General features: G+C 40.1%; 25 protein-coding genes (1 of these 25 only partly in view). 5 read left to right on the plus strand and 20 right to left on the minus strand.

What is annotated here, in order from left to right:
* Positions 1-436 precede the first annotated feature (436 nt).
* Positions 437-1,339 carry a class I SAM-dependent methyltransferase gene (locus V7K62_RS08770; RefSeq protein WP_334863539.1) on the plus strand — a complete coding sequence of 301 codons (903 nt, stop codon included), beginning with the start codon at positions 437-439 and terminating at the stop codon, positions 1,337-1,339.
* Positions 1,340-1,707: 368 nt separating this feature from the next.
* Here the strand turns inward: V7K62_RS08770 and V7K62_RS08775 are convergent, their stop codons facing one another.
* Together V7K62_RS08775 and V7K62_RS08780 are read right to left on the minus strand one after the other, a co-directional pair.
* A complete protein-coding gene (locus V7K62_RS08775; RefSeq protein WP_334863540.1) occupies positions 1,708-3,756 on the minus strand; it encodes a potassium channel family protein in 2,049 nt (682 codons plus the stop codon).
* Between the two features lie 28 nt (positions 3,757-3,784).
* Positions 3,785-3,916: a GNAT family N-acyltransferase gene (locus V7K62_RS08780; RefSeq protein ID WP_334863541.1), complete on the minus strand. Its 132-nt coding sequence runs from the start codon at positions 3,914-3,916 to the stop codon at positions 3,785-3,787.
* Between the two features lie 134 nt (positions 3,917-4,050).
* Here V7K62_RS08780 and modB point away from each other — a divergent pair, with 134 nt between their 5' ends.
* Entirely contained in the window at positions 4,051-5,853 is a 1,803-nt protein-coding gene (modB, locus tag V7K62_RS08785; protein ID WP_334863542.1) for a molybdate ABC transporter permease subunit, read from the plus strand.
* A gap of 321 nt (positions 5,854-6,174) precedes the next feature.
* On the opposite strand, the gene V7K62_RS08790 is transcribed toward modB, so the two are convergent.
* From V7K62_RS08790 to V7K62_RS08800, 3 genes are all read right to left on the minus strand, one after another.
* On the minus strand, positions 6,175-6,546 hold the full coding sequence (locus tag V7K62_RS08790) for a four-helix bundle copper-binding protein (protein ID WP_334863595.1): 372 nt from the start codon (positions 6,544-6,546) through the stop codon (positions 6,175-6,177).
* 850 nt (positions 6,547-7,396) lie between these two features.
* Positions 7,397-7,852: an EamA family transporter gene (locus V7K62_RS08795; protein ID WP_334863543.1), complete on the minus strand. Its 456-nt coding sequence runs from the start codon at positions 7,850-7,852 to the stop codon at positions 7,397-7,399.
* 206 nt (positions 7,853-8,058) lie between these two features.
* A complete protein-coding gene (locus V7K62_RS08800; protein WP_334863544.1) occupies positions 8,059-10,164 on the minus strand; it encodes an acylase in 2,106 nt (701 codons plus the stop codon).
* Positions 10,165-10,570: 406 nt separating this feature from the next.
* Here V7K62_RS08800 and V7K62_RS08805 point away from each other — a divergent pair, with 406 nt between their 5' ends.
* The 3 genes from V7K62_RS08805 (at position 10,571) to V7K62_RS08815 (ending at position 13,567) form a co-directional block, all read left to right on the plus strand.
* A complete protein-coding gene (locus V7K62_RS08805) occupies positions 10,571-11,602 on the plus strand; it encodes a FecCD family ABC transporter permease (protein ID WP_334863596.1) in 1,032 nt (343 codons plus the stop codon).
* The gene (locus V7K62_RS08810) at positions 11,599-12,639 is read left to right on the plus strand and encodes a FecCD family ABC transporter permease (RefSeq protein WP_334863545.1); all 1,041 of its coding nucleotides are present in this window, start codon (positions 11,599-11,601) and stop codon (positions 12,637-12,639) included. Before V7K62_RS08805 ends, V7K62_RS08810 begins: the two co-directional genes overlap by 4 nt.
* A 109-nt stretch (positions 12,640-12,748) precedes the next feature.
* The gene (locus tag V7K62_RS08815; RefSeq protein ID WP_334863546.1) at positions 12,749-13,567 is read left to right on the plus strand and encodes an ABC transporter ATP-binding protein; all 819 of its coding nucleotides are present in this window, start codon (positions 12,749-12,751) and stop codon (positions 13,565-13,567) included.
* Positions 13,568-14,350: 783 nt separating this feature from the next.
* Here V7K62_RS08815 and V7K62_RS08820 read toward each other — a convergent pair.
* The 15 genes from V7K62_RS08820 to V7K62_RS08890 form a co-directional block, all read right to left on the minus strand.
* The gene (locus V7K62_RS08820; RefSeq protein ID WP_334863547.1) at positions 14,351-15,709 is read right to left on the minus strand and encodes an MATE family efflux transporter; all 1,359 of its coding nucleotides are present in this window, start codon (positions 15,707-15,709) and stop codon (positions 14,351-14,353) included.
* Positions 15,710-15,732: 23 nt separating this feature from the next.
* A complete protein-coding gene (locus V7K62_RS08825) occupies positions 15,733-16,764 on the minus strand; it encodes a sucrase ferredoxin (RefSeq protein WP_334863549.1) in 1,032 nt (343 codons plus the stop codon).
* A gap of 22 nt (positions 16,765-16,786) precedes the next feature.
* Positions 16,787-18,166: a cytochrome P450 gene (locus tag V7K62_RS08830; protein ID WP_334863550.1), complete on the minus strand. Its 1,380-nt coding sequence runs from the start codon at positions 18,164-18,166 to the stop codon at positions 16,787-16,789.
* 36 nt (positions 18,167-18,202) lie between these two features.
* Positions 18,203-19,567, minus strand: a complete 1,365-nt coding sequence (locus V7K62_RS08835; RefSeq protein ID WP_334863551.1) for a cytochrome P450 — start codon at positions 19,565-19,567, stop codon at positions 18,203-18,205.
* Positions 19,568-19,584: 17 nt separating this feature from the next.
* A complete protein-coding gene (locus V7K62_RS08840; RefSeq protein ID WP_334863552.1) occupies positions 19,585-23,685 on the minus strand; it encodes an amino acid adenylation domain-containing protein in 4,101 nt (1,366 codons plus the stop codon).
* A 64-nt stretch (positions 23,686-23,749) separates the two neighbouring features.
* On the minus strand, positions 23,750-28,351 hold the full coding sequence (locus tag V7K62_RS08845) for a type I polyketide synthase (RefSeq protein WP_334863553.1): 4,602 nt from the start codon (positions 28,349-28,351) through the stop codon (positions 23,750-23,752).
* Complete coding sequence (locus V7K62_RS08850) at positions 28,344-32,990, minus strand: type I polyketide synthase (RefSeq protein WP_334863554.1); 4,647 nt, start codon at positions 32,988-32,990, stop codon at positions 28,344-28,346. Before V7K62_RS08850 ends, V7K62_RS08845 begins: the two co-directional genes overlap by 8 nt.
* A 146-nt stretch (positions 32,991-33,136) precedes the next feature.
* Positions 33,137-34,810 (minus strand): pyridoxal-dependent aspartate 1-decarboxylase PanP, encoded by a 1,674-nt coding sequence (gene panP, locus V7K62_RS08855; RefSeq protein WP_334863555.1) that lies wholly within the window; start codon positions 34,808-34,810, stop codon positions 33,137-33,139.
* Between the two features lie 34 nt (positions 34,811-34,844).
* Positions 34,845-38,162 carry a non-ribosomal peptide synthetase gene (locus V7K62_RS08860; protein WP_334863556.1) on the minus strand — a complete coding sequence of 1,106 codons (3,318 nt, stop codon included), beginning with the start codon at positions 38,160-38,162 and terminating at the stop codon, positions 34,845-34,847.
* A complete protein-coding gene (locus V7K62_RS08865) occupies positions 38,159-44,254 on the minus strand; it encodes a type I polyketide synthase (RefSeq protein ID WP_334863557.1) in 6,096 nt (2,031 codons plus the stop codon). The genes V7K62_RS08860 and V7K62_RS08865 overlap by 4 nt, the downstream gene beginning before the upstream one ends.
* A 15-nt stretch (positions 44,255-44,269) precedes the next feature.
* Positions 44,270-47,623 (minus strand): non-ribosomal peptide synthetase, encoded by a 3,354-nt coding sequence (locus V7K62_RS08870; protein WP_334863558.1) that lies wholly within the window; start codon positions 47,621-47,623, stop codon positions 44,270-44,272.
* The gene (locus tag V7K62_RS08875) at positions 47,620-52,176 is read right to left on the minus strand and encodes a type I polyketide synthase (RefSeq protein ID WP_334863559.1); all 4,557 of its coding nucleotides are present in this window, start codon (positions 52,174-52,176) and stop codon (positions 47,620-47,622) included. The genes V7K62_RS08870 and V7K62_RS08875 overlap by 4 nt, the downstream gene beginning before the upstream one ends.
* Positions 52,177-52,214: 38 nt before the next feature.
* On the minus strand, positions 52,215-55,058 hold the full coding sequence (locus V7K62_RS08880; RefSeq protein WP_334863561.1) for a non-ribosomal peptide synthetase: 2,844 nt from the start codon (positions 55,056-55,058) through the stop codon (positions 52,215-52,217).
* A 53-nt stretch (positions 55,059-55,111) separates the two neighbouring features.
* Positions 55,112-56,368 carry a diaminobutyrate--2-oxoglutarate transaminase gene (gene ectB / locus V7K62_RS08885; RefSeq protein WP_334863562.1) on the minus strand — a complete coding sequence of 419 codons (1,257 nt, stop codon included), beginning with the start codon at positions 56,366-56,368 and terminating at the stop codon, positions 55,112-55,114.
* Positions 56,369-56,483: 115 nt separating this feature from the next.
* A protein-coding gene (locus tag V7K62_RS08890) for a condensation domain-containing protein (protein WP_334863563.1) crosses the window boundary here: on the minus strand, positions 56,484-57,671 show its 3' portion. It continues 213 nt past the right edge of the window; 1,188 of the gene's 1,401 nt are visible here — the last part of the coding sequence; the start codon falls outside the window, past its right edge; the stop codon is at positions 56,484-56,486.

Genomic DNA, 57,671 nt, shown 5'->3' on the forward strand with positions numbered 1-57,671 from the left:
GTACCCTGCGGGTACTCGTTGGAGAACTCGTAGAGTAGCCGCTACGCATCTATGGCGAATGGCACTAAGAAAAGCTATAAGCTTTGCCCTAACTGGTTAAGAGCCTGGAGGCTGGGAACCCATTCTCGGAGGCTCCGCCTCCAGTGGCTTGACCAGAGGCAGCAGCCCTCTTGGAATACATTCCCAGTCTTCAGACTGGGAACGAGGTGACACAAGCCTTTCGCCTTTTCTTAGTGCCATTCCATCTATGGCTATGGATGCAATAGGCGCTTTAAGCGCACATCTGTGCAGCTTCACCATATTCCATCGAATTAAAATAGCTATAGACTTTAAAAAAAGGCTCAGGGGAAGCGGTTCAGTAAAAATCACTTGCGGTTAATGCTGAGTTAAGAGTATAACAGAAAACAGACTTAACTATTCATGAGGAATAATCATAATGAGTCAATTAGCAGATGTAAAATTTAATCTGAATGACTTTGAATTACGAGATGGCATTTATTTTCCTAGCGACTATGAACAATTAAATAATACTCAACATAAAAAAACATGGGACGCAATTGGTAAAACATATTATGGTTCCCAAAAAATTGAAAAACTTGCAGAAACATCGCCCATTAAACAAGATTACACTCTGTTAACTGGCACGCCTGGAGGTACTTGGAATAAATTTCCGTTGAATAAATCTGTCGGTTCTATTCTGGAAATTGGTTCTGGTTATGGTCGCGCACCTTTACACCTCTCTAAAGCGAAAAATCTGAAATGCGAGAAATATTATGGCATTGATATTTCGGAACCTTTATTGCGGCGCTTAATCAAGGTTAAACAAGAATACAATTTTTTTCCAGAAGCTGAATTTAACTTGATTTGCACTTCTGCTGAAACATTGCCTTTAGAAGATAATTCTATAGATTTGGTAATTTCTAACTGCGTCTTCATGCATATCCCAGATGCACAATTAAGAAATTTATTGGCTGATATCTCTCGTGTGCTAAAACCTGGTGGAATTTTTGTTTTTAATCATTCCTTTCACAATAAGTCTTGTCCTTCTCATATTATCCATAATTTTATCAGAAGGCTGAATCCATTTGTGAGAAATCCAGTTTATCTCAAGCAATATTCAGCCGCTGAAATAGAAGAAATGTTAGCTACTGCTGGGATGAAAGCGAAGTGTCCACAATACATTGTCGAACCAACAGCAGAATATGCAATTTTGCCAGAAACCATCAAAGGGATTCCGGTACCGTTTGCTAATGCTATCAACAGAAGTCTCAAGCCATCGGATAATTTAAAAGAAACTTTGGCTTATGGATTTAGTGCCTACAGTACTCAATTGGACTAATTAAAAAACTCTCTGGTTGTCACAATCAACTGAATACTAATAATCTCCAAAAGCACAACAATGTTGTGCTTTTACTTTTACAATCAATGCCGATGAACGTATGGCACTAAAAAAAGCCCAAAGGCTTGTGTCGCCTCGTTCCCAGGCTCCAGGCTGGGAATGTATTCAAAAGAGGCTCTGCCTCTGGTCAAGCTACTGGTTAAGAGCCTATAGGCTCTTAACCAGTCAGGGCAAGGGCTGTATCTTTTCTTAGTGCCATTCGCCGATGAACTTTGTCTCCGATTTTTTGCTTTGAGTATGATTATTTAGTCTAAACTCCAATAATTATCCGCAGATGATTATTGTCCGCATAATTAGTTATGGAAAATTCAAGGTTGCCCAATGAAGATTAGATTCGACAAAACTTGTACTTTTGTTAACTCGCGCATGAGACGTTGAGCTTGATGTTTATAAAGTGGTATCGGCAATACTCTAGGCAAATTATTCATCCATTGCCTAGCGTCAGTGGAACTACATCCTGTAATCAAAACTATCTCTTCAGCACCATACATAATGGCATTGGTAGTTAGAGCTTTTTCAATCTGCACCTGCCAAAGACGAGGCAGCATTTCACCCCATTCAATTCGCTGCAAACTACTGCTTGTGGCTAAAACAATCAAGCGATCGCCAGCATCAAGCTTAACATCATACCAGGGCATTAAAGAGTAATTGTCTCGCTGATATTTCTGGTAAAGAATCGGTACAACACTGTAGCCAGATGCTAGTTCAGATAAAAGCAATCCATTCAGGGTATCGCCATCTTCAATCTTGTATTCCGTCACCATGACTATTTGCTCATTCAAGTGAAACAAGCTCAGAACATTTTCTCCAAAAGCAGCACAAGCAAAGACTTCTGCCGCCAAAGCCGAGTCACATATAAATTGAGCATAGGGAAACAGAGGGGCGACATTATCACTAAATTGGCGGTCTTGAGAGCGGAGAATCAAGGTAGTGGCGGGGTTGATTGCATGAGCCATCAAACCAATTTCGAGATTTTCCATATTATCGTCCCCAACTAAAATGATGCTTTTGGCGTGGGAGAGATTCGCCTTCATGAGTGCTTCGGTAGCATTACCAACGATAAGGGGCATATTGGGTAAAGTTTCTTGGTGGAGAGTAGTAGGATGAATTCCTACTAACGGCTGGTTGAGTTCTTGCAAAAGAGCAGCCACTTTCTGTCCCAAGCGATTTAAGCCAATAATTACCAGATGGTTGCGTTGTGGTATAGGAAGACGGGAATTGAAAAAATGGAATCTTGAAGTGACAAGAGCATCAGTCAGCAGTGCATATAATACTCCCACAAAAGCTTGACCTGTCAACGTCAGTCCCAGGCTAAACAACCGCAACCACCAAGGCATATCGTCTGAGGGTTTTGATTGCGATGCAAACTCAACACCGCCAAATAAATCTCCGTATCCTCCCAAGAGCAAAACTGCTGTCCCATAGAAAGCTTCTTGGATGGTAATGTCAGGATAATATAAGCGATAAAGAATTATTCCAACCAGCCACAGGATGAGTACAGTCATCGCATAGATTGTCGCAATTCGGCGGATTTGATTTTGGCTTTGGTAGTAAGATTGCCAAAATTGCGCTATTTTATCTTTGAGATTTTTCGCTGTGATGCCTTGAATAAACTTTTGCCACTGCCACCTTTGGCGATGAGATTGTCGGTCTTGCTCAGATAAAGCCAGTTCGTATGCCACATCAATATAAACTAGCGTGTCTCCTACCTGCACTTCTGCCTCTGGGTTCCAGCCAAACAATTCTTGGAGTGGGTTAGATGAAACAGGTCTGTGAGTCAAGATGCGGCGAGTTGTCAGATTGAGTCTATGTACTGGCTTACCATTACACCAGCTATCCTTGGCTTGTACCTGGTGCTTTATCACTTGCAACAGTTGCCCTTCTAAGGTGAAATATCCAATAGCTTCAGAACCAAGGGCTGTCAGAGCGAAGGCGTGAGCTGAAAGATGAGTAGGCTCAAAGGCAACAAAATTGCCAAGATTTTCCCACAAGAGTTTATTGAAATTTTGTTTGTCAGAACGTACAATCAGGCGAACGTGCGGATTAAGACGCCGTGCTGCAAAGGCAGCTTCTATATTTATCCGCTCATTTCTGGTTACAAAAAGTATTGAACGACACTGACATATACCTGCCTGCTCTAGAATACTTGGCTGGCGGCAGTCTCCTATGATTAACTTTTCTAGTAATTTAGGTACTTCTGGGACTTCCCAATGTTCGGGCTGCACATCCTCAATGGCGCTGACTTTAACATCGTATTCCTTGAGGATTGCGACGCAATGTTGCCCTAAACTTTTGAGTCCGCATACTAAGAAAAGGTCTTGGGGTTTTTTTTGATTGCTGGTAGGAGGGGGATGCACTTGCTGTTGACGGTAGTATTAGATACGGCTAACAGTATGTGTTTACTAAGGTTTTTACACTTCGGTAATTCCCAACAATTTTACCAGTTGGTTTCAAGATGAGTATTAAATGATCACAAACCGTATCTATTTCTGATACTTGATACCCAACTGAACGCAAATTTTGTTTAAAGTTTGGCTAGTTTTTGGGATTTTCTTCATTGATTGTGATGTAGTTTACCAACTTTTCCTAACATATTAAAGCTAAAGTTGGTAAATTATGGATTAGTTGAGCTAATTCTTCCCCAGACAACTATGCCATTGGATTTATCGCCTTTTTGGATATCACTCAAAACTTCATTACTTGCCACATTTATCACCTTCTTCTTGGGTATCGCTGCTGCCTACTGGATGCTGGGATATCGTGGCAAAGGTAAATCGTTGATTGAGGGTATCTTTATTGCGCCCCTGATTTTACCGCCTACGGTTGTCGGTTTCTTGTTGCTGCTATTTTTTGGCAAAAATGGCCCTGTAGGGAAACTCATGGAGGGTTTTGACTTCACCATCGTCTTTACTTGGTATGGTGCGGCGATCGCAGCCACGGTAGTTTCTTTCCCTTTAATGTATAAAACTGCACTGGGAGCCTTTGAACAAATAGATGGGAATCTGCTGCGAGTAGCCAGAACCCTTGGTGCAAATGAAACTACAATCTTTTGGCGCATCAGTTTACCCCTAGCAGTACCCGGCATTGTCGCCGCCACAATGCTCGCTTTTGCCCGTGCTTTAGGAGAATTCGGGGCGACGTTGATGCTGGCTGGTAACATTCCCGGACAAACGCAGACAATCCCAATGGCGATTTATTTTGCTGTGGAAGGGGGAGCAATGAACGAAGCTTGGTTTTGGGCGATCGCAATTATGGTGATTTCTCTCTCTGGAATTATTGCAGTCAACTTCTGGCAAGAATTGAGGGAAAAGAGAAGCGCAGGAGGAAGCAGGGAGCAGGGAGCAGGGGGAGAAATTCTCTATACCCCGGACTCTCACTTTGAATCTGGTGGATTATTTGTCAACATTGAAAAAATCCTTCCTAGCTTTCATTTAAAAGTTGCTTTCACTACTGATGAGCAACCTTTGGGATTGTTAGGGGGTTCTGGAGCAGGTAAAAGCATGATTTTGCGCTGCCTTGCGGGGATAGAAACGCCCACTAGAGGACGCATAGTTTTAAATGGCAAAGTCCTGTTTGACTCGGAACAAGGAATTAATTTACCCAGCCGCGATCGCCGCATCGGTTTTTTAGTGCAGAATTACGCCCTCTTTCCGCACATGAGTGTGGCGCAAAATATCGCTTTTGGTTTGCCCAAAAAACTATCTGCTGGGAGTATTAGAGTGCAGGTAGAAGAACAATTGTTAGCGATGCAGTTGCAGGGATTAGGCGATCGCTATCCGCACCAACTTTCTGGGGGTCAACAACAACGGGTAGCCTTGGCAAGAGCATTAGCAAGTCAACCGCAAGCATTACTTTTAGATGAGCCGTTTTCAGCACTCGACACCCATCTGCGTAGTCAATTAGAGCAGCAAATGACAGACACTCTAGCTACCTACCAAGGTGTGACTTTATTTGTCACCCATAATATGGAAGAAGCTTATCGGATTTGTCCAAATCTGTTGGTATTGGAGCATGGTAGAGCCATTCATTATGGCAGCAAACATGATATTTTCGAGCATCCAGCTACTGTGAGTGTTGCCCAACTTACCGGATGTAAAAACTTCTCCCGCGCTGTTCTCCAGTCATCGCAACAGGTGGAAGCGACTGATTGGGGTTGTACTCTTCAAGTTGTTGAACCAATTAAGAGCGAATTATTCCATATCGGCATTCGTGCCCATCAGTTCATTTTTAGCAACGACTCATCACAGGAAAATACCTTTCCCTGTTGGGTAGTGGAAACAAGTGAAACGCCGCATCGAATGACCTTGTTTCTCAAATTAAATTCAGCTGGCAAGAATTCTCAAGATTATCATCTGCAAGCTGAAGTCTTCAAAGAAAAATGGGCGACGATGAAAGACCAACCTTTTCCTTGGTATGTGCGTTTAGATCCTCTGCGCTTGATTTTGATGGAATGAACGCAGAGATATACAGGACGCGAAAAGTGCAGAACCTGCACATTTACTCATTTTGAGAAGTGGTAGGTAATAATGTCACCGCAAGCACGCCACAGCAGTAAGTATAGCAGCAAAGTGCTGTTAGCAGATAGCTAGGTTTAGCCAGTGCTTGAGTATAAACCCAGTTATTTCAAGACTTTGAGCAATCAACACTGTCCTAACATATCTGACTACAGCTATATTACCCTTAATAAAAAGTAAGTCTTTACTTCAAGCGCCCAGACTGAAAAGTCTGAGCGCTTGAATATTAGGTTGCAGAGAAACTTCTGCGAGGTAGGGGAATTATGCGGTCATCATCTGCATACTTCTGCAAGACTCTTCACACTTGCGACAAGCGGCAGCACATGCCATCATTTTCGCATCATCGCTGATCATTTCACAGGACATAGCACAGCGATCGCACATTTGGGCGCAAAGCATACAAGTGCGTTCCATGAACTCAGAACCGCCCATTATCATATTCATGCACATCATGCACATTTCAGCGCAATCGCGCATCATGCTCATCATGCTCATCATGTTTTTGTCCATCTGCTTACCACCTTTGCTCATGCAGTAAGTCATGGTTTCCATGCACATTTTGTGACAGTTCATACAAGCATCTATACAAGCTTGCATCTCAGTAGTCATGGTTTCAGTCATCATCATCATCATCGGAAATACCTCATGATTTTTTGATGCATAAATAATGTCCTTGGTAGGACTACTCATACATAACATTAGTCCTATTCTTTTCAAGAGTCAATGGGGCTTTTAATCTAGACTTTATAAGTATACTATCCCGATATAATTACCGTAAATTTGAATAAATTCTACACTAGTTTAGTGTTTTTTTTCTGGGAATTACTATGTATCAAGGCTTGGAAACCCCACTTTTAAACTGGGGTTTTATTGAGTAAGTCAACTTTAGTCAAATCTGGATCAAAAATAATCCCATGTTTTTTAACCAACGCCTAAACAAACATTTGTAAACTTCTATTAAGCCATGATTTGTTAACTTTTATTAATTTGAAAATAGACATGCTTAGTAATTCGTAATTATGTTTCTAGTGGGGTTTAAATCACTTCCCAAAACAAAGCTACAGCGGATTTCAAGTTTGTGAAGTACACAACCTAAGTCTTCAAACCTGGCATAAAGACCGTTTTACTTCTGTTAGGGCAGCGGGGCGTAGCCCATTCTGACTCATGAATTCTGCTGTATCTCTGAAAGCAAGGATTTCAAGCCCTATAGTTAATTACAATATAGCGGTTCTCGCTTAAGTGAGGTACAAGAACCCCACCCCCAACCCCCTAAGAGCAAGCGATGAGGGGACTATGATGTACCTCATGTGATCAGTAAACGCTATAAATAAAGTTTACAACGCCAAAATAAAATCGGTTTTTACCATACCCAATACCCAATTTTTAAGCTAAAGCATTTTCTAAATCAGTTTGCAAATCTTAGAAATGCTAAATTGCTACAGTTTGGAATAATTTATTTATTGGAAGTCCATTATTTAAGAGTTTAAAGGATTAAAACTAAAGTCCCCATAACTACTAAACTGGTTCCTAATATCATTTTTAAGTTTAATGGTTCTCCCAGAAAAATAACCGAAAACAATAAAACTAATACTAAGCTTGATTTATCAATTGGTGCGACAAGGGAGGCTTTTCCTACTTGTAAAGCTTGGAAGTAAAAAATCCATGATAATCCTGTAGAGACTCCAGATAATAATAAGAAAATCATCGTTCTTTGGGGAATAGCTAAGATATTAACTACATTTCCTTGAAAAAATACAATTCCCCAAGCAATTACTAAGATGACAACAGTTCGGATTGCTGTTGCTAAATTAGAGTTCACATTTTCTACCCCTATTTTGGCGAAGATAGTTGTCAATGCTGCAAAGCCAGCCGAAAGTAATGCATATATCCACCATGTTATGTTGTTGCTTTCCATCTTGCTTCCTGGTTGACTACTCAAAATTAGCTCCTAGCTGCAAACTGCGATCGCTTTTCAAAAGAAAGTGCCGTCATGCGATGTCTGCGTTGCCCTAGACATCTCCATAAACTAAGTTTTAACCTAGACAGCATCAGGCTTGTAGACTGATTAATGGTGATGTCTATTGCTCCTGAGAAGCTTTTGGGCGTAGGCGTAGCCCGCCCTTAGACATCGCAAGCGCTAGAAGCTCAGAATATTTTACGTTCTTCTAGATGGGCAAGAATATCTGAGCGATCGCGCCACACAGTCCGCAACTTTTTGTTAGCGAACATCTGTAACTGGTCGCTAATGTGGGGCGATCCGGGTTGAGACGCGTTACCGTAGCTGGTGAGTGCCATTGCCCGTACAGGGTTGGAAAATTCAATTGCAGCCACATAGGAATCACCTCCAACAGCTTGGAACTGACCGTTTGCTTCCGGGGCAAAATAGAGCGCACGAAAAATTCCCAGATTACCATCCCCACCATTGGCAGCTAAATCCAGATCACCCAAGCGTAGCCGAAAAACCTGGCCCCACGGTACATCAAGCGCCCCATAAGTCTTTTCTACCTGTGCTGCTACTGCTTGCAGAGTTGCAACTGCACTTTCAGGATTAGCTAAACCGTCGGGTGTGGTGCGTGGAGAATTTTCATTCCAGGGTTTACTAAACGTCTTATCTAAGTCCATCTGTTGTACCCAAAAGGCAAATAATACGGCCCCGCGACTATCTGCATTGGCTTGCCGATCCCACGCTTCTAAGACATTAGCTGCTTTTTGCCCTAAGTCCTGACCATATTTGCGTGCAGCCGGAATTAAATCATCCAAAATCCGATCGGCCAGTTCCATACGGGTAGAGTGCTTGTCTGCAATCATTTCATCAAAAGAGATTTTGTCATCCTCAGCCAACATCCTTACAGAACGTTGAGAGCGGAAATCCATGAAACGAGGTGCCATGTAAGGCGGGTAATTATCTGCTTTAATGGCGGCTGGAAATGTAGTTGTCCAAGGTGGGTCATTTGTATTTTGCAACCAGCCACTCTTAGGGTCAACTATACGCGGTAAATCTTTGTAAGGATGAATTTTTGTCCACAAGGTTTTAGATGTATTTCCTGGAATTATGCCTTCCCAGTATTTAAAATCACCAAAGGAGCGCACCGGAACTTGACCGTTGAAGAGGTGCATGATATGCCCTTCTCGATCCGCATACATCACCGTAAACATTGGCAATTGCAAGCGCTGGAGTGTCTTTTGAAACTGGGCAAGGTTTTTTGCTCGTGCCATATCCCACCACTCTTGGAGTACACCTGGTCGGTCAAGACCTGCAACTCTCAGCGCCACGGTTTTACCATTTTTTTCGACTATCACAGGCCCGTGGACAGAACTTTTCACTATTAATGGTTGCTCTTGCAAGGAGCCATCTTTCTGCTTCACCTTCAAAGAGAGGGTTTTTGTCTGAAAGTTACGAACTTTGTCATCAAAGCGGTACCCATTACCTGCGAGTGTGAGTTCATAAACATCCCAACCATCGTAGGTGTTAACGGTGTGAGTCCAACCTAAGTTGTCGTTAAAGGCGATCGCTAATACGGGAATACCTACAAGTGTGGCTCCATAAGCATCAATTCCTGGTGCGGTGATTTGGGCTTCATACCACAAAAATAAATCTGACCAAGGTAGATGTGGGTTGGCTAACAACATGGCGTTCCCATCGGCAGAATGAGTTGGTGCGATCGCCCAACCATTAGATCCTGCTTGCAACTTTTCTTTGTTCGGGTCTAATACTTGCTCAGGATTGACCACAAAGGTGAAATTGAGTACCCGATGTAAGTGAGCCATGACATCTTCTGCCTTGACTGGTAGCACCGCCTCAACTTGATCGTCAATTAAGTTAGGATTTTGTTTTGCATAAGCATTGATCCCAGTCGCAAAAGCATCAAGATAACTACGAAAAGTTGGACTCTGTGCCTTGTACCAAGAACGAGCGCGTTCCGGTACTCCCGCAGTTTGTACCCAACGATCTGAATCTAGATATTTCTCTCCCCAATATTCGGCTGCGCGTCCCCGTGCTTGACCATAGAGACGCAAAAGCAAATCTCCATGACTTTGCATTTGTGCCCAACCAAAGGCATAAAATGCACTCTGGTTATCTTTCCCGTAAATATGCGGCACACCATAGTTATCCCATAATATCTCTGTGGATTTTGTGGGTACAGCCATAGTGCGGCTTCCGACAAACAAAACCAGGATAAAGCTGAGTATTAAGGGTAAAACGCGTATTGATTTTCTTTTGTAAACTCTGAGTAAACTATCAATCCTCATGAACACCACCATGTACAGATGTAACGCCTGGTGACTGAAACTGCTATTGGGCATTGGGCATTGGGAAGAGACAAGGAGTGACCTTTTAAATAATTCCTCTTTGTCCTTCCTTTATGTTTTCCTTGTCCCTCCAGTCCCCAGTTTCCTCTTGGCACGCAAGTGACTTTGACAAAGCAGATTTAAGTTGATCTAACAATACCACTTTGTTGAGAAAATATATCAAAGCTGGAAGGGTATCCTTTATTGCTTTTAAAAAATGGGGAAAGGGCTACACGATCGTGTAATCTATATATTTATCAAGAAAGATTATCAACTCTAATGATTAAAAAGCTGTTAAATATTGAGAGTGCCCAGTGAAAAAACAACTAATCAGCAGAGCGTAATATTTTTAAATGACGACAGGATGATGATAAAAGCGACTACACTCTCACCTAGAGAATTGAAAAAGCCACAAATGTCAGCCTTATTTGGTCTGATTTTGGGACTATGTATGCTGCTAATTTGCTTGGTGTACAGTGTGACGCTAGGTGCAGCAGAAATACCTCTAGATAAGATTTTGACATCTTTTATAGCCTTTGATGGTTCTTACGATCACTTAGTTATTCAGACTGTGAGATTACCGCGATCGCTAATTGCTATCCTTGTCGGTTCAGCCCTTGCTGTATCGGGAGCATTAATGCAAGGTTTGACGCGAAACCCCTTAGCAGATCCAGGTATTTTGGGTATTGAGTCGGGAGCCGCCCTCTTTGTAGTTGTGGCAATTTTTGTTTTTGGTAGTTCATCCCTAAGTGTTTACGCCCTTGTAGCCTTTTTGGGTGCGGGAGTCACAGCGGTGTTAGTTTACATCCTTGGTTCTCTGGGACGGGGAGGAGCCACCCCACTAAATCTGACAGTCGCAGGAGCGGCATTAACTGCTCTGATTTCTTCCTTCACCACCGGTATCCTCATTGTCAGTCAACAAACACTCGAACAAGTTAGATTTTGGTTAGCTGGTTCATTATCAGGTCGAGATTTTAATTTATTCTTACAATTACTACCTTTCGTTGGTATGGGATTAGTATTAGCTTTTGCCCTCGGCAGACAAATTACCACTATGAGTTTAGGTGAAGATGTCGCCAAAGGCTTAGGTCAACAGACAGCTTGGATCAAAATAATTACCGCTATCAGCGTAGTTTTACTAGCAGGAAGTTCTGTCGCTCTTGCAGGGCCAATCGGCTTCATTGGTTTAGTCGTTCCCCATATAGTGAGATTTTACATTAAAGCCGATTATCGTTGGATATTACCTTATTGTGCAGTTTTAGGTGCTATTTTACTCCTGGTCGCAGATATTGCCGCCCGTGTATTGCTCAAACCACAGGAGTTACCTGTAGGTGTAATGACAGCAATAGTTGGCGCTCCTTTTTTTGTCTACTTGGTTAAGTCGAAGGTGAAAAAATGAGTTTTGATTGGCTAGTCATTCGTTCGCAGGTGATATCTTTCCGAATTGACCGACGTGTACCAGTCATACTGCTATGTTTGGCAGTAGCGATTATAGTGGCGATGGTGATGAATATAGGGCGGGGTGAATATCCAATCTCGCCTTTAGATATCGTGAAAACTATATTGGGTTTTGATACAGGAAACCCAGACCATCCATTCGTGATTCAGAATCTGCGTCTACCCCGCACCCTTGTAGCTTTTATGGTGGGAGTGGCGCTAGCAATTTCTGGCACTATCTTCCAAGGATTGACACGCAATCCATTGGCTGACCCAGGTATTATCGGCATCAATGCTGGGGCGAGTCTGGCGGCAGTTACAGTAATTGTGCTATTTCCGTGGATACCGATTTATACCTTACCTATATCAGCCTTTGCTGGTGCTTTGCTAATGGCGATTTTAATTTACTCGCTGGCTTGGAACAACGGTAGTTCTCCGATTCTATTAATTTTAATGGGTATTGGCTTGTCTGCGATCGCCAGTGCCATAACCAGCTTGATGATTACCTTTGGCGAAATTTCTGACGTTAGTAATGCTTTGGTTTGGTTAGCTGGAAGTGTCTACGGCCGGACTTGGGAGCAAGTCTTTTCCTTGTTACCTTGGTTAATTGTTTTTGTCCCAATGGCTTTGACACTAGCAAGGCATTTGAACGCTTTAAATTTAGGAGATGATGTCGCCAAAAGTTTGGGTAGTCAAGTCGAATGGCAACGTGGTTTACTCGTGCTGGTGGGTGTAGCCTTAGCCGGTGCAGGAGTCGCCACCGCTGGAAACATTGGTTTTGTTGGTTTAGTCGCACCCCATTTAGGACGACAGTTGGTAGGTGCAACCCATGAAGGTTTGATTCCGGCTTCTGCACTTTTAGGGGGAGTGATTGTTGTGATGGCAGACTTGTTAGGCAGAACGCTGTTTGCACCTATCGAACTTCCTTGTGGGGTGGTAACTGCTGCTGTTGGCGCTCCTTATTTTCTTTATTTATTAATTCGTAACCGCAAAAAATAAGGGACTGGAGATTAGGGATTTGATAAAAACTTGCTAAAAACAATATTTTATCAACCCAAAAATCAGATTTTCATAAATCCAAAATCCAAAATCTAAAATGGTTTCACTTATGAAAGGATTGTCAACTAAAAATCTATCTTTAGCTTACGATGGTGCTACGATTATCCGTGACTTAAATTTAGCAATCCCCACCGGACAAATTTGTGGTTTAGTTGGTGCTAATGGTTGTGGTAAATCAACGTTGTTACGAGGTTTGGCAAGATTGCTTAAACCTTGTGGCGGTACAGTCTATCTTGATGGAACATCTATTTTTAATCTTTCCACCAAAGAAGTAGCACAGCAGTTAGGTATTTTGCCCCAAGGGCCAGTAGCACCAGAAGGGTTAACAGTGCAAGATTTGGTAGCACAAGGACGTTACCCTTATCAAAATTGGTTACAGCAGTGGTCGGTAAAAGATGAAAAAATCGTGCAGCAGGCACTAGAGATTACAGATTTGTTGGAATTGGCAGATAGAGCATTAGATACTTTGTCTGGTGGACAACGACAAAGAGCTTGGATTGCAATGGCCCTAGCGCAAGATACAGATATTTTACTTTTAGATGAACCGACTACTTTTTTAGATTTGGCGCACCAGATAGAGATTTTGGATTTGTTGTATGAGTTAAACCAAACTCAGGGACGGACAATTGTGATGGTGCTGCATGATTTAAATCAGGCGTGCCGTTATGCTGATTACTTAGTTGCAGTCAAAAATGGTCGAATTTTTGCTGCTGGGGAACCAAAACTAGTGATGACTCAAGAAATGGTTCGGGAGGTTTTTGGGTTGGAATGTCAAATTATTCCTGACCCGGTGGTAGAAACGCCAATGTGTGTGCCGATAGGACGCAAGGGAAAAGTAAATAACAAACAAATTTACTTAAATTCCTAAGAATATAGGACTTACGCACTGTACAAATGTCTCGTGATGTAAATTAACGATGCTCCCGGTTGTTTCAGGCTTTTCTTAATGATCCTGCGATCGTCAATAGACCAGAATGTAGGTTAACAGCATTGCTAATTAGTGTCAACTTAAGCCAAAACCCTTTTAAAATCTCGTTTCCAGCCTCTGGCTGGAAATGCTCTTCAATTGCGGCAGAGCCGCAAGTCTTGAGGCGGAGCCTCAAATAGGCATTCCCAGTCAGAGACTGGGAACGAGACAATCTCTAAAAGCTGGTTATAGGCTGGCTTTCACCTTAAGTTGACACCAATGAGCATTGCTGTGCCCTTAGAGGTTGTTTGAAAAGTGGTCGGCTGTGATATCAGGCACTTACAGCGCTTCCCGCTATTATGCAATACAGTTTTTCTTCTTGCCCCTCTCCTAGCATAGCTTTCAGCTTTGATGATGTACCTCATAGCTGCCGGAAGTGCTGTATCGATCCCCCCTAGCCCCCCTTAAAAAGGGGGGAAACGGAATCAAAGTCCCCCTTAAAAAGGGGGACTTTAAGACTCTTATTCCCCCCTTTTTTAAGGGGGGTTAGGGGGGATCAAGAAATATTTGATACTTCTCAGACATCCTCTAAGAGTATTTGATACATCACTAAGGACTTTTCAAGCATCCTCTTACGAAAGATGTGGTTTTTAAACTTATGCATATTTGGTATTTCTTGTGAATGCGTAAGTCCATTTATTTCACCCTGAGACGCTCGTCATTCTACACTTTCATACAAGAGGTTTATTGTAAAGTTAGTTTTCTAAATTCTCTCCAGGTAAATAAAGCAATGATTAAAGAAATTAGTATGTCTACAGAAGCAAAACCATAATAGATTCCATTAACTCCCAAAAACATTGGTAAGATTAATAATAGTGGTAAAAATAAAATTATATGTCTGATCGCTGTAACAATTCCTATAATTTTAGCATTGCCTAAAGCCTGAAAAAATTCAATACTACATGCCACAAAAGAAGCAAGTGGTAGTAAAAAAGTCACAATACGAAAGTTCAATAAATCGTTATAAGTAAAATTAAAATCTGGTATTAACCAGCGAATAAAGGTTTGGGGAAATAGCTGTAGAGGTAGCCATATTAGGATTAAAAAAACAGTTCCACCCATTCCAAAAGTCAAGTAAGCATTCTTGATCCTTTGATAGTTATTAGCAGCGCCATAATTCATGCCAATGACTGGTTGTAGGGCTTGAACAAATCCATACAGAGGAGTGATAACTAAGGAATACAACCTGATAGTTGCTCCACCAAAGGCAATGTCAGTATCAGTTCCATAGTACGCCAATGATTTAAAAAGTACAATCTGTTGAAATATTTCCATAATTTCCACAAGCATGACTGATAAACCTACAGATAAGATTGCAGGTAGTAAATCTAGCGCCAGATGCAACTTTTTATAATTAACCGGAATAGAACTTTTGCTGGAAATAAAATATGTACAAGTTACAACAGAATAAACTATTGCAGAAATAACTGTAGCTAGAGCTATTCCTTGGATTCCCCAGTTTAATACAATAACAAATATAGTATTTAAAATAATATTAGCTAGGACATAAATTGCCGAAAATAAGGTTGCTATTGCTATTTTACCTTCGGCTTTGATTAACTGGCTAGAAGAAATTGCTATAACTAAAAATACTGAACCTAATATATAGGTTTTAAAGTAGTCTGTTCCATAGGAAGCGACTTCACCTTTTCCTCCCATAAATAAAATTAGTTCTTCGCCGAAATTGTATGCCAATATCGTGATAAAAGAGGAAACAATCAGACAGAGAATTATGAGAGTACCAAAGATTTTTGATTGAGTTTTGGTATCTCCTGAACCAATAACTCGACTCAGAACTGAAGCAGAACCCACTCCGATCGCAACTGCACATCCAATGGCAATAGATGTAAGTGGAATAGAAAGAGATATAGCTGCTAACGCAGTTTCACCGATAAAATGCCCTGCAAATAAGGCATCAATAAAAGTGTTCAAGCCGATTAGTAACATTCCCAAAATCCCAGGAATTGATAACTTGAACATTAGTTGAATCAGATTACCTTGAAGAATTTCATTGGTAATTTGAGATTGTTTTTGTGAACTCATTTTTTGTTCTTAGCTCTTATTCTTTACTCAACCTTAATCAAATGACTAACACGATACTGCTTAACTGCTTTGAGTTGCATTTCTTTTGCTGAGTTCAATGCACTCATAACTTGACCACAAACTTCAACTCTGGCTTTATAAGCACCTGATACACTGCTATCTGGAACTGCAAAATCAATCTGAACTTCCGCCCAATCCTCATCCTCTCCTTGAGAGACTTCTTGTTTTGCCAGCACTTGTCCAGCTTTGGAGTAATCGAGCCAAGTCCAACCCAATTGCATCCAAATTTCACGCTCGACTATTTGCTCAAATTTGGTTAAACCTGCCCATCCTCGGTAGAACTGACGCAGCCCCAAAGCGGAACCATCTCTGTTTACCAGTAAATCAAGGGCTTCAGGTTTTAAATGTCCCCAAAAGCAGCCTTGGGGTAAGTCAGCTAAAGTGGGGGCGAATTGATGACCGCCAAAATGAGTTGTTTGCCAAACTCTTAACTTTCCATTGGCAGCAGGAGCATATTCTTTGCGTAATCGACGATATATAGGATTTCCAAATCTGCCACAAGCAAGGTCTACTTGAGCATGAGTGCAAACCATGAGTTCGCGAATGTGACTGGTTTGTTGCTGATACTGCTGAAACTCTGATAAATCATTGGGCTGTTGCATCAACTGCTTGAGTATTGCCGTTACTAAAGCAGTTGCTTTCTCCTCTGGAACAACAAACTCCTGCTTCTCAAACTGAGAAAATAGTTTGGCAGGATGATAATAATACAGTATGCGGGTTAAGCCAGGGTGAGAGTACTCACGGTCAGGAGCAATTACCATTGGTCTGAGCTTAATCTTATGTTCCTCAAAGACCTCTTGGAACAAGCCTAATAATGGCTTGATTTTTGGATGTTCCTGAAAAAGTTCTTGGGGCCAAGGTTGGGGAATTTCCATAATCAGCCAATGGTCACAAGTATCTGCTGTACCAATTGGGTCTTCTTTGTGAGCTTTAGAAACCAAAGAGCAAAAACGACAATCTGCGAGGGAAAGTTGATCGGTTTGTTGGGTTTGCATATTTATAAGGGAGTTGTATATTTTAAGTAGAACTAGTAACAAGCTGTTGCGATCGCTCTTGGTGTGGACGCTGACCAACCATTACCATTTTCAGACCACTAGCAGGGGGATAGTTAACACCTATAGCTTTAGGTTTCTCTACTTTTTTATGTGCTAAGGCTAATTGATAGTGTGAGAGAATTGTGGCTAATACTAGCTTCATTTCAAAAAGTGCTAATAGCTCACCTGGACAGCGACGCACACCACCACCAAATGGCAGAAATTCATAGGGAGAATATTCTTTTTCGAGAAAACGCTCAGGTCTGAATTGCTTTGGTTGGGGATATAAGTCCTGACGTTGATGAGTTAAATATATACACCCTCTAACTACTGTACCTGGGTCTAATTTGTAGCCCATGACTTCAATTGGTGATTCTACAAGTCGGGGAAATGTCACAACCTGAGTTGGATAAATTCGTAGGGTTTCATTACAAACGGCACTCAGGTAAGGTAAAGCGATAATCTTCTCAGGTTCTGGAGACTCACCAAGGCTATCAAGTTCTTCTAATAATCGTTCGCAAACACCAGGTATACTGTGAACCCAGTACAAAGCCCAACTAATCGCAGTTGCTGATGCATCTTGACCACCAAATAATAATGATGGGAACAAATCTCGGATGTATTCATAGGTCATTGGTTGACCAGTTTCATCACAAGCAAATACCAATTCTGATAATACATCGGTACGCGAAGAGTCCACTTGTTGGCGACGTTCTGCGATTTCGGCGTGGAGTAGTTTGTCAAATTGCCGTTGTAAATCAAGCCAATATCCCCAAGGACTCCAGCGACCCAAATCCCTTTTTAAAAAAGGATAGGACAGAGATATATTTAGCCAGTGTGACCTGGCATAATTTATCAGTTTAGAAAACAGTTGTCGAAATTGTTCGTAACGCTCTCCCTCACGCAAGCCAAATAATGATGGCAAAACGACTTCTAAGGTAATCTTTTGCATAGTCGGGTAAGCCAGAAAAGATTGACTTAGTGTCAGTTGATTCATGACTTTTTCTGTTATTTTACAGATATGCCGTCCGTAAGCGGATGTTTGAGTTCCCCGCATTGGTGACATCAATAACTTACGACGATTTCTGTGAGGTAATCCATCTAGCGCCAGCAATCCGTTATGCCCAACTATTGCTGCTCCACCTTGATTCAACTTGCCAGAAGCTGTAATTTCTTTGGCATTAGTAAAAATCTGCTTCATTCCTTCTGGATTGCTGACTATTACTAGAGGTGCAGAATCACCCATAATGGTAAAAATGTCACCATAGCGATCGCTCATAGTATCCATGAAGCCAAGGGGATTAGTCTCAAATTCATGACTGAGCGATCGGGGAGAAGTTTTTGGGCCATCAGGTAGTTTCATTAGTATTTTTAGTAAATGTTAAATTATTGATAGGTATTAAACTGAACCGACAACCAATGGCTGCGACTGTTCTTGATGCTGACGCCGACCATGCATGACCATCTTGACGCCGCTAGCTGGGTAACAAATCAGACCTCCAAATTTGGGACGTTCTGGACGCTTGCTAACTAGCTCCAATTGATAATTTGCAAGAATAGTTGCTAATACAAGTTTCATTTCAAATAGGGCAAAAGTTCCGCCAATACACACACGAGAACCGCCACCAAAGGGGAGAAATTCGTAGGGGGAGAATTGTTTTTCTAAAAAGCGCTCTGGCTTAAACTCTTTTGGCTCTGGGTATAAATCTTGGCGCTGATGTATGGAATAAATATTACCAGTAAGTATCGTTCCGGGGTTAAACTCGTAGCCCATTACTTCAACGGTCGATTCTACCAACCTGGGAAAGGCAAATAGCTGAGTTGGGTAAATTCGCAAAGCTTCGTTACAAACAGCATTTAAATAAGGTAGTCCGACAATACTCATGGGGTCTGGGTTTTCACCAAGACTATCAAGTTCGTCAAGTAGGCGAAGGCGAACATCTCTTATAGAATGAATCCAGTACAAAGCCCAACTAATGGCAGTTCCGGAAGCATCACCAGCTGCAAATATGGGCGATAATACTAGATCACGCACCTCTTCATCACTTAATGTTTCGCCCGTTTCATCACAAGCAAATATCAAATCGGAAAGCATATCAGTGCGTGAAGAATCTGCTTGCTTTCGCCGTTCTTCAATCTCAGCGGATAGCAATTGAAAAAGTTCTTGTCTGAGGTGAAGGCGATACCTCTGTGGACTCCATCGACCTAAATCCCATTCTCCAAGAATCTTATCTATAAGAGATTGTCCTATTCTGAGCGCAGACGCAAATAAATATTTGATTTTTTCATAACGCTCTCCTTCACGCAAACCCATTACAACCTCTATACCCACTCGCAAGGTAATATCTTCAATGATTGGGTATGCAACGAAGGGTTTTCCAACTACCTGTTTACTCATAATCTTTTCTGTAAGTTCGCAGATGCGTCGCGCACAAGCTTGCATCCGCGCTCCATGAAAACCCTGCATTAATAGTTTGCGTCGATTTTTATGAATTAAGCCATCAAGTTGAAGAACTCCTTGATTTCCTGTCATCAAGGCGAAATCTTGATTCAATTCACCTCTAGCTGCAATTTCCTTTGTATTTGTAAAAATCTCCTTTATTCCTAAAGGACTGCTGACATAAACTATTGGTGTAGAACCAAACATCAGAGTGACGATATCACCATAACGTTTGTAAATACTATCCATATAGCCAAAGGGATCAGCCTCGAATTGTAAAATGAGCAGCCAGAAGGGCGTTTTTGGGCCTGGGGGTAGTTTCATAGTCTTTTTTACTCCCATTATTTATTGAGATTGCACACAGCATCATCGATACAGACTCTCAGATATTTAGCTAATTCTTGAATATGAGGTTCAACGAAAATAGAGAAATGATCCCCTGGAACTTCAATAACTTTAATAGCTTGATTAGAATATTTACCCCAACCTAATAAAGGGTCATCAGTTTGAAATTCTGGGCTTTCAAAATCATGAATAATCTCTTTGTTAGCTCGGAACAGAGTCATGGAGCCAGGATAAACCTGGGGAACATAATTTCGCATCGCTTGGACATGAACTTTGAAACGTTTGTAATAACGGAGAAAATCTTCAATTTCTGCATCACTAAAGATGAAGTTTGCTTTTTTATTAATCAAATTCAATTGCTCATTTAATGACAAGTTTTGAAGTTCTTCAAAAGGTACTGAGAAATCTATATTATTATCGGTTTTCATTGATTCAGCTATGCGGAGTAAAAATTTCGCATCATCGTCTGATTCTGTAGTTTCAATGCGTGTTTCTGATAATATGGCATCAATAACAACCAATAAACCTACTGTTTCACCCTGCTTTTGTAATTGTTGCGCCATTTCAAAAGCAAGTACACCGCCGTAACAATGACCACCTAAAAAATAAGGGCCATCTGGTTGTCTTTGACGAATTTCTTGTATGTAGAGAGTTGCTGTTTCCTCTACTGATATGATTTCAGGCTTCTCCTGGTCTAGAGTATTTTCCAAAGCATAAAATGGATAATCTTCACCTAGTCTCTTAGATAAATTAAAGTATGGGCTAATATTTCCACCAGCACCGTGCATACAGAAGAAAGGTATTTTGTCATCAGAAGAGTTAATTGCTACTAAAGGAAAGTTAGAAGCCTCACGGAATGGCTGACTAACAATGTCTGCTAGTTTTTCAATTGTTGGATTCTCAAAAAGAGTAGATAAGCTAAGATTATGCCCAAATTGATCTTGAATTTGAGCCATTAAGCGGATGGCTAAAAATGAGTGGCCACCCAATTCAAAGAAGTTATCTGTTACACCAATAGGATTAGTATTTAGAACATTTTCCCACAGTTTGACTAATGATAATTCTGTAAAACTACGAGGAGGAATAAACGATTGAGTTGTATTTTGTCGGATATTGTCGGGATTTGGCAACGCACGTTTATCTATCTTACCATTAGGTGTCAATGGAAGTGCATCCAGTATAACCAAAGCAGAGGGTAGCATATAACTAGGTAGATTTTGTTGTAAATAGGCCAATAATTGCGTGCCTATTTCCTGTTTATCTGTGACTATATATGCAATCAAACGTTGATTATTTTCAGCATCATCATTGATAATTACAACCGCGTCTTGCACATCTGGATATTGTGTAATTACAGTTGCGATTTCACCCAACTCTACTCGAAAACCTCTAATTTTTACTTGTTCATCATCACGACCCAAATACTCAAGATTTCTATCGTTGAGGTATCGTGCTAAATCTCCTGTTTTATAAAGCTTCGTTCCCGGAACAAAGGGATTATCAATAAATCGTTCTTGAGTTAATTCCAGACGATGTAAATAACCTTTTGCCAATCCATCTCCACTAACATAAAGTTCACCGATACCTCCTACTGGCGTTGGTTGTAAATCACGATTCAATACATAAATTTGAGTATTATCTATAGGGCGACCAATAGAAACACTGTTTGCTTTGTCTGGCAATAAACCGGTATCGTAGTAAGTGGCGTTGGCGGAAACTTCTGATGAACCGTAAAGGTTGATTAGTTTTGCAAATGGGATCAATTCTTGGAAAGTTTTAACTAACTTAACAGACAGTGCTTCTCCGCTAGTTATCCAGAGTTTTAGCTGTGCTAATTTATTAATTAGATGGCTGTAATTATCTAAAAGTAAGCGCAGTAGTGAAGGAACAAGTATTATACGGGTAACTTTGTGATGTGCTAGAGTTTCTATAAATACTTGTGGGTCTAGTAGAGTTGGGTTGCTGATAATTACTGTGGGAATTCCTTGAAGCAAAGGAGCAAAAATTTCCCAAACAGAATCTACAAAGCTAATAGCTGTTTTCTGACAACAAATCTCTCCTGGGGTAAAAGGGTAGGTTTTCCACAGCCAGTGTAAGCCATTTACTGTACCGCGATGAGTACCAAGAACTCCTTTAGGAGTTCCAGTTGAACCAGAAGTGTAGATAATATAGGCGAGATTATCAGCTTTTAAAGTGCTAATGGGGTTTTCTGGATTTTGTTGAGCAATTTCGTCTTTATCGATATCTAAACAAACAGTTTTATCCGCAGATAATGTTATTTTTTCTAATATTTCCTGATGGCTAATTAATACTGACGCTTGAGAATCAGAGAGCATAAAATTCAGGCGTTCAACTGGATAACTTGGGTCAAGGGGAATGTATGCACCGCCAGCTTTGAGGATAGCTAAAATTCCCACTACCATATCTGTAGAGCGTTCCAGACATAGAGCAACTAGAGTTTCCTTTGTTACACCTTGTTTTTGTAAATAATGTGCAAGTTGATTAACTTTGTGGTTAAGTTGACGATAAGTCAGTTCCTCAGATTGGCTAATTAATGCTAAAGAGTCAGGTGTTAGTTCAACTTGCTGCTCAAATAATCTCTCAAGAGATGCATCTTGAGGATAATCTCTACTAGTTTGATTAAAGCTAAATAATAGCTGTTCTTGCTCAAAAGCAGTTAGTATAGATAATTCACTAAGATGCTGCTCTGGATTAGTAACGATATTTCCCAATAATGTCTGGAAATTGTTGATAAATTGGGTAATAGTTGCTAAATCAAAAATATCTGTATTGTACTCCAAACATCCTGTTAACCCTTCTTGAGATTCAGACATTGATAGGAAAATATCTAGTTGAGCAGTACCGCTATCAAATTCTAAAGTACGGAAAGTTAATCCAGACACTTCCTGGACAGATGTTGGAGTATTTTGCAGCACAAACATGACTTCATAAAGTGGATTTCGGTTTAAGTTTCGTTCGGGCTGCAATTCTTCTACAAGCATCTCGAAGGGTAAATCCTGATGTGCATAAGCATCGAGAGTAACCTCACGGACTCGATGTAGAAGTTCGCGAAAACTAGGATTACCACTGAGGTTATTACGCAATACCAAAGTATTAACAAATAGACCCAGTATTCCTTCTAATTCGGCTCGGTTACGGTTGGCAATTGGCGAACCAATGACAATATCTTCTTGGTCTGTGTAGTGGTATAATAAGATATTAAATGCTGCCAGCAAACTCATAAATAAAGTGGCATCTTCTCGCTGGCTTAATTGTCTGAGTGCATCAGTCAGGGCTGTTGAGAATGTAAAGTATTGCTTGGCACCTATAAAAGTTGTGGTGGTAGGCCGCGGACGGTCTGTAAATAATTGTAGTACAGGTAGCTCACCTTGAAGTTGTTGCTGCCAATAATTTAATTGGGTTTCGAGGAATTTACCTTGGATGCGATCGCGTTGCCAAATGGTAAAATCTGCATACTGAATCGGGAGTTCTGGTAAGGGAGAGGGCTGATTTGTAGAGAAAGCAGCGTACAACGCTGATAACTCCCGCAGGAACACATTACAAGACCATCCATCCGTGATAATGTGGTGCATGGTCAAAAGCAAAACGTGTTCTTCTTGACTCAAGCGCAGTAAAGTAGCTCTGACTAAAAGTCCTTTAGCTAAATTAAAAGGTTTTTTTGCTGACTGTGCTGCAAGTTGTTTTACCTCTGATTCCCAATCTTTACCAGACAAATGCTCAAGATTAATTATGGGTAAATCCCAAGTTAATTCTGATACAATATTCTGCACTGGCTCTCCATTGACAAGCGTAAAATTTGTCCGCCAAACTTCGTGACGCTTGAGGATTTCATTCAGACTTTGCTCAATAGCTGTGATATTAAGTTGGCCTTTGATATGAAAAGCGATAGGAATATTGTAGAATGAGCTTCCACTGTAAAGCTGGTCAATAAACCACAGCCTTTGTTGAGAGAAAGATAAGGGAATATTCTGAGATATTTGACGTTTGGCAATAGTATCAGATTGAAATTTTCCTCCCTTCCATTTTTCTAGCAGGGCTTTTTTCGTAGGTGATAAATTAGAGTATGGTTTATCCATTGTTAATAAGTATTTATGAATTACGAATTACGTTAGCGTAGCGGTAGTGAGTCCGTGTGCATCTTTACGAATCATTTAAAAGGACTGCTACTTCTTCTTCAGATAATTCTTCTATTTTTGCTAACATCATTTCTTCAATCATTTCTGTTTGTTTAGCTGGGATCATTACTTCTAACAAAAGGTCACGCAGTGCTATATCCACAGGAAATTTTGCTCGTAATCGAGAAACTAATTGAGTTGCAATGAGGGAGTCTCCTCCTAATTCATAGAAATTATCGTAAATCCCAACTTCTGCAATTCCAAGTACCTCTTGCCAGATTTCGGTAATTTGTTTTTCTAACTCATTTCTTGGAACAACATAGGCATTACTAAGGTTAGGTCTAGAATAGCAGGAAGATGACTCTAATTGATTGAAAAATTTGTTATCTACCTGGAAGTCTGGCTTAAATATCTGATTATTTCTGGTGTTGATATCTGTTGTAGAAACGGCAATCTGAGTTCCTTTTTCTAAATAGAATACTCGTTTAAATACTTCTACCGTTTCCGGAGAATTAATAGCTAATTTTGCTTCCTGTTCTCGCCAAACTTGTTTTTGATTCTGATTGGGATTCAGTTGTAATTGATCCCAATTTATCAGATACCAGGGCAAAAAATTATTGCGATTTTGTCGCTTAGTAAAGGTATCTACGAAATGATTAGCTGCTGAATATAAACCTAACCCTAATCCGCCTAAAATAGAAGATAAAGAAGAAAATACGATACAGAAATCTAACTTTTGATTCTGTAACATTTGTTCTAATATCGTCATTATATCACTTTGGAAGTCAAGTATTTTTTTTGATTCTATTTCATCAATTTCTAGAATTGAACAAAATAGATGTTCGCGTTTGATTCCAGTTGAATAAATAACCCCGTTAATTTTACCAAGATTCTCAAAAGAAAAGCTTTGATGAATTTGTTCATCATTAGCTGTATCTAGACGGATAACCAAAACTTTTCCGCCTAATTTTTCTAATGCTAGCAATCTCTGAATTTTGCAACTCATTTCATCTTGTTGAGTGTGAGTTCCTAGCCATTGTGAAAAATCATCCTTTTCTGGGAAATCTGAATCCTCAATAAATATGAGTTTTGCTTGGAAAGTTTTTGCTAAATATTCTGCAATTACAACTTCAATGCTTTCTAAACCACTAGGAAACAGGTAAACACCTTGTTTTTTTAATGATATTTTTTCTTCTACTACTGACTCTAAACGAATTGGCTCAAATGTTTGTACCCAACGATAGCAATCACGATAAGCAACAACTAAATCTGAAGATACAGCCGTTAACTCATTTAAGAGTTGGTCAACAATAATACTGTGATAATCTCGTTCTGTTTCTTGGCGGTTTGTTAAAGCAATATCAATACATCGACAGCTAATATTAGGATACTCTTGAGGAATTACTTTACATAAACCTAAGATTACTGCTTTCTCTGGGTCTAGTTTTTCATTACCATTAACATCTTGAAGGTTATTTGATATGACCCAAAGATTTAAGCTCTTGCTAATTCTGAATTTACCAACACTTTGGGTTAAAAACAACAGACTGTTGAATTCTAAATATTTTCTAGATTGACAATTTTCAAGTTTATTTAGACTCCAAGAATAAGCAAAGTTTTGGGGAATCTTACCTAATAAAATTAATTCTTGAAACAAAACTTTATAGTCTTCACATCTGTATGGATTAATTGTATAAACACTATCACTTAGTTTACTAAATTGCTCTCCCTGCTTAACCGTAATGACATTTTTACCTTGATTGCTCAACGCCTTAATTAATTTTTCACCAATTCCCAACTCATCAATAAAAAATAGCCACTCTTCTTGTTTGGGTTCTATTTGAGTAGAGGATGAATTAACCAGCAAAGAGCGTTTCCATGAAGGGACATAAAACCAGTCGGCAATATCTTGTTTATTATCTAAAGTTGTTGGCTTGTTGTTTAAAGAAGGTGATGGTAATTTAGCATCAATCCAGTATCTTTGTCGCTCAAAAGGATAAGTAGGCAAAGGCAGACGATAACGCTGCTCGTGAGTATAAAATCCTGACCAGTCAATCTTCACACCAAAAAGCCACAATCGACCTAATGTCTGCAACAAAAAGTTAACATCAGATTGTTGTTCTTTCACATGGCGTAATGAAGTCAGCACTTGTTGTTTAGCATTTTTATCTAAATGCTGTGTTGTCAAAGTACTTAAAGTTCGTCCTGGTCCTACCTCCAGAAAAACACCTTCAAATTGCTCTAACAGTTGAGATATTCCATCAGAAAATCTCACAGTTTGGCGCAAATGTTGACTCCAGTAGTTGGGATTTGTCGCTTGTGCATCTGTAATCCAACTAGCAGTTACATTAGAAATAAAGCGAATGTTTGGCGGATGTAGTTTGACTTTTTTTACAGTCTCGATAAATGTTGACAAAATGGGTTCCATCATCGCAGAATGAAACGCATGAGATGTATGCAGCAGCCGACATTTAACTTCTTGAGAGGATAATTGATTTTCTAGAGCAGCGATCGCCTCACAGCTACCAGAAACTACACAAGAAGATGGGCTGTTAATGACTGCGATTTCTACAGAAGCATTAGCCAAGAGCGATCGCACATCTTTTTCTGGAAGTGCAATTGCCAGCATCCTCCCTGGAGATAACTGTTGCATCAGTTGTCCCCTTTTGGCCACAACTGCTAAAGCATCTTCTAAGGAAAATACACCTGCTAAGGTTGCTGCGACATATTCCCCGATGCTGTGACCAATCATTGCTTCTGGATGTATTCCCCATGACATCAATAACTGAGCTAGGGCATACTCGATAACAAATAACGCGCTTTGGGTGAGCGCTGTTTGTTGTAGTTTGGAAGAAGCAGTTTCGGTATCTTGTTTGCTGGGATAAAGTAGGGAACGGATGTCAAGACCGAGATGGCGTTGCAAAATCTCGGCGCAACTATCTACGTGTTGAGCAAATGTCGCTTCAATTTCATACAATTCTCTTCCCATGTTTGCATATTGCGCCCCTTGTCCCGAAAACATGAAGATAACTGGACAGTGACTAGGTTTGCGGTGGTAAGTAAAAACACGTTGCGGATCGAGGGAAGTCAGCGCTTTTACTGCATCCTCTTGGTCATGGCAAACTACCATACGACAATGTTCAAAAGCCCGACGACCAACTTGTAGAGTATGAGCGACATCAGGTAAAGGAATATTAGGATTTTCCTCCAAGTGAGTAGATAATTGCGCTGTCGCAGTTTCCAAAGCTGTGCTGGTTTTGGCTGACAGCAGTAACAATTGCCACGGGCGAGAAGCGCTAAAAGCTTCAGTCGCCGGGGCTTCTTCCAAAATCACATGGGCATTAGTCCCACCAATCCCAAAAGAACTTACACCTGCTCTGCGAGGTGTACCGTTAGTTTTCCACTCTGATAATTTGGTGTTGACGTAAAAGGGACTATTGGCAAAATCTATCTCAGGATTAGGATTTTCAAAGTGCAAACTGGGAGGTATTTGTTGATGTTTTAGTGCCAAGACTGTTTTAATTAAGCCTGTCACACCAGCAGCTGTATTCAAATGTCCGATATTGGTTTTTACTGATGCGATCGCACAAAATCCTTTCTGTTTGGTGCGGGCTGCAAATGCTTTTTTCAAAGCACTAATTTCAATGGGATCACCCAAAGCTGTACCAGTTCCGTGAGCCTCAATATAAGTGATGGTTTCTGGAGCAACCCCTGCGATCGCTTGAGCCTCGGCTATCACCTCAGCTTGACCACTCACACTAGGAGCCGTATATCCCACCTTCGCTGCACCATCATTATTGATGGCTGAACCTTTAATTACTGCATGAATGCAATCACCATCTGCTAAAGCCTCCTCTAATCTCTTGAGGACAACAATCCCGACGCCATCTCCGAAAATAGTTCCTTGGGCATTAGCATCAAAAGCCCGACAGTGACCATCAGGAGAAGTGATACTTCCTTCTTGATAGAAATAACCTTGCTTTTCGAGAGATTCTATGGAAATACCACCTGCTAAAGCCATATCGCATTCGTAGTTTAGCAATCCTTGGCAAGCTGAGTGAACAGCAACCAATGATGTAGAGCAAGCAGTCTGAACATTGAGACTGGGCCCTTTCAGATTCAATTTATATGAAACTCTTGTAGCGGCGAAATCCTGACTATTGCCATATATAATCGAAAGACCCATTGATTGAATGATATCAGGGCGGGAACTGAGTTTGCTTAGAAAGTAGTTACTCATATTGGTTCCCACATAAACACCAGTCAAGCCTTTGCCTGAACCAGGTTCATAACCAGCATTTTCCAAAGCTTGCCAAGCACACTCAAGCAGAATCCGGTGTTGGGGATCGATAATTTCGGCTTCCCTTGGGGAAATATCGAAGAAAGGCGCGTCAAACATCTCAATATCTGGCAGACGAACGCCAGCTTTCACATAATTGCGATCGCTCAACCATTCTGAGTCTACGCCTGAAGCCTCTAATTCTTCATCACTAAAGAATGAAATTAACTCCTTTCCCTGACATAAACTCTCCCAAAATTCATCAATACTTTTAGTAGCTGCAAAACGACCAACCATACCAATGACGGCTATGCCTCTGATGGAATCGTGGATTTCTTGGTTATCCATTTAGCTTCCTCCTTTGTTGCACTAATTGTCTTTTTTCTTGCATAGCCGCTTCTTTTCTGCTGGCACGTTGATCGGCTTGTTGAAAAGTTGGTTCTTCAACTTGTTTTTTGTCAAGATATTCAGCCAACGTACTTACTGTTGAATATTCAAATAGTTCCCCAACTGATAAATTTCTATTTAAATTTTTGAGAATTTTACTACGAACTTGAATTATTAGTAGGGAGTCTCCCCCTAATTCAAAAAAGTTATCATGGAGTCCTACATTTTTTATCCCCAGAATCTCTTGCCATATATTAGCAATATTTTGCTCAATTTCATTTCTGGGAGCGACGTATATATTCTCTAAATCAGGTCTGTCATGAAGTGATAAATTTGCTGCTTTTTCTGGAAAAGATTCCAGCCTCAGCCATTGGTCAATTCTAGCTTGCAGTTCTCCAGTAGAGACAACTATATGATTAAATTCACTACAACTTAGAATCTTTTGAAACGCTTTTACACCTTCTTCTGACTGAATAGCTAAGTCATGCAAACTTCCACCTAAAGATGTACTTTGTTGATTTTCTTTTTCAAGTTGCCAACCATCCCAACTTATGCTTTTCCATGAAACAGGATGATTCTGATTGTGTTGGTGTACAAAAGCATCCATAAAGATGTTGGCTGCTGAGTAGGCAACAAATCCTAATCCTCCTAAAACAGACGATAAGGAAGATAGTAATAAACAAAAATCAAGCTGTTTGTCTTGCAAGACTTTTTCTAATACTAAAAGTCCATATATTTTTGTTTGAAATTGCTGTTCACATTCAATTTTACCTATCTTTTCAATAGATTCAGTGCTAACAACTCCAGCAGCATGGATCGCACCGTTTAATTGACCAAATTGCTTTTGAGCTTGAGCGATCGCATTTTGCATTTGTTCCTGGTTAGCCACATCAGCATTCATTACCAAAACTTCTGCACCCAACTTTTCAAGTTCTTGCACTTTCCGAATTTTGCAGCTAATACTGTCAGTTTCATTATGAGTGACTAACCATTTTTCCCATTCATCTCGGTTAGGCAAAACTGAACGTCCTGTCAATAGCAGCTTTGCTTGTACAGTTCGAGCCAAGTATTCTGCCATCACAAGTCCAATACCGCCGAGTCCACCTGTAATCAGATAAACTCCTCCTTGCTTTAAGCGTGGTGTTTCTACCTTAGCTTCAGCAAAGCGTACTGGCTCAAAATGTTGCACCCAGCGATTCATACCTCGGTAAGCAATCACTTTGTCAGCATTATAAACTGTTAATTCTGCCAGTAACTTTTCTACAAGTTTTTCTTCTTGCCAACTGTCACAAGAAGGCAGAATCACATCAATACTACGACAATTAATATTTGAGTATTCTTGAGATATAACTTTAATCGAACCAAGTAAAGTTGCTTTTTCTGGACAAAGTACTTCAGTTCCGGTTACTGGCTGTAAATTATTAGATATAACTGTGATTTGAAAATCATCAGCAGTTTCTTGTTTACCTAAAGCTTGGGTAAGAAATAGCAGACTATAAAATCCAGTTATTTGTGCTTTTTCAATTTCTTCAATTTCTAGTTTTTTATCATTAACAGGTGTGACACTCCATAAATGAACAATTGCTTTTGGTAGCTTTTGTTGTGTTAATAGTTCCTTAATTAAAATATCATAATCATAATTATTTTGAGGATTAATAGTGTATTGGCACTCATTAAGCTTTGCAAACTCTGCCCCAACGTTTACTGTGATAATATTTTGATAATGTTGTAATTGTTTGACTAATTTACTACCCAAGCCACACTCATCGATAAATACTAAAGTAAAAGATTTTTGAGATGCGTATTCGAGCGGTGCGGCGGGTAAAGATGGTTTCCAGAAAGGAATGTAAAACCAATCAGCTATATCAGGCTTTTTCCCCAGTGATATTGAAGTAGAATAACCATCCTGTTTTTGCTTTTTGGGTTCAATCCAATAACGTTGGCGCTCAAAAGGATAAGTAGGCAAAGGCAGACGATAACGCCGCTCATAAGTATAGAATCCAGACCAATCAATCTCAACACCAAAAAGCCACAACCGACCCAAAGCTTGTAATAAATAAGCAACATCAGATTGTTGTTCTTTAACATGGGGTAAACAATTCAACACCAGATGTTTGGCATCAGATTGTAAATGTTGTGTTGTCAGTGTACTTAATGTTCGTCCAGGGCCAACCTCCAAGAAAACACCCTCAAACTGTTGCAGAAGTTGCGATATGCCATCGGAAAATTGCACAGTTTGCCGCAAATGTTCACCCCAATAATTAGGATTAGTTGCCTGATCATCGGTAATCCAATTCCCAGTCACATTGGAAATAAAGCGAATACGCGGCACATTCAGTTTCACCTTGCTTACAGCCAAGACAAACTCTAGGATAATTGGTTGCATCATCTCACTATGAAACGCGTGAGATGTATGCAACAGCCGACATTCAATCCCCTTCTCAAACAATTGATTTTGCAGTGCAGCGATCGCCTCACAGCTACCAGAAACCACATAAGCAGAGGGGCTATTAATCGCTGCGATTTGCACAGATGCATCATCAGCTAACAAAGATTGTACCTTTTCTGCTGGCAGTGGAATTGCTAACATACTGCCTGTGGGCAACTGTTGCATCAGTCGTCCCCTAGTTGCAACCACAGCTAAAGCATCTTCTAAGGAGAAAACACCCGCAATGGTGGCGGCTACATATTCCCCAATACTATGACCAATCATTGCCTCTGGATGCACTCCCCATTCCATCCATAGTTGGGCAAGGGCGTACTCAATGACAAACAATGCTGGTTGGGTAATTGCAGTTTGTTGGAGTTCTTGAGTGGCTGTTTTTTGGTCTTGTTCTTTGGGGAAAAGTATCTGGCGGATGTCAAGATTCAGGTGAGGTTGGAGAATCTGAGCGCAAGTATCGATATGTTGACGTAATGTCGGTTCAACTTCGTAGAGTTCCCGTGCCATGTTTACATATTGCGCCCCTTGTCCAGAAAACATGAACACGATTGGACAGTGTTTGGGTTTATGATGATGAGTTAAAACGCGTTGCGGATTTTGGCTACTCAACACTTCTATCGCATCGTTATAGTCACGGCAGACTACTAGGCGGCGATGCTCAAATGCTTGACGACCTACTTGTAGGGTATGCGCGACATCCGCAAGGCTGATTTTTGGATTTTGCTGGAGGTGCGTTAATAGATTGGCTGTGGCTGTTTCTAGGGCTGTGCTAGTTTTGGCTGATAGTAGCAATAATTGCCACGGGCGAGATGCACTAGAGTTTTCAACTACTGGGGCTTGTTCTAAGATGACATGGGCATTTGTGCCGCCAATTCCAAAAGAACTGACTCCGGCGCGGCGTGGTGTGCCGTTAGTTTGCCACGGTGATAATTTAGTGTTGACGTAGAAGGGGCTGTTGGCGAAGTCGATTTCTGGATTGGGTTGTTCAAAGTGTAGGCTGGGCGGTATTTGTTGATTTTTCAGGGCTAGGACTGTTTTAATTAATCCTGTGACACCTGCTGCTGTGTTTAAATGTCCGATATTTGTTTTTACTGATGCGATCGCACAAAATTCCTTCTCTTTAGTACTAGTACGAAAAGCCTGTGTCAGAGCCTTGATTTCAATGGGATCGCCTAACGCAGTTCCTGTACCATGTGTTTCTATATATGCGATCGTCTCAGGTTCTACTCCAGCTAAGGCAAGAGCTTCTAAAATCACTTCCCTTTGACCGTCAACGCTGGGCGCTGTATATCCTACTTTTAAGGAACCATCATTATTAACAGCTGAACCTTTGATTACTGCATAAATCAAATCACCATCAGCAATAGCATCCTCTAATCTTTTCAAAACTACTACACCCAAACCATTACCACCATTAGTTCCTTTCGCTTTAGCATCAAAAGCTCGGCAGTGTCCATCAGGAGAATGAATTCCCCCTTCTTGATATTGATAACCAGATTTTTGCAGCATTTCTATGGAAACGCCACCAGCCAATGCTATATCACTCTCACCATTCAGCAAACTTTGACAAGCTAAATGAACAGCAACTAATGATGTTGAACAGGCAGTCTGAACATTAATGCTTGGCCCCTTCAGATTTAACTTATAAGAAACTTGCGTGGATAGAAAATCCTTGTCGTTTCCAATCAAAATTTGAAAGCTATCTGCTGATTCCATCAATTCCCGGTTGGGATATAAGTTAGAAAGTAGATAATGATTTGCAGCGACACCAGCGAAAAGACTAATTTGACCATTATAGGTTTGGGAATTATAGCCAGCATTTTCTAGAGATTCCCAAACACATTCTAAAAAAAGACGGTGTTGTGGGTCTGTAATTTCCGCTTCTCTTGGAGAAAAGCCAAAAAATGAAGCATCAAATAACTCTATATCTTCCAGTACACCAGCTGCTTTGACGTAACTGGATTGATTTAGCAATGCCGGATCTACTCCAGCCCTTACTAGTTCTTCATCTGTAAAAAAAGAAATAGATTCTACACCATCTCGGATGTTTTGCCAAAAACTATTAACATTTTTGGCTCCTGGAAAACGACCTGCCAAGCCAATGATAGCTATTTCTTCTTGAACATTTAAATTATTAATATTATTTAATGTATTCATCTTAATCAAAATCTCGCCTTTGTTTTAATGATTGCTTTTACGCATTTTTCATGTATCATCTTTGGTCTTTACCTGTTAGTTAGGACTTAGGTATTTTAGCCATATTTTTTACATAAGTCCTAATAAGAAAGAATATTTATATATTCCTATGTCAAATCATCATTAAAATTACTAAAACTGGAAATGGAAATTTTCGCAGCAATTTGGATTTGCTCATTTAAAACTTCATCAATATCTTCTTCTTTAGTTAACGGGTTGGCAATTACTGCACGTAGGGCAATAACAGGAATCTCTTGGCCAAGATTGGTATTTGATTTTGTCGTCCGTGAGATAAAAGTATGACCAATTTTGCGCTGGGTTTTCTGCAAACATTCATTAAAATTATTGATTAGTTGATTGTCGGATTTGGTCAACTGCTTGTTGACAACCAACTTTCTCAATTGCTCTGGAATATACCGATATAGAAGTAGGTTAGTATCAGGTTTTGCTAACAACTCAAACTCAGGCATACTACAAATACGAGCCGCCATATATTGAGTTTTTCTAATTCCTTCATCAATCAAAAATTCATATCCTTTAAGCCCCAGCAGATTTAGCCCAGCATGTAAAAATAAAGCCATACCAGGTCGAGATCCTTCTAAAGCACGTTTACCTAAATCAAATGACCCTTTACGCATGGTATAGCTAGCTTGCTTTTCAATTGCTGTTGCTATATAAGGATCGCGCAGAAAAAGCATACCAATGCCCATTGGTAGGTATAGTTGTTTATGCCCGTCAATAGTTACTGAATCAGCCCTTTCAATGCCAGCAAGCTTATGGCGATGTTGTTCAGAAAAAATGAGTGGCCCGCCCCAAGCAGCATCTACATGAAAATGAACATTAGCTTCTTGTGCAATCTCGGCAATCTCGAAAAGCGAATCTACTCCTCCTGAATCTGTAGTACCAGCAACGCCCACAATTGCAATAATTAGTAAGTTTTGGGCGCGACACTCTTTAACAGTTTCATGCAGCGCTTGTATATTAACTCGATTGTTATTGTCAGTGGGGATTCTAATTAAACTCTGCGTACCAATACCCATTAAATCCGCAGCTTTATCAAACGAGAAATGCATCAACTCAGAGCCAATAATCACTGCTCCATTGTAGCCGTAGAAATCTAAAGCTGCGGCTAAACCTTCTTTTTCTATGCCAAGAAATTCATCTTTAGGTTTCAAAGAAGCATTTCGGGCGCACCAAAGTGCTGTGATATTTGCCACCGTCCCACCAGAAACTAAAATTCCTAGTGTACTCAAGTTATTTTGAATATGCTGAGTGTAGAAATTATCAGGAAAGTTGTAAATCTGTCGATGTAACATCGCCAAAGATTCCCTTTCACAGAAACTTAGGGATTTAGCAGTCTCTATTTTGACAGCATTTTGGTTCATTGCCGTCATCAATTTTGCCAGAGGGCGCACGAAAGAAGGAAGCGCCGAGGTCATGTGACCGATAAATCCTGGTGAGGATGTATGGATTGAATGAGCAACAACATTGTTGCCTAAGCTTTTGAGATAGGTTTCAACCTTAACAGGTTCAACAGGAATTTGACTATCCGAAAAACTTTCTAATAAAGAATTTAAATCAATGCGTGTATTGGCATCGGACGTGCTTAAAAAATCTTGAGAATAACTATCCATTAGTTGATCTATTTCTTCTTCAATAGATATTCCCTGACTCGATGAAGCAAACATTTGCATCACTTTTTCTTCAATATCATCATCTAATACTTGCTGATTTTCTAGAAAGTAATCTTGGCTCAAAATTTCTTGTTTACTTAATGTCATCTTCTATCCTTGAATAATTTTGCTTTTTAGTTCATTATTGTGAGGAAACACCCTTATGCTTTGTCACTGCTCGATGTTCTTTTCTAGCTTGTTTACGTTGCTGTACTGAAGTGGTTCTGCTTTCAGGGCGCTGAGAATGTTGTGTAAAACTTGGTTGTTCGCTTGACTCTTGAATAAGATATCTAGCTAAGTGGCTAATCGTGGGATATTGAAACATTTCAATCATGGAGAACTCTCGTTGAAATGCTTTTTGCAATTTGCTATGAATTTGAACCAAAAGCAATGAATGACCACCAAGTTCAAAGAAGTTATCATGAATTCCTACGTCTTCAACTTGAAGTACTTTTTGCCAAATATCAGCAATAGTTTTTTCTACCTCAGTTTGGGGTGGCTGATAAACCGTCTCCAATTCTGGACGTGCGCTATCAGGTTCTCTTAATGCTTTGCGATCGACTTTACCATTGGGTGTAAGTGGGAGTGCCTCTAGCAATACAAAAGCTGCTGGGATCATGTAACTTGGTAACTTTGATTCTAGAAAGCTTCGCAATTCAGAAATTACCAGTGTTTGCTCGGTTTGCGGGACTAAATAAGCAACTATTCGTTGAGACTCTGATACCACAACTACAGTTTCGCGCACTGCTAAGTGTTGGCTAATGAGTGCTTCAATTTCTCCCAATTCAATGCGGAAGCCGCGAATTTTCACTTGCTCGTCAATACGTCCCAGGTACTCAATGTCTCCATTGGGCAGATAACGTGCTAAGTCACCAGATTTATAAAGCCGTGCGTTTGGTTTACTGCTAAAGGGGTGAGAAATAAATCTTTCAGTTGTTAATTCTGGTCGATTTAAATAACCTCGTGTGACACCAGCACCACCAACATACATCTCGCCTTTAACTCCAATTGCTACTGGTTGCTGATACCGATCTAACAAATAAACTTGCAAGTCAGGAATTGGACGACCAATGATACTTCCTAATCCTACCTCTAAGTCTGCCTTTACCAATGGACGATATGTCACATGAACGGTTGTTTCCGTAATGCCGTACATATTGACTAACTGGGGTGACTGGTCGCCATGACGCTCAAACCAAGGTCTTAAGCTCTCAAGTTGCAGTGCTTCTCCACCGAAGATCACCAGTCGCAGATTTAGCCCAAAGGCAGTTCCCAAAGATTCTTCTACCTGTATGAGTTGGGAAAAAGCAGAAGGCGTTTGGTTAAGTACCGTTACTTGCTGTGTTAACAACAATTTGTAAAAGTCTTCGGGTGAACGACTCAGCCAGTAAGGTACTATCACTATTTTTCCACCATACAGTAGGGCACCCCAAAGTTCCCAAACGGAGAAATCAAAGGCTATGGAATGGAATAGTGTCCAAACATCATTTTGATTAAATTTATACCAAGGTTCTGTGGCTGCGAACAGACGAACTACATTGCTGTGATTGACTAACACGCCTTTGGGTTGACCTGTCGAGCCAGATGTATAGATGATATAAGCTAAGTTATCAGTTGTACATTCACTGATCGGGTTTTGCTGGCTTTGCTGAGTTATATTTTCCCAGTCAGTATCTAAACAAACAACGTTAGTTTGATGTTGCGGTAAATTCTCTATCAAATGCTGCTGTGTTAGTAATACTGAAACCTCAGCATCCTGCAATATGAAAGCTAAACGTTCTTTGGGATATGCTGGATCTAGTGGTATGTATCCACCACCTGCTTTCAGGATGGCTAATATTGATATGACCATATTAAGCGAACGCTCTACACAAATCCCCACCAATACTTCTGATTTTACTCCTAGCTTTTGCAAATAGTGCGCTAGTTGATTTGCTCTGGCGTTCAGTTCGCGGTAGGTTAGTTGGTGGTTTTCAAAGACGACTGCGATCGCATTTGGTGTTTTTTCTACCTGTGCCTCAAACAATTGATGAATGCACTTATCTTGAGGATAGTCTGTTTTGGTATCATTCCATTCAACTAATAATTGCTCTACTTCAGATGGGGTTAGTAGTTGCAAATCGGAAATCCGTTGTTCGGGATTACTAACTATACTACCCAATAAAGTCTGGAAGTGGCCCAGCATCCGGGTAATAGTAGGACTATCAAAGCGACGGGTATTATATGAAATACACAGATTCAATAAATCTGATTTAGGCACTACCTTCACGGTGAGAGGGTAGTTTGTCCAGTCAAATAATGATCGAGATTCATCCAATAACTGAGATTCAACGACCCCTATGCTTTCAGCAATAGCTCCTTGATTATAATCTACTAACTCATTATCAAAAACTAAAATACTATCAAATAATTGTAGACCACGAGGTATCTCACTCCATTGTTGAATTTTGAGTAACGGGCTATATTCGTACTCACGCATCTGAACTTCTTCGGATTGCAGCTTTTTCAACCAAGGTGTGAGAAAAGCATTACTATCCACTTGTACTCGTAATGGCAGTGTGTTGATAAAGAGTCCAATCATAGACTCTGCTTCTGCTAGCGCAGTTGGTCGCCCTGAAGATGTAGATCCAAAAACTATATCTGACTCTTGGCTATAACGACTTAAAAGTAAAGCCCAAGCTCCTTTAATTAAGATATTTAAGGTTAGCTGATGTTTTCGTGCTAAGGATTTTAGGGCATTTGTTATATTTGCCGATAGCAAGACTTCTTGCCTTTGATAATCTTCTTTTTGGTCAGAAAAGCTAGCAGAAGTCAGACCTGCGATCATTGGTGTTGGGAATGTGAAACCTTTAAGTTTCTGCCGCCAAAAAGCCTCTGCCTTATCCAGGTTTTGTTGCTGTAACCAAGCAATATATTCTCTGTAGAAACGCGGGCGTTCTAGATGTAAATCTTGACCTTGGCAAAAAGCATTATAAAACTCATAGAATTCCTTCCATAACCAGTTTAAAGACCATCCTTCCATTAATATGTGGTGAAAGCTGAAAACAAATTCATAAGTGTCATCAGCCACTTGAATTAATGTTAGGCGGATTAATGGAGCTTGAGAAAGTTCAAAGCCGCGAGCGCCATCTGCTTTTAAGAAGGCTTTTAGTTGCTTTTGTTGCTCTGGAAAAGACAATTGCCGCCAGTCTTGAAATACACACGGTAAGTCTACTTGCTGATGGACAACCTGATAAGGTTTATCAAGATTATCCCAATAAAAAGAGGTACGCAAAATTGGATGGCGATCTACAACTCGCTGCCAAGCTTTCTGAAAGGCTGAGACATTAAGCTTAATTTGCAAACTGAAGCAAGCTTGCTCAAAATAGACTACAGAATCAGGTGCAGCAAGCTTGTGAAAAAGCATACCCTGCTGCATGGGTGAAAGTTCGTATATATCTTCAATATTATTTTGCTTCATGAGAAATTACTCCTATCTAATTGACCAACCTGAGCTAGTAAATTGCTTAAATTTTCTTGATTTATGTTTGCTGCCGAAAAGTCTGAAGGGGTGTATTCTCCTGCTTCCAATGATTGGCAGTGGCTAATTAGAGATAAGAGGGCTTTGACAAAATTATCTGATAATTTTTCTATTGTCTGACGTTGATGGACATTCTTGCTATAGAACCAATCCAGTTGCAATTGACCTTCGACAACTGACCCAATTAGATGTAACTTATGAGGACGAGTTGCTTGCAAACTGCTCGTCGCTTCCGGGGATTTTTCACTCAATTGGAACAAAGAATCTTGAGGCAAACTTTTAGCAAGCTGACCTACATAAAGGAACGCTACTTCTGCTTGGGGAAGCGATCGAATTTTATCTTGATCTTTACTTAGATAACGTAGCACTCCATAGTCAATACCCTCACCAGAAATACCACGCAGTTGCTCCTTAACCACTTTCAATGCATCGCCTGGATTGTCAGCTTTTTCTAAATCTAGAAGTACAGGATAGGTAGTAGTAATCCACCCGACAGTTCTTGAGATATCTATATTATCTATACCACTGGTACTGACTTCCCGCCCATTTTCTTCGAGGTCAACTAGGAGTAATTTGTCGCCTGTCCATTGTGTAAAAGCTTCTACAAAAGCAGTGAGCAAAACTTCTTGTGTATTAGTTCGATAAATTGCTGGAACTTCTTGAAGCAGAGCCTGAGTATCTTTGGCACTCAGTGTTACTGAAACAGTTTCCTCTGATGCAACATTGTTGATGCTACCAGGATAATCTATTGGCAGAGGAGAAACTTGCTTGTGGCGATCGCTCAACCAGTAATTTTGGGCTTTCTGTAAATTTGCCGAGTGAGCATATTCTTCTAGTCGCAAAGCCCATTGTTTGTAAGAGGTTGTCTTTGGTGGCAGTTCAATTGCCTTACCTTGAAGGATTTGCTGATAAGCCGTTTGCAGATCCTCTAATAAGACTCGCCAAGAACCGGGATCTACTCCCAAGTGATGAACGATGATCAGCAAGCGGCTGGATTTATTTGCACCCAAGTTAAAAAGCGCCACCCGCACAATCGGCCCTGTTGACAGGTTGAGACTAGCTTGTAGTTGAGCAGTAATTGTCTTTAGTTCCAGTTCTTGACCATCTGATGACAATGCCGATAAATCTATGTGTGTAAACGATATGTCTTGATGACCAGCATTCATTGCCTGCCAACCACATTCTGAAAATTTGAACCGCAACCGCAGTGCATCGTGGTGTAATAGTAATTGCTGCCATGCTTGCTCTAACACTGCTGGATCGATAACTTCTGCGGCTTCTAAAAAAATTGACTGGTTCCAGTGGTGCGGTTCTGATATATTCCGTTCAAAAAACCTGTGCTGAATCGGCGTTAGGGGCAGTGAACCAGTTACTAAACCTTGTTCAGCCTGGACAACTTGAGTTGTGCCGATCACCTCTGCTAATTTAGCGATCGTCTGATGTTCAAATAATTGCTGAGGAGTTAGCCGAAAACCAGCTTTAGCGGCTCTGGCACTGACTTGAATGCCAAGTACAGAGTCTCCTCCCAACTCAAAAAAGCTATCGTGAATACCTATTTGTTTAATACCAAGGAGTTCTTGCCAGATATGAGCAATAGTTTGCTCTACCTCACTTCTCGGAGCAACATAGTCATTATCTAAATTAGGTCTTAAATAAGATGAAGCGGAACTAGTTTTTGATGCAAGTTGAGAATTTTGACTAAATTCCAGTTTAATCCATCTCTTGATGCTAGCTTCCAAATCTACAGTTGATGTAACTATCTGAGTAAACTTACTCGTAGATAAAGCACGTTTAAAAACTTCTAGACCTTCTTGCCTCGTCATCATTGAGTCCGCACCTTTGGGCACGGTTATTGATTCAGAGAATTCCTGAGTAATCCAGTCGCTATAATTAATACTCAACCAAGGAACAAGACTTGTTTGATTGTGTTTGTGTACAAAAGCATCCGTGAATATGTGCGCTGCTGGATAGGCAGCCATGCCCAGTACCCCCAAAACAGATGCTAATGACGATATGACTACGCAGAAATCGAGTTGTTTTTCCTGTAGTATTTTTTCTAATACAAACAATCCATAGCCTGTGGAGTGTAATTGAGTTTCACACTCAGTTTTACTTATCTGCTGAACAGTGTTGTACACTCTCACAGTTGCAGTATGAATGACGCCATGAATCTCACCAAAGCGGTTTGATGCTTGAGTCATTACTGCTTGCATTTGTTCGAGATTAGCAACATCGGCGCGGCAAATTAAAACTTCCGCACCCAATGTTTCTAATGCTTGCACTTTCTGGATTTTGCGACTGATATTGTCGTTTTGATCGTGAGTTGCTAGCCATTGCAACCACTCTGATTTTGCGGGCAAACCGGAACGTCCTGTGAGAATTAGTTTGGTATATGCTGTCTGGGCTAAATATTCTGCCAGCACTAAGCCAACATCTCCCAAACCACCAGCGATTAAATACACTCCCCCTTCCCTGATGGAAATTTTTTCTCGATCTGGTTCCTCAAGTTGTATTGGTTCAAAAGTTTGCACCCAACGATGTTTGCCACGGTAGGCAACTATGTTCTCAGATGCCGTTTGAGCGAGTTCTGTTACAAGTTGGTCTATGAGTTGATTTTCTTGGCGTGTTCCTGATTCAGGAATGACTACATCAATATGACGACAGGTAATGTTGGGATATTCTTGGGGAATTACTTTACAGATTCCCATGAGAGTTGCCTTTTCTGGGCACAACTCTTCATCGCCATTCACCTCTTGCACATTGTTAGTTACTACCAGAATTTGCACGTCGGTAACTTCTTGTTTTCCCAATGCTTGCGCTAGGAAAAGCAGACTATAAAAACCATTATTTTGACATTCTTCAAAGAACTGATGGGATGATTCTGCCTGGGCGTTGGGGTTAAGACTCCAAAAATGTGCGAAATTCCATCCGGCACGCTCTGCGATCGCATTTGGTTTGAAATCCCATAGTTCCTTCAGCAAGGTATCATAATCACTACTTGTTTGGGGATTAATTGCGTAAGAGCGTTGGCGCAGCCTGTCCGTAGGACATTCGCCTAACTTGGTAAACTGCTCTCCAACCTTTACAGTGATGACATCGTGCCCTTCTAATTGCAACTGTTTCGCAACTTGTGAACCTACGCCGAGAGTATCAATAAAGACTAAATAGCATAACTTTTGTGTTGATTCTGCTGCTAGATGAGAAGAGCGTTTCCAGGAAGGGATATAAAACCAGTCAGCAATATTTGGTTTTTTGTGTAATGCTTGTGGCGATGGCTGTGCCAAATTCGCTTCCGGATTGGCATCAATCCAGTAACGTTGTCGTTCAAAAGGATACGTCGGTAAGGGAATGCGATCGCGTTGTTCGTGAACATAAAAACTAGACCAATCTACTTTTACCCCAGCCAGCCACAGGCGACCCAATGTATTCATTAAAAATGCGACATCTGGCTGTTGCTCATAAGAATGCCGCAAGGAAGGGAGGATCACAGACTTAGCTCTATCGTCACTTTCTAGACATTGCGATGCGAAACTGCTCAATGCTTGACCGGGGCCAACCTCCAATAAAATCGGATGATCTTTTTTCCATAATTGTTGCACTCCCGAAGCAAAGCGTACTGGTTGGCAAAGATGCTTTACCCAATAACTGGGATCTGTTGCTTGGTCTGCTGTAATCCAAGTACCCGTAACGTTGGATAAATAGGGAATTTTCGGTGCTTTGAGGCTGAATGTGTTAACTAAATCGTGAAAAGTTGGTGCGATCGCCTCCATCATCACAGAATGAAAAGCATGGGAACTCTGCAAACGCTTCCCAACTAAACCCCGTTCGCTCAACTGTCTTTCTAATTCTTCGATAGCATCTGTGAAACCTGCAATCACACACAATGATGAGCCGTTGATTGCAGACATGGAGATTTTATCGTTCAACAGAGGCTGTATTTCCTCCTCTGAAAGCCCGACTGCCAGCATTGCCCCACTTGGCAACTCTTGAATCATTTGCGCTCTTTTCGCTACCAGGGTTAAAGCGTCTTCTAGAGATAAAACCTCGGCTAGAGTTGCCGCTACATATTCACCGATGCTGTAGCCAATCATTGCCGAAGGACGAATTCCCCATGATATCCACAACTGAGCTAAAGCGTATTCAATCACGAAGATAGCTGGTTGGGTGAGAAAAGTTTGATTCAGCTTGACATCTGCTTTTTCTGTTCCCCGACCTAACATTTTTCGCAAATCTAGCCCAGCAGCAAGCGTATTTGGTTTATTTCCATTCTCACTGTTTCTAGTGGGATACAAAACATCTCGCAAATCAAGATTAAGGTGGGGTTTGAGGAGTTCACAGCATTGGTCAACACAGGTGCGAAATGTTAGCTCAGTTTGGTAAAGTTCAAGAGCCATATCAACGTAGTGAGTTCCCAATCCAGAAAACATGAAGGCAACAGGGCGTTCCTGAGTTTTCTGAGTATTAGTAAAAACTCGCTTTGGTTCTTGAAGTGCGTTGACAGCATCTTGAATATCTCGGCAGACAACTGCACGCCGATAGTCAAAATTTCTCCGCCCAATCTGCAATGTATAAGCCACATCAGCAAGATTTAAATCAGGGTATTCTTGCAAATAATTAGCTAGATTTGTTGTAGCCGTTTCCAGTGCTGAACTAGTTTTGGCGGATAACATTAAGAGTTGCCAAGAGCCAGAAGAACTGGAAGCTTCGACAGCCGGGGCTTCTTCAAGAATCAGATGCACATTGGTTCCCCCTAAGCCAAAGGAACTAACTCCTGCACGTCGGGGAGTGCCATTTGTTTCCCATTCGGAAAGTGTGGTATTGACGTAGAAAGGACTATTGGCAAAGTCAATTTCGGGATTAGGCGAAGTAAAATGTAAGCTGGGAGGTATTTGTTTGTGCTTGAGTGCCAGAACGGTTTTGATTAATCCCGTCACACCAGCAGCCGTATCCAAATGCCCAATATTGGTTTTGACAGAACCAATAGCGCAGAATCCAATATTTTGGGTACTAGAGCGAAAAGCTTGTGTCAGAGCAGCAATTTCAATGGGATCTCCTAAAGCTGTTGCTGTACCATGAGTTTCAACATAAGTAATAGTTTCCGGTTCTACTTCGGCGACTATTTGGGCTGTTCTAATTACCTTTGCTTGGGTATCGATGCGGGGTGCTGTGTAGCTGACTTTGAATGAACCATCATTATTGATCGCCGATCCTTTGATGATGGCATGAATAGTGTCGCGATCGCTCAAAGCATCTTCTAATCGCTTCAACACTACAATACCCACACCCTCACCGCCCACAGCTCCCTGTGCATTAGCATCAAATGCACGGCAATGTCCATCGGGAGACATTATTCCCCCCTCTGTGTACATATATCCGTCTTTTCTTGTCGCATTGATGGCAACCCCACCAGCTAAAGCGATATCACATTCACCGTTGAGTAAGCTCATGATTGCTAAGTGGACAGCAACCAATGAAGTTGAGCAAGCAGTTTGCACCGCGTAACTTGGCCCCTCTAAGTTGAGTTTGTAAGAAACGCGAGTGGTTAAGAAATCTTTATTACCTGCAATAATCAGTTGCTGAGGATCAATAGAGTTTATGATATTTTGATTTAGATAAATATTAAGTAGGTAGGTGTTCAGACTAGAGCCAGCATAAACACCAATAAGACCTTGATAATTTTGGGAATCATATCCAGCATTTTCCAAAGCTGACCAAGCACACTCTAGAAAAATTCGGTGTTGTGGATCTGTAATTTCTGCTTCTCTAGGATTAAAGCCAAAAAACTCTGCGTCAAATAATTCTGCATCTTCTAATATACCCTGTGCTTTTACATAGTTAGGGTCATTTAATAGAGATGAATTTATCTCTGATGATAATAATTCTTCATCAGTAAAAAAAGAAATTGATTCTCTGCCATTTTGGAGATTATCCCAGAATTCATCAATATTTTTAGCTCCAGGAAAACGCCCTGATAAGCCGATAATTGCTATTTCTGAACCATTTAGAGCAGTTGCTGCTGTGTTAATAATCATAATTTTGAAGAATATTTAAATATTTTTAATAGATTTAAGTTTTTGCAGACGCTTTCTTTGTTGAACTTTACCATCTGTAATTTTCTCAGTAACAATATCTGTCACATCAGAAAATGTTTGTTGATTGTTAGCTTGATTCAAATAACTTGCTAAAGAGTTTATAGTCGGATATCTAAATAAGTCAAGGACAGATAAATCTTTTTGAAATACTTCACGTAATTTGCTATTAACCTGAACCAAAAGCAATGAATGACCACCAAGTTCAAAGAAGTTATCATGAATTCCTACGTCTTCAACTTGAAGTACTTTTTGCCAAATATCAGCAATAGTTTTTTCTACCTCAGTTTGGGGTGGCTGATAAACCGTCTCCAATTCTGGACGTGCGCTATCAGGTTCTCTTAATGCTTTGCGATCGACTTTACCATTGGGTGTAAGTGGGAGTGCCTCTAGCAATACAAAAGCTGCTGGGATCATGTAACTTGGTAACTTTGATTCTAGAAAGCTTCGCAATTCAGAAATTACCAGTGTTTGCTCGGTTTGCGGGACTAAATAAGCAACTATTCGTTGAGACTCTGATACCACAACTACAGTTTCGCGCACTGCTAAGTGTTGGCTAATGAGTGCTTCAATTTCTCCCAATTCAATGCGGAAGCCGCGAATTTTCACTTGCTCGTCAATACGTCCCAGGTACTCAATGTCTCCATTGGGCAGATAACGTGCTAAGTCACCAGATTTATAAAGCCGTGCGTTTGGTTTACTGCTAAAGGGGTGAGAAATAAATCTTTCAGTTGTTAATTCTGGTCGATTTAAATAACCTCGTGTGACACCAGCACCACCAACATACATCTCGCCTTTAACTCCAATTGCTACTGGTTGCTGATACCGATCTAACAAATAAACTTGCAAGTCAGGAATTGGACGACCAATGATACTTCCTAATCCTACCTCTAAGTCTGCCTTTACCAATGGACGATATGTCACATGAACGGTTGTTTCCGTAATGCCGTACATATTGACTAACTGGGGTGACTGGTCGCCATGACGCTCAAACCAAGGTCTTAAGCTCTCAAGTTGCAGTGCTTCTCCACCGAAGATCACCAGTCGCAGATTTAGCCCAAAGGCAGTTCCCAAAGATTCTTCTACCTGTATGAGTTGGGAAAAAGCAGAAGGCGTTTGGTTAAGTACCGTTACTTGCTGTGTTAACAACAATTTGTAAAAGTCTTCGGGTGAACGACTCAGCCAGTAAGGTACTATCACTATTTTTCCACCATACAGTAGGGCACCCCAAAGTTCCCAAACGGAGAAATCAAAGGCTATGGAATGGAATAGTGTCCAAACATCATTTTGATTAAATTTATACCAAGGTTCTGTGGCTGCGAACAGACGAACTACATTGCTGTGATTGACTAACACGCCTTTGGGTTGACCTGTCGAGCCAGATGTATAGATGATATAAGCTAAGTTATCAGTTGTACATTCACTGATCGGGTTTTGCTGGCTTTGCTGAGTTATATTTTCCCAGTCAGTATCTAAACAAACAACGTTAGTTTGATGTTGCGGTAAATTCTCTATCAAATGCTGCTGTGTTAGTAATACTGAAACCTCAGCATCCTGCAATATGAAAGCTAAACGTTCTTTGGGATATGCTGGATCTAGTGGTATGTATCCACCACCTGCTTTCAGGATGGCTAATATTGATATGACCATATTAAGCGAACGCTCTACACAAATCCCCACCAATACTTCTGATTTTACTCCTAGCTTTTGCAAATAGTGCGCTAGTTGATTTGCTCTGGCGTTCAGTTCGCGGTAGGTTAGTTGGTGGTTTTCAAAGACGACTGCGATCGCATTTGGTGTTTTTTCTACCTGTGCCTCAAACAATTGATGAATACATAGCTGTTGAGGATACTCAACTTTTGTCTCATTCCACTCCAGCAGCAACTGATGTTTTTCAGGTTCTGTTAACAGTGATAATTCTGAAAGCCGTAACTCTGGATTAGCAACAATACTTTTGAGCAACGTCTGGAAATGTCCAGCCATCCGCTTGATAGTACTTTCCTGGAATAAATCTGTATTAAACTCCAGATTAGCAAAAAGTTTTTGTGCTTTTTCTGTTATCTCTAGGGTCAAATCAAACTTTGCCGTGCCATTGTCAACATCTAGAACACTTAGAGTCAAACCAGGTAACTCTAACGCAGGCATTGGTGAATTTTGAAGCACAAACATCACTTGAAATAGTGGTGTGTGGCTTAAATTTCGTTGTGATTGTAGTTCTTCTACTAGCTGATCAAAAGGTAAATCTTGATGGGCGTAACCTGCTAATGCCACTTTCCGCACACGAGTTAGTAACTCCTCGAAGGTAGGATTACCTGCCAAATTAGTCCGTAGTACAATTGTATTGACAAAAAAACCTATTAATCCTTCTAACTCTGTACGATTGCGATTAGCAACGGGCGAACCAACTACAATATCTTCACTACCTGTATAACGCCATAGAAGTGTTTGAAAGGCTGCCAGCAGAGTCATAAATAAGGTGCTTCCATACTGCTGGCTCAATTTATTTAAGGCTACAGATAAATCATCAGATAACTCAAACGAATAGGTAGCACCCCGGAAACTGCTAACAGCAGGACGTGGGTAGTCAGTGGGTAACTCTAATAATTTGGGTGCGTCCTTTAACTGGTTTTTCCAATAAGATATTTGTGATTGTAGTAAATCTCCTTGTAGCGATCGCTGTTGCCATGCTGCAAAGTCTACATACTGTATTGGTAGTTGCGAAAGTGGAGACAATCGCCCTGTTGAGAAAGCTTCATAAAGCGCTGCAATTTCTTTAATTAGTACTCCCATTGACCAACCATCAGAGATTACATGATGCATTGTGAATATCAGAATATGTTCTCTCTGGTTCAGTCGCAGCAAAGTAGCTCGCAGTAATGGAGCTTTGGTCAAATTGAAGGGTTGCTGTATTTCTTGTATAACTAACTTTTTAACTTCAGTTTCTTGCTCAATCTCAGATAAGTCCTCCAGATTGATAGTAGGTAAAGTCAAGCTTAAAGTAGGAATAATTACCTGAACAGGCTTTCCTTCCATCGTTGCGAAAGTAGTTCGCAAAACTTCGTGACGCCGCACGATTTCATCAAGGGTTTGCAAGAATGCAGCTTGATTGAGGAAACCCGTAAGACGCAAAGCTGCCCATATATGATTAGCAAAATTTCCAGGTTGTAATTGGTCTAAAAACCAAAGTCGCTGTTGACCAAAAGACATGGGAAAAATGTCAACCTGCCTAACCTTTTCTTGCAGCATTTTTGCCAAAAATTCACGTTTTTTTTCTGGTGAAATATCCTGAATATTATCGTGAGTATTAGTCATGACTCAGACTCCTTTACTGCTAACATTTTATTCAACAGTAATTCAACTTCTTGGTCGGAAATGTTATCAAGATTTGGCAACAACTGTTGCTCATTACCCCGCTCGATTCTTTCAATCACGTTTATGTTATATATTTCCCCCGAACTTCGGTTATGTTCAACTACCAATGCTTGATCGAGGATAGTTGGTACTTCAAAAAAACTTTGCAGAGACAGTTCTACTTTAAACTCTTCACGCAATCGAGAGAGAAGTTGAGTAGCTAATAGAGACTGTCCTCCCAAATCAAAAAAGCTATCATGAATGCCTACCTCATGAATTCCAAGGATCTGCTGCCAGATTCGAGCAATAGTTGCTTCAATTTCATTACGAGGAGCAACATAATCATGACCTAGATTGGGGCGAGGATGACTTGCTTGGGAGATACTAGCTGAAGCTGAGTTATCTTCCAAAATTTTTAATCCTTCTTCCAGATAATTTAAAGAATTACTACGCTCAATTAAAGCTTGAAAATCTTGTGATGATACAACAATATGAGGTAAGGCACTTCCCAAAACGCGCTCAAAAGCATCAATCCCTTCTTCGGGCAGTATTCCTTCTTTGAGATGTTTTTGAAGTACATTTTGGATTTTATCTGGTAATATACTCTCCGCATCCACTGACATCCCTATTTCTTGCCAAGCGCCCCAGTCGATTGATATTGTTAATCGTTCAGATTTAGAAGCCTGATTATAAGCATATACATCAAGAAATGCATTAGCCGCGCAATAATCTACCTGTCCAAATTCACCCAATATAGAACTTTGGGATGAACAAAGTACCAAGAAATCTAGATTAATATTCTGAAAAACTTGCTCTAATAATATCGTTCCTCTGACTTTTGCTGCTAGTACCTTCTTTGCTATCTCCTGCGTTTTAAATTGGATCAGACCACCACCAGGAATCCCAGCCGAATGGATAACACCATTAATCTGACCAAATTTTTCTATTGACTGAGTAATCACAGCTTGCATTTGTTCGTAATTAGTCACATCCGCACTAATTACCAAAACTTCTGCGCCGAGATCCTCCAATAATTGCACTTTACGAATTATACAGCTAGCCTTATCTTGTTCATCATGATTCGCCAACCATTGAGGCCAATGATCTTTTTCAGGAATCCTCTTTCGTCCAACTAGAATCAACTTAGCTTGCACAGTATGAGCTAGATGTTCTGCTAATACTAAACCAATGCCACCTAGTCCACCAGTAATTAAGTAAACCCCTCCTTCCCTTAACTTAGTTTTATCAGCTATGCTCTGTTCCAAACGCACCTGCTCGAAGGATTGAATCCAGCGATGAGATCCACGGTAGGCAACTATATCCTCGGTTTGCTCTGCTGTAAATTCTGTGATGAGATTGTCTAAAACTTTTTTTCCTGGCAGGGTTTCTGAAGAAGGTATTACTATATCGATAGTGCCGCAATTTATGTTTGAATATTCTTTTGGAATTACCTTACATGGCCCTAATACAGTTGCCTTAGAGGGGCACAATTTTTCTGAGCCAGTTACATCATATAAATTACTGGTTACAACCATCAACTTCAGAGAATTGCTAATATCTTGTTTTCCTAACGCCTGTGCCAAAAAGAGCAGACTCCAGAAACCGAGATACTGACAATCTTCAAAAAATTGATGTTGTGTTTGTTCATCTAGCTCTTGACTGAGTAAGGTATCGTTGGGAGTAACGCTCCAAAAATGAGCGATCGCTTCTGGAGTCCAATTCTGTTCTTGTAGTGCTTGAAGCAAGGTATCATAGTCATCCCTTTGTTGCGGATTAATGGTATATTTACAGCTACTAAGTTTCGCGAAATTATCTGCAACCTCTACAGTAATTACATCCTGACCTTGTTCTTTGAGTTTTTCGGCAATTTCTGCCCCAACTCCATAGGTATCAACAAACACTAGCCAGCATGACTGTTGCTCTAGCAGTTTTTCCTTTCCAAAAAGCTTAAGTGGTGTAGATTGCTTCCAACGAGGAATGTAGAACCAGTCAGCAATATCTGGTTTCTTGTCGAAGTCTAAGGTTTTTTGCGCCATCATTGCCAGAGGTGCATTTCGATTTACCTCAAGCCAGTAACGTTTGCGCTCAAAAGGATAAGTTGGTAAAGGTACACGATGACGCTTTTCATTTAGGTAAAAACCAGACCAATTAATTTGAACTCCTACTACCCAAAGCCTACCCAAGGTATTAAGTAAAAATGCTACATCTGATTGTTGCTCTTGAGGATGCCGTATAGAGGTTAGTGTTATTAATTCATCGGCTTGATCTTGTTTAGCCAAATCACTTAAAGTCTGTCCTGGGCCAATTTCCAAAAGTATTCGCTTTGGCTGTTTGAGTAACTCTGTTACCCCTTGGCTAAAACGCACTGGTTGCCTTAAATGCCCAGCCCAATAGTTGGGGTCTGTCGCTTCGGCAGGGGTAATCCAAGTTCCGCTGACATTGGACACAAACTGAATTTTCGGTGGATTGAGTTTTACTTTTTGTAATGAGCAGGTGAAAGTCTCAATGATCGGTTCCATCATCTGAACCGAAGGCAACTGCTGCATGAGTTTTCCTCGATTCGCTACTATTGCCAAGGCATCTTCCAAAGAGAAAACTCCGGCCACAGTTGCAGCTACATACTCTCCGACACCGTGACCAATCATAGTCTCAGGACGCACGCCCCACGCCATCCATAACTTGGCTAGAGCGTATTCAATCACAAACAAAGCTGCTTGAGTAATTGCTGTTTGCTGCAACTTTTGTGTTGCTTCTTGAGCTTTTTCTTCGCTGGGATAGAGGACTGTACGCAAGTCTACTTCCAAGAGAGGTTTGAGCAGTTCGCAGCAGTAATCAACTTGCTCTCTAAATACTGTTTCACTTTCATATAATTCCCGACCCATATTTACATACTGCGAACCCTGCCCGGAAAACATAAACACTACAGAGCGATTGCAAGGTTCTTGGTAAACAGTGAAAGCTCTTTGAGGGTCTTGCAATGCCTTGATTGCATCTTCTTGATCTTGGCAAACTACCATTCGGCGATGGTTCAAAGTCCAGCGACCTACTTGCAAAGTATGAGCAACATCAGCAAGATTTAAATCTGGATGCTTCTGGAGATGATTAGCTAGATTTTCTGTTGCAGTTTCCAGTGCTGTGCTAGTTTTGGTTGAAAGTAATAATAACTGCCAGGGTCGAGAAGAACTGGAGGGTTTAATTATTGGAGCTGACTCTAAAATTACATGGGCATTTGTCCCGCCAAAACCAAAAGCACTAACTCCAGCACGGTGAGGAGCGTTATTGCTTCTCCACTCAGACAATGTGTTGTTAACGTAAAAAGGACTATTAGCAAAATCTATCTGGGGTGATGCTTCTTCAAAGTTTAAGCTAGGTGGTATCTGTTTATGCTTGAGAGCTAAGACGGTTTTGATTATACTTGCAACTCCAGCAGCTTCGTCCAAATGTCCAAGGTTGGTTTTCAAAGAACCGATCGCACAAAAGCCCTTTTTCTGAGTTTTACTCCGAAAAGCTTGTGTCAAGGCTGCAATTTCCACCGGATCTCCAAGAGCAGTTCCAGTTCCATGAGCCTCTATATAAGTAATTGTTTCGGGATCAACCTCAGCCATCATCTGAGCCGCTCTAATAACTTTTGCCTGACCATCAACGCTGGGTGCAGTATAGCTAACTTTGTTTGCTCCATCATTATTAATAGCTGAACCTTTGATCACCGCATGGATGCAGTCTCCATCTGCGATCGCTTCCTCTAAACGCTTTAAAACTACAATACCTAGACCCCTTCCTCTCGGACATCCCTTGGCCTTTGCATCAAAAGCACGGCAATGTCCATCAGGAGATGAAGTTCCTTCTTGCTGATACATATAACCGACTGCTTCTGAGATTGAAACTCCTGCCGCCAAAGCAACATCACACTCACCACTTAGCAAACTTTGGCAGGCTAAATGTAAAGCAACCAATGAACTTGAGCAGGTGGTTTGAACTGCATAACTTGGGCCCTGCAAGTTTAATTTGTAAGAAGCAAGTGTAACGGAAGCTGGAGAGATTCCTTTCTCTATTTGTTGTTGGCCAACAGAGTCTACAATCTCAGGATTTGAATAAATATTAGGTAAATAACCGCCAAAACCAAAACCAGCATAAACTCCAATCGGCTTATTGTAAGCTTCGGAACTATAGCCAGCATTTTCAAGTGCTGTCCATGCATATTCCAAAAAGAAACGGAGTCCGGGGTCCATAATTTCAGCTTCTCTGGGATTTATGCCGAAAAATGAAGCATCAAATAAATCTATGTCTTCAACTACACCCTCTGCCTTAACATAATAGGGGTTTGTCAGAAGAGCAGAATCTACACCTAAATCTTTGAGTTCTTGATCGCTGAAAAAATGAATTGACTCTACTCCGTCTCGGAGATTTTGCCAGAACTGCTCAATATTTTGAGCTTTGGGAAAACAGCCACTCATCCCAATAACAGCTATTTCTAAACCAGTTTTATCACTCAAAAAGTTTACTGAAGTATCCATTATTTTTTCCTATTTTGATAAAAATACTTTTAAAATATTTAAATATTTTGTCGTTGTTTTTGTACTAATCGTTGTTTGAATCTAGCTTTACCTGCTTCTAGCTTTTCATTTAGTTCATCACTTTCAGCAGCAAATGCTTCATCATCATTATTTTGTTCTGTGCTGAAATATTGTGATAAAGAACTGATAGTCGGATATTTGAAAAGGTCAGTCATTGCTAAATTCGCTTTCAACAGTTCGCGCAGTTTGCTATAAACCTGAAGTACATTTAACGAATGACCACCAATATCAAAAAAGTTATCTTGAATACCTACTTTTTGAATATTCAGTGTATTCTGCCAAACCTCAGCTATTATCCGCTCCACATCGTTTCGCGGCATCACATAAGTAGTTTCTAATTCCAGACGCAGATAATCCGGCTGAGGTAATGCCCGACGGTCTAACTTTCCACTGGGAGTTAGAGGTAGTGACTCTAACAGCATGAAACTAGAGGGCAACATATAGTCTGGTAATCTTTCTTTCAAAAAATTTCGTAGTTCTGAATCATAAATCTTGAATGCTGAACTCTCTTGTAAATCTGCATATTCAGCACTTGGCACAATGTAACCGATTAAGCGTTTGTCGCCTGGGCTATCCTCTCTGACCACAACTACATTCTCACTCACAGCAGGATGCTGACTCAGTAGCGTCTCAATTTCTCCTAATTCGATGCGGAAACCACGAATCTTTACCTGATGGTCAATACGTCCTAGAAATTCAATATTGCCATCAGGGAGCCATCTCCCTAAATCTCCAGTTTTATAAATTAAATCTCTGTCTATTCCTGGTAGTGGTTTAGCATTAGTAGAAAACGGATTAGGCACAAAATTCAATTTTGTCATTTCTTCATTCTGCCAATATCCTTCAGCTACCCCAAATCCTGATACACAAATTTCACCAGGAGATCCAATTGGTAGCAGTTGCATTTGAGCATCAAGAATATAGATATTTAAGTTTGCCAATGGTTTGCCAATGGGAACTGTACGTTGATTTTCTGGTAAGGGTTTATCAACGATAAACTGAGTAATATCATCAGCAGCTTCGCTTGGCCCGTAAGCATTCACTACCTTAATTGATGGATACATCGTTAGCCAGTTGTTTACCAGTTCTACTGACACAGATTCTCCTGTCACCATCATCCACTTCAGGTTAGGTAACAAGGTTTTATCTATTGAGAGGCGGGAGATGTAATCTAGTAAGCCTGAGAGGATGACTGGGACTAACTCAACAATAGTAATTTTTTCTTCTTTAATAACTTGGAATAACTTTTCGGGATTACAAATAGTTTCGGTATCTACAATGACAGTCTTACCACCAATTAAGATAGGTGCTAAAAATTGCCAAATTGAAATATCAGATGAAGCCGGAGCAGTTTGGAGAAAACTAAAGTCTTCTGTCAACTCAAGAGCATCAAATTCAGCATAGATATGGTTAATTGCACTACCATGTCTAATAATTACTCCCTTTGGTAATCCTGTTGAACCGGATGTATAAATCATATAAGCCGGATCGGTTCCTAGATGATTTACCTCTAAATTTTCTTTAGGGAGGTTAGCAAAATCCAGTTTGTTGTATATTTTGATACTATTGGTCAAGGCGATCGCTAAAGGGGTTGCCGCAGGCATCGCTTGCTTATCTGACTTGTTATCTAAACATATTAAGCATTCCAAATACGGACAATCTTCTTGTGAGCTAGCCAAAACGTCTACATAGGAAGAGTCTGTTAATAAAATACTAACTTGGCTGTTAGATACCATGTATTTGATTCTATCTGGAGGATATGTACTATCAATTGGCACATAGACTCCGCCAACCTTATATATGGCAAGTATGCCTATTAGAAAATTTATATCTCGTTCTTTAATAATTCCAACAAAATCTCCTTTTTGGACTCCTAACTTAGATAAAAATCTAGCTAGCTGATTTGCTTTTTGATTTAGCTGTTGATATGTTAATTGAGTATTTGCAAAAACAGCAGCAAATTTGGTAGGTGTTTGTTCTACCTGTTTTTCAAATAACTTATCAAGTGTCTGATTGATTGGATATGTTTTTGTATTATCATTAAAAGTTTTTAATAAATCATTTCTATCATTTTCATTGAGAACGGGGATATCTGATATTTTGATTAAATAATTGTTTACAACAGCTTCTAATATGTTGAGATAACATTTTAGAATACATTTGATGCTTTCTTCTGTAAACAAGGAATCATTGTAATAGATATGGCTTGCAATTAAATTATCATTAACTTTAAAAGAAAAAGTTAAATCATTTTTTATTTCTTTTATGTATTCTAAGTGATGTATATTTTCCATTAAAATTATTACATCAAAAATTGGACAGCGATTTTGAGCAGTTGGTATTTTTAATAATTCAATTAATTCATCATTAAAAGGATATTTTTGATGAATATAATCATTGACAGCTATTTGTTTAACTTGAATGAGTAAATCTTTAAAAGTAAGGTGATTATCAACCTTAAACCGTAAAGGAATTACTTTTGTCGGCAAATTCTCATTACTGATTATTTTTTTATAGATTGGAGAACCAACTACAATATCATTAATTCCGTTATATTTTTTTAGAAAAATACTTAATACTGCTACGAGTAATAAATAAATAGAAAAATCAGACTTATTTGCAAACTTAATGATTTTTTCAGACAAATCACTTGGTATTTCAAAGCTTACCGACTTTTTTTTACCATCATATATTGCTGGTCTGACATAATCTGTAATTAAAGTTGTCTCAGGCAGTTCATCAGAGATTTGATTCAACCAGTAGATCTTCTGAGAAAATAAATCTTCCGCACTCAAGCCATTTATAATTTTATTTGCAATCATTATTTACTTCCTCGCTATAATTACATCTTGAAAAAGCTAGTGTAATCAAAAGCCTATGCTGCCAAGGTATTATCAAAAGCTGCTTTGATAATTGAACAACCTTTTTGTAATGTAGACATATCAATTACCAACGGCGGCAAAATTTTAATTACAGTATCATTTCTGCCTGCTAGTTCAACTATTAATCCAAGTTCAAAACAACGCGAAGTTATACTTTTGGCAAAAGTATTACCGCCGAAGTTTTTAACATCAATTCCCCAAATCATCCCAATTCCACGTATTGCTATATTTTCACTAATTGGTTCTATCTCTTGAGTAAGAAAATTTTTCAAGAAAAGCTCTTTAGTTTTGACTTCCTGTTCAAGATTGCTACTTTCTCTATACTCTAGAGCAGCTGTTGCTCCGATAAATGCCAATTGATTACCCCTAAAAGTACCATTATGTTCGCCGGGTTCCCATATATCCAACTCTGGCTTAATCAATAATAGCGACATGGGAAACCCATACCCACTAATAGATTTAGAGAGTACTACCATATCAGGAACAATATCTGCTCTTTCAAAAGAAAAGAAAGACCCCGTTCGACCGCAACCAACTTGAATATCGTCGCAAATTAATAAAATATCATGATCGTTGCATAACTTTCTGAGCCGTTGCATCCATTCAATAGGAGCTACAACAACTCCACCTTCGGCTTGTACTGTTTCAAAGATGATTGCTGCTGGTTTTTCAATTCCAGAATTGACATCATTTAAAACTGTTTCTATATATTCTATTGTGTCAAAACTTGCCATGAATCCATAGGGATAAGGCATAAAAGTTACATTACTTGATGTCCCAATTGCCCCCGCTCGAATTCCAATATTACCACTAATCGATAAGCTACCCAGAGTCATCCCATGATATGCTCCCATAAAGGAGAATATGCCCGATCTTTGTTTGACTTTTCTCGCTAACTTTAAAGCTGCTTCAACTGCATTTGTTCCTGTTGGCCCGCAAAACTGAATGCGATAATCTAGTTTTTTTGAACTTAATACTACCTCATCAAATTTGGCTAAAAATTTCTCTTTAGCAGAAGTATACATATCCAAAGCATGGGCAATTCCATCAGCATCTAAATATGATATGACTTTTTGTTTTATATAGTCATGATTATGTCCATAATTTAAAGCGCCTGCACCAGCAAAAAAATCTATATATTCTTCGCCTGATTCAGTATAAACTATAGAATCTTTAGCTCGGTGGAATATAGCAGGAAAATTCCGACAATAGCTTCTGACGTTTGATTCACATTTTTCAAATATATTCATGAGATTGTTCTATTGTAATTACAAAATCCATTAATCAATTCATTTGCAATCATTTTTATTTAGACTTTGTAGAAATGAAGAATTGTATTATTAAAACAATTATGAAAACTTTAATTTATGCAGCAAAGTCCCAATTAAATGATGCTTCTTTTTCTAAATTTGCAGCGATTTTTTGTTGTTCTGGTGTCAATAACGGTAAGTTGTTAATTTTGAAATGAGGATTAGCGATCAGCCCTTGTAACAGCATTTCAATATCTTTGAGTATTCCAGCAATAGTAGCAGTCTCAAATCTTCTAGAATCATAAGAAATAGCTATTAATAACTCTTTATTAGGGTATACAACCAAGTTCAGAGGATAGTTATTTCGGTAATACAATCCTGTATGTTGAAATTCTATATTTCCCTGCCAATCTCGGATAAATTCGCTGACTGGAAAATTTTCAATCACTACAATACTTTCAAACAAAGTTAATTGTCGTGGAACTTCACTCCACTTATTAATTTGTGTTAGCGAAGTGTACTCATAGCCACGTACCTCAACTAATTGAAGCTGAAAATGCTGTAACCACGACAAGAAAAGCTGTTCAGTATCTATATGGACATGAATGGGCAAAGTATTAACAAACATCCCTACCATTGACTCGACACCATTCAAATCTGCTGGTCGTCCAGCAACATTGTAGCCATACAATATATTATTTCGACAAGTATAGCGACTGAGGAGAATCACCCAAATACCGTTAATTATTGTAGCAAGGGTGAGACGTTGCTGTGTAGCGAAAAACTGTAGCGCCTCTGTACTTGTTGATGATAGCTTAATTGTTTCTTCAGTATATCTTACTTCTTGGACAGATGATTGATCAATTTTTTCTATATAAGTGAGAGAAGCTGGTGCTTTAATACCTTGTAATGCTTGTCGCCAAAAAGACTCGGCTTTCGATATGTCCTGTTGCTGCAACCAGTCAATGTAATCCCTAAAAGGACGAGTAGGTGCTAAACAGATTTCTTTATCCTGACAAAGCGCTCCATAAACTTCTACAAACTCTTGGAATACTAGTGAACCACCCCAACCATCTAAGATAATGTGGTTCACACTCCAAATATATCGATAGCAGTCATCAGTAAGGCGAATTAAAGTATGACGCATCAGACATGGCTGGGAAAAGTCAAAACTTTTTTGGCGATCGCTGATCAGAAAAGACTCTAACTGCGCCTTTTGCTCAACTGCATCGATGTTAGACCAGTCATAATGATTTAGTGATACTTTTACTTGATTGTATACAATTTGTAGTGGATTTTCAAT

The sequence above is a fragment of the Nostoc sp. genome (assembly GCF_036917935.1).
GTDB lineage: Bacteria > Cyanobacteriota > Cyanobacteriia > Cyanobacteriales > Nostocaceae > Nostoc.

Excerpts from the sequence above, each read along its gene's own strand:
- V7K62_RS08770 (WP_334863539.1), top strand. The coding sequence starts at position 437 with ATGAGTCAATTAGCAGATGTAAAATTTAATCTGAATGACTTTGAATTA.
- modB (WP_334863542.1), top strand. The coding sequence starts at position 4,051 with ATGCCATTGGATTTATCGCCTTTTTGGATATCACTCAAAACTTCATTA.
- V7K62_RS08790 (WP_334863595.1), bottom strand. The coding sequence starts at position 6,546 with ATGATGATGATGATGACTGAAACCATGACTACTGAGATGCAAGCTTGT.
- V7K62_RS08800 (WP_334863544.1), bottom strand. The coding sequence starts at position 10,164 with ATGAGGATTGATAGTTTACTCAGAGTTTACAAAAGAAAATCAATACGC.
- V7K62_RS08805 (WP_334863596.1), top strand. The coding sequence starts at position 10,571 with ATGATAAAAGCGACTACACTCTCACCTAGAGAATTGAAAAAGCCACAA.
- V7K62_RS08810 (WP_334863545.1), top strand. The coding sequence starts at position 11,599 with ATGAGTTTTGATTGGCTAGTCATTCGTTCGCAGGTGATATCTTTCCGA.
- V7K62_RS08815 (WP_334863546.1), top strand. The coding sequence starts at position 12,749 with ATGAAAGGATTGTCAACTAAAAATCTATCTTTAGCTTACGATGGTGCT.
- V7K62_RS08820 (WP_334863547.1), bottom strand. The coding sequence starts at position 15,709 with ATGAGTTCACAAAAACAATCTCAAATTACCAATGAAATTCTTCAAGGT.
- V7K62_RS08825 (WP_334863549.1), bottom strand. The coding sequence starts at position 16,764 with ATGCAAACCCAACAAACCGATCAACTTTCCCTCGCAGATTGTCGTTTT.
- V7K62_RS08830 (WP_334863550.1), bottom strand. The coding sequence starts at position 18,166 with ATGAAACTACCTGATGGCCCAAAAACTTCTCCCCGATCGCTCAGTCAT.
- V7K62_RS08835 (WP_334863551.1), bottom strand. The coding sequence starts at position 19,567 with ATGAAACTACCCCCAGGCCCAAAAACGCCCTTCTGGCTGCTCATTTTA.
- V7K62_RS08840 (WP_334863552.1), bottom strand. The coding sequence starts at position 23,685 with ATGGATAAACCATACTCTAATTTATCACCTACGAAAAAAGCCCTGCTA.
- V7K62_RS08845 (WP_334863553.1), bottom strand. The coding sequence starts at position 28,351 with ATGGATAACCAAGAAATCCACGATTCCATCAGAGGCATAGCCGTCATT.
- V7K62_RS08850 (WP_334863554.1), bottom strand. The coding sequence starts at position 32,990 with ATGAATACATTAAATAATATTAATAATTTAAATGTTCAAGAAGAAATA.
- panP (WP_334863555.1), bottom strand. The coding sequence starts at position 34,810 with ATGACATTAAGTAAACAAGAAATTTTGAGCCAAGATTACTTTCTAGAA.
- V7K62_RS08860 (WP_334863556.1), bottom strand. The coding sequence starts at position 38,162 with ATGAAGCAAAATAATATTGAAGATATATACGAACTTTCACCCATGCAG.
- V7K62_RS08865 (WP_334863557.1), bottom strand. The coding sequence starts at position 44,254 with ATGATTATTAACACAGCAGCAACTGCTCTAAATGGTTCAGAAATAGCA.
- V7K62_RS08870 (WP_334863558.1), bottom strand. The coding sequence starts at position 47,623 with ATGACTAATACTCACGATAATATTCAGGATATTTCACCAGAAAAAAAA.
- V7K62_RS08875 (WP_334863559.1), bottom strand. The coding sequence starts at position 52,176 with ATGGATACTTCAGTAAACTTTTTGAGTGATAAAACTGGTTTAGAAATA.
- V7K62_RS08880 (WP_334863561.1), bottom strand. The coding sequence starts at position 55,058 with ATGATTGCAAATAAAATTATAAATGGCTTGAGTGCGGAAGATTTATTT.
- ectB (WP_334863562.1), bottom strand. The coding sequence starts at position 56,368 with ATGAATATATTTGAAAAATGTGAATCAAACGTCAGAAGCTATTGTCGG.